The organism is Streptomyces sp. NBC_00094, assembly GCF_026343125.1.
GTDB lineage: Bacteria > Actinomycetota > Actinomycetes > Streptomycetales > Streptomycetaceae > Streptomyces.
The window spans coordinates 112,684-169,311 of record NZ_JAPEMB010000001.1; the positions used below are offsets into that span (position 1 = coordinate 112,684).

The following is a 56,628-nucleotide window of genomic DNA, read 5'->3' on the forward strand; positions in this document are numbered from 1 at the left end:
CATCCAGCGGCGGTGCCAGCCGCCGTGCTCCGGGGCGAGGGTCTGCTCGAGGGTGACTCCCTCGGGCAGCAGGCCCCACTCGTGCAGGTGGCGTGCGATGACCTCGTTCGCGGCGGCGTGGATGTCGCTGAACTTGTTGCCGGGCTTCACCGCTTCGAGGCCGGCCTGCTGTGCCGCGTGGACCGCGTCGTAGATCTTGCGCTGTACGTCGGTGAAGCGGCCGCTCACCGGAAGGGTGCGGGTGATGTCGGCGGTGAACAGGGAGTCGATCTCGATCCCGGCATCCACCAGGATCAGGTCTCCCTCGCGGACCTCGCCCGTGTTCTTCGTCCAGTGGATGGTGTTGGCATGGTCGCCGGACGCGCAGATCGACTCGTATCCGACGCCGTTGCCCTCATGACGGGCGTACAGGCCGAAGATGCCCTCGACCCATCGCTCACCGCGGCCCTTGCGTACGGCTTCGGGCAGGGTGGCGATGATCGCCTCGAACCCCTTGTGGGTGGCGTCGATCGCCTTACGCATCTCGCCGACCTCCCACTCGTCCTTGAGGAGCCGCATCGCGGACAGCTCGCGGGCCAGTTCGTCGTCGGCCTCCTCCTGCTGCTCACCGGTCAGGGACGTCCCCGCCTGGGTGCGGGCGGCGTCGACGACCTCGGCGAGCTGCGGGTCGGCCGACCGGACCACGCGCAGCCGGGCGGCGGCGTCGTCCTTGGCCAGGTCGGCGGCGAGCGAGTCGATGTGGCGGGCGGTGAGGCCGAGTTCCGACTCGACGTCCGCGATGGTCGGGCGGTAGCCGACCCAGAACTCCCCGTACCGGGAGTCGGTGTAGAACTCCTCGGTGTCCCGCGGGGCCGGCGGGCGGAAGTACAGGACGGCATGGTGTCCGCCCTCGGGCAGCGGATCCAGTACGAGGACGCTGTCGGGCTCGGTGTGCGCACCGAGCCCCGAGAGGTGGGCGAAGGCGGTGTGCGGCCGGAAGGTGTAGTCGGTGTCGTTGCTCCGTACCTTCAGGCCGCCGCCGGGGATGACGAGCCGCTCGCCGGGGAACCGCTGGGACAGGGTCGCCCGGCGGCGGGCCGCATGATCGGCAACCTCGGCACGGGGGGCGGGCGCACGGTCGTCGGTCGCCCATCCTGAGGCCATGAACTCGCGGAACTCGGTGCTGACGGGAGTGCCACGGTGGCCGGCCTTGGGCTGATTCTCGCTGGTCATGCCGTACATCCTGTCAGATCGACCGACTATGCGAACCCCTGTCGATCAAACTGATGATCGCTCAAGATTCTTGCGTCGGAGAGGCCGCGGAAGCGGTGGCCGCGCCCTCGGGGCGTGGAGCCTCCGCGGGGTCGGCCGCCTCGCGGCAGCGCACCATGAACGACCGCTCGAAGACGATCACGGGCTCTCCCGTCGACTTCGTGCCCGTCGTCTCCACCGTGATGATCCCCTGCCCAGGCCGGGACCGGGACAGCCGCTTGTCGAGGATCCGGCTCGTCGCGTAGAGCGTGTCGCCGACGAAGACGGGGTCCTTCAAACGGACCTTGTCCCAGCCCAGGTTGGCCACCGCCCGTGCCGACAGCGCCTGCACGGTCATCCCGCCGACCAGGCACAGCGTGATGCCGCTGTTCACCAGGACCCTGCCGTACTCGGCTCCCGCGCCGTAGTGCTGGTCGAAGTGGAGCGGGTGCTGGTTCATCGTCAGCAGGGTCAGCCAGGTGTTGTCGGCCTCGGAGAGGGTACGGCCGGGCCAGTGCCGGATCACCATGCCCGGCTCGAAGTCCTCGAAGTCCCCGCCGTGTTCCTCGACGTACTCGTTGTCCTTGACGTGACGCAGGGTCATGCGGTTCCACTCCGGTGATGTCGCTGAAAGGGGTCGGCGCGGGCGGCACGCCGGTACAAGAGGTAGAGCGCGGCCTGTGCTCCGTCAGATCGCCACCATCACGTTGTCGGAGCTGCTCGTCCCGCCTCGGACGCTGACGATCCCGGCGGAACCGTCGCCGAAGAACCGGCAGAACAGGCCGGCCGGGCGACCGCCGAACACCAGGGGGCCCAGCACCGGGGCGACATCGACGTCATGCGGCTCGTCGGAGCCGTCGGCGATGAGTGAGACCCGGCAGGTCTGCGGCTGCACGAACTCCTGCACCACGCTGGTGTCACCGCCCTCGACGGCCTCACCGATGGCGGACTCCCAGGCGGCCTGGTCGACCTCGCGGCCGATGACCACCTGCTTGCCGCTCTCCCCCAGGCCGGCCTTGAGCACCAGCAGGTGCCTGTTGCCCAGCACGAACGGGAGCAGGTCGACCTGCTCGCCCTCGCGGTCGGTCTTCCGCTCCGAGAGGATCCGGGTCCACGGCAGGTACCGCGCGACGAGCGTGCGCTCGGCCTCGGTCATCCAGGGCCGCCCCTCGGACAGCAGGCCCATGGTGAGCTTGCTGTGCATGAAGGTCGACGTCTGGGTGCCCACGAGCACGCAGTCGTTGTCCAGGGCGTCCTGGACCGGCGTGGTGTCGAGCCCCACTTCGAGCCAGTCCGGGATGGTGAAGTTCCGCAGTCCGATCTGATGACGCAGGTGCGGGGCGCAGTCCCACGCCTCGTGCAGATCCTCCGGCTCGAAGAAGCGAGCGGTCAGGCCGTGGCTGTTGTAGTAGTCGGTCTCCATCTCGAAGTACCGCGGCTCCACGCCGATCACCCGGGAACTGCCCACGACGGCCACCCGCGGTGCCAGCCCCAGCTCCGCGCCGAGCGAGCGGAACATCTCGGCTCGTACGGCGAACGGGCTCGGGGAGTGGTACGGGGTCCGGCCCTGCTCGTCGGCGTGGAGCCTGCGCCACACCGCCAGACGGCTCTGTGTCTCCACCACGCCGCCGAGCGCCCCGCTGACGTTGAACTCCAGGAACTGCGGCCCGTTCGGCCCGATGACCAGGTCCGGACGGACCACACTGTCGGCGTACCGCTCCTCGATGAAGGGGTCGCGCATCCACAGCCGGTCCTCGGTGGCCGGCATGTCGTAGGCCTTCAGCCTGTCGGCGGTGGTGCGTCCGGTCTCCAGGGCGGTACGGCGCAGCAGCTCGATCAGCGCGACGCTCACCCGGAAGATCTCGGCGTAGGCCGCGCGCGGGATCGCCATCGGTGCCGCGGGAAGGACCTTCTGGTACGGCCAGCCGGTGTCCCGGAGCTCGTGCCTCAGCATCTGCCGGATCGTGTCCGCCGACGCGGCGGGCCGCAGCCGGTGGTCTCCGAACCACGGGTGCCCGTTTCCGGAACCGAGGTCCTCATGCGTGTCCATCCGACACTCCCTCCTTCGTTGGCGGAACGGCGGACGGGGTGCCCGGTCCCTGCTGGGCCGCACGGCGCTGCTCGAACAGCGCCACCGCGGCGGCGGTGTCCTCGATGGCCATGCCGACCGTACGCAGGACCGAGGTCCGGCCGACGGCGGCGACCTCGCCGCTCACCAGCCTGCCCAGCTCGTACAGGTCGTCGGCCTTGATCAGGCCGCCGGCCAGGGCCGCCCTGATCTCACCCGCACCGTCCAGGGCTGCGGCCCGGTCCTCGACGATCGTCACGGCATCGGCCAGGAGGACCGGGTCGAGTTCGAGGGCGTCCGGGTGGGTGCCGCCGATGACGTTCACATGCGCCCCGGAGGCCACCCAGTCCGCCTCCACCACGGGTGTGCCGTCGTCGGTGGAGGTGGCCGTGCAGATGATCGGCGCGTCGGTGACGGCTTCCCTAGCGGTGTCGCAGACCGTCACGCGGAGGGGCCGGCCCGCGGTGTCCCGGATCCAGTCCGCGAACGTCTCGGCGCCGGCGCGGGTCCGCGAGTGGATCCGGACGCTGCGGATCGGGCGTACCGCCGACACCGCCCGGATCAGGGCACGCGCCTGCACCCCCGCGCCGATCACCGCCAGGTCGTCGGCGTCGTCGGGAGTGCACCAGCGGGTCGCCAGAGCGGCGACCGCGCCGGTGCGGACGGCGGTGAGCTCGGCGCCCTCGAGGAGGGCGGTGACCTGCCCCGTCTCCAGGTCGGTGAGTGCGACGATCCCGTGGATCAGCGGCAGCCCGCGTGTCGGGTTGTCGGGGGTGAGCGTGGTGACCTTGACGCTGCCCACCCCGCGCTGCTCCCAGACGGCGGGGCTGACGAGGAGGACGCGCTGGTCACCGTGTTCGATGACGGTACGGGCCGGGGACCGGGTCCGGCCGGCGGCCAGGTCCACGAACATCTCGCCGAGTACGTCGATCACGCGGGTCATCGGCCCGGGACCGGCCATGTCGGCGGCCTGGACCATCACCGGTGCGGCGGTCATGGCGTTCCGCCGTCTGCGGCTTCGCCGGAAGCGCTGTCGTCACCGGCAGTGCTGTCGTCGCCGGCATCGCTGCCGTCTCGACCGAATCGGCTCGTCCAGGCGTCCTCGCGCGCCACCGTGGCGCGGGCCAGCCGGGCGAACGGAGGCCCGACCATGTTGCCGTCCAGGACGGCGATCCCACCGTTGGCGGAAGACACGGCCGCTGCCACCCGGCGGGCCAGCCCCAGCTCGTCGGACCGGGGCCGCAGGATGCGGTTGATCACGTCGAGCTCGCCCGGGTGCACCGTCGCCTTGCCATGGAAGCCGAGCGCCCGCACCCGGGTGGTCTCCTCGGCGAGGACCGCCGGTTCGGCGAGCCGGAAGTTGGCCGTGTCGATGCACGCCGTGCCGAACCGCGCGCAGGCCATCGCCATCGCCTGCCGGGCGGCCTGCATGGCCTCCCAGGTGATGTCGACGCCGAGCGTGGCGGCCAGATCGGCCGAGCCCAGCACGAGACCGTCGGCGGAGCGCGCGATGGAGTCGATGTGGGTGATCGACTCGACCGTCTCCACCGTCACGTAGATCTCCGGGTACGCGCCCGCTGACGCCAGCATCCGGCGCAGCAGGTCGATCTCGTCCGCCGAGGTCACCATCGTCATCATGACGATGCCGGGCTTCACCGGGGCGTCGGCCAGCATCAGCACGTCGTGCACCGCGGCGAGGCTGCCGAGCTCGTTCATGCGCACGGCGACGTTCGCCGGCCGCGGCGACTTCTCCAGCGCGGCCCGGCAGACCGCGCGGGCGGCCGGCTTGTCGGCGGGCGGTACGGAGTCCTCGAGGTCGATCAGGTGGACGTCCGCGTCGTACGACCAGGCCTTCACCACCCGTTCCAGCGACAGGGCAGGCGTGTACAGGATGCTGCGCGGTATCGCCCTGACCGAGCCGGTCACTCGGGCACCGACCCGGGCTGCGCGGCCGCCGGAAGCGCGCCGGCCTTGATCAGCGCGGCGGCGAGCCGCCTGATCTGCTCCTCGGTCTGCCCCGCGCGCAGCATGACCCGCAGTCCGGCGGTGCCGCGGGCGACGATCGGGAAGAACACCGGCGAGGTGTAGAAGCCGGCCGCGAAGACCTGCTTGGCGGCTTCGACGACCGTCGCGTCGCTCATCGGCACGACGCGGATCGGGAACGTGCTCTCGGCCTGCTCGGTCGTGACGAGCGAGTCGAACAGCGCGATGTTGGAGCGCAGACGCCCCTGCAGCTGGGTGAGTTCCTCGGTGCGGTGGATCTCGGCCGAGGCGAGCGCCGCGCCGACCCCGGCGGCGTTCATCTTCTGCGAGTAGCCCAGCGGGCCCGCGAACCGCTCGATGAGCCGACGCGTCTCCTCGGTGTAGCCGTCGAGCAGGATCGCCGTACCGCCGGCCCCGAATCCCTTGCTCAGGGTCGCCACGGTGATGGTCCGCTCGTCCAGCACCGGGGAGTGCGAGCGGACGTAGCCGATGCCGCGCTCGCCGTACGCGGACAGCGAGTGCGAGTCGTCGTAGAAGACCAGGAGGTTGTACTTGTCCTGCAGCTCGGCCAGCTCCTTGACGGGCGCGTAGCCGCCGAGGCTGTCCGAGCCGTCCACCACGTAGCAGACGCGCTCGTAGGTGCGGCACATGTCCTCGAGGAAGTCGAGGTCGTGGTGACGGCTGGTCACGACCTCGGTCTCGTCGGCGCAGCTCGGCTTGGCGTTGGCCATCGAGACATGGGCGTTCTTGTCGAAGACCATCAGCGGGCGGGTGCCGTTGCCGAGGTGCCCCGACGCGATCAGCGGAAGCAGGCCGGTGCTGGCTGCCGCGGTGGAGACGGCGCTGATCACCATCGCGCCGAACAGCTCGCCCAGCGACTCCTCCAGCTCCAGCAGGACCGGCGTCTGGACGCGGGTGCGCGGGATGCAGTGGTCCAGCACGCCGAAGCGGCGCAGTGAGTCGACCGCACCGTCGATGACCTTGGGGTGGGTGTCCAGGTCCAGGTAGGAGCAGACCGTGAAGTTGACGAACTCGTGCCCGTCGGGCATGTGGAACACGCCGTCCTGGAGGTCGCCGACGATGCCGGCGACCCCGTTCTCGTAGGACATGTTCCAGAAGGCGTTGCCGATCCCGATCAGCCTGTCGTTGTTGCGGTACAGGTGGGTGGGAGTGATGCTCTTGCGCTCGGTCATCAGGAGTTCACCTCGGTGGGCTTGTAGCTGTAGACGCCCTTGAATCTCCGGTAGGCGTACGTGTACAGCGCGACGCCGAGCACGTGCGGCCTACGGAGGATCTTCTTGGACTTGAGCCAGAAGTTGACGTTGATGTTCATGTCGTCCAGCGACTCGGCCTGGTGCCACCAGCCGAGCGGCAGGTAGAGCATGTGGCCCGGTTCGAGGACGAAGTCACGGCGCTGGGCGAGCTTGGCCGCCAGCTTCGGGTAACGCTTCAGGTCGACGTCGTCGAGGTCGACCACCTTGGACTTGTCCCCGTACCCCTGCAGTACCGACCTCGGGTAGTAGTCGCGTACACCGGGGGGAGCGATGATGAACCGCTTGCGGCCTTCGAGCGCGATGTTGAAGTTCTCGAACTCGTCGAAGTGGCTCTTGGTGAACACGCCTTGGTGGCTGATCCACAGGTTGGCCGCGTACAGGCTGTTGCCGTAGCCGAAGAGCTCCTCGGCGTCGAAGCCGATGACCGCGTTCACGTCGGCCGGACTGCTTCGTATGTTCGACACCACCCGGTGCCAGGTGTCCGTGTTGGTGAGGTGGCGCTCGTCCGCGAAGAACTCGCGGAGCTTGATGTCGCGGGTCTCCCAGCGCCCCGGGTGGTTCTTGTCGCCCGGCTCGGTGAACAGGGTGACGGTCATCTCGGCCAGACGGGCCGCCACTTCGTCCCGGCCGAGTCCCTGGACGCTGCTCGGGAGCTTGATCACCACGGGGCGGTCGGCCTTGTACAGCCCCTGGGGGCCGATGGCCATGAACTCGTCGAACGACATACGGGTGACTTCCACACCCGCCGTCCCGTTCGACTCGGGCACAGCTTCCGGTACTGCCATGTCGTTTGTCCTCCTTTCCTTGAAGCCGGGTCACATGCCTTTGTCAGCTGTCAGCTGTCAGCCGTCGGCCTTACGGCCGCTCAGCTCGGCCACCACGTCCACGATCAGGTCCTCCTGACCGGCGATGGCCTGCCGGCGACCGAGCTCGAAGAAGACGTCGCGCGGGTCCACGTCGGCGGCCGCGGAGAGTTCGACGACCCGGTGCTTGAATCCGGAGAACACTCCCGCCAGGCCGCTGACGATGCTCATCGAGGCGGTCACCGGTGGCGCGGGCATGAGTTCGCGCTCGGCGAGCTCGGCGGCGTCAAGGAGTGCGTACAGGTCGATGCCCGTGGTGAACCCGCTCCGCTCCAGCACCGGAACCACCACCTCGAGCTGGGTGTTGCCCGCTCCGGCGCCGAAGCCGCGGGCGCAGCCGTCGATGATCAGGGCGCCGGCGTCGGCCGCGGCGACCGAGTTCGCGACGGCCATCCCGAGGTTGTTGTGCCCGTGGAAGATCACCGGGACGGTGTCGACCGCCTCGACGATCGCGCCGATCCGCGCGGTGACGTCCGCGGGGAGGAAGTGGCCCGCGGAGTCCATGATCCCCACGGCCTGCGCCCCGTATCCGACGGCTCGCGCGGCCTGCTCGGCCAGCTCGGCCGGGGAGGCCATGTGGCTCATCATCAGGACGCAGTGAGCCTCCGCACCTTCGTCCCGCAGGAAGCCCAGGTGGCGCTCGGCCAGTGACGCCTCGGTGGCGTGCACGCCGATGCGGAACACGTCGACCCCGTGGGCGATCCCCCGCCGGAGGTCCGACGAGGTGCCCCAGCCGGGCAGCATGAAGGTACCCATCCGGCTGTGGCGCAGTGCCTCCCGGACGGTCGACAGCATCTCGTCGTCACTCGCCGCGGCCTGCCCGACCTGCAGCGAGGAGGCTCCCAGACCGTTGCCGTGGCCGACTTCCACCACCGGAATCCGGGCCGCGTCCGCCGCTTCGGCGTATCGGCGCAGCGCGGTCAGCCCGAGCTGGTGCCGGACCGCGTGCTGGCCGTCCCGCAGCGTCGGGTCGTAGATCACCACGTTCTTCATGAGGTCACTCCCGTCCGGGACGCCCGGTCCGGCCGGGTCGCGTACTGCTCGGCGACCATGACGGCGGCGGAGTTGATGATGTCGAGGTTTCCGGCGTACGGCGGCAGGACGTCGCTGTGCGCCATGACCTGGAGGGTGATCGTCACCAGGTCGCCGACCGCCGTACAGGCGACGACGTCGTACCCGGGGGCGAACGACCGCACCTGCTCGGCCACCCGTTCGACCACCGCGCGCACCGCCACCGGGTCGGCGCCCGCCATGCGGGCGTGGATGGCCGTCCGGAAGGTCGCCGGCGGCACCGCCGGACTGATGTTGAGGATCGCCTTCACGTCGGTCACGCCGGAGAACATCGTCACCGCGTGACCGGTGGTCGCCACGTACTCGTCGAGATTCAGCCTGGTCGCGCGGCCCGCTACGTCACTGGCCACGGTCGAGACGACCTCGAAGTACGTCACCGGGAAGTGGGCCGCGAGGGCGTGCACGACCGGGACGGACGCCTGACCGCCGCAGCTGATCAGATTGACGTTGCGGCCGGTCGCCGGCGACACCCCGGTCACGGTGGGCGCCACCATCTGCCCGACCTTGCTGGGCGTCAGGTCGATCACCAGCGTCCCGAGCGGCTCCAGCAGTGGCCAGTGGTCCCGGTGGGCCGCGGCGCTGGTGGCGTCGAAGACGACGTCGAACGGTCGCGGGGCCGCCAGTAGGGCCTCGATGCCGCCGGCGGTGGTGGCGTACCCGAGGCTCTCGGCGTACCGGAGGCCCGCCGACTCGGGGTTACGTCCGGCGACCAGCCGGCATTCCAACGCCGGTGACCGGTCGATCTTGCTCACCAGATCCCGGCCGATCGCCCCGGTGCCGATGACGGCGACCGTCACCGGTTCGACGACCTCCGGACGGGCGCTCGTCAGACTCGCCGTGAGACTCAACGTATGCCTCCGTGGGACCCGAGGTGGCAGGTCCGCTGATGACGTGAGAGGCAACGGCGAGTGACGGTGGTATGTCTCGCCGCATCCGGTTCGCAGGTTCCCATGAACGTTGTCCTCATCCTTCGATGTGCGCGCGGCTGCTTCCTGGCAGCCCTGACTGCAGGCATGCGGGTGCCTCACCGGGATGTCCTCCGTTGCGTACCGTGCGCCGACGCGGTTCGGTCGCGCTGCCTCTGGTGCTGCCGTCGGCCGGCCTGCCTGCCGACGGGGCCGCCGTGAGGCGAAGCGTGAGGAAGTCGACGCGTGGTCGCGCGTCTGGAGGACGAAGAAGCCAAGACCACTCGGCCGCCGGGCGTCGCGCCGAATCAATCGGCCGCAAGCACGAACCGGGGGTCTTGACGCAGTGTGTGAAAGCCCCGTTGCCGGCATGCCCTCCCATGCATGCACGTTGCTGACCACCGATTCAGCGCCCAGCGGCGGCGAACATATCAGAAGACGGCGGGACACAACCCCCTCCGGCCGGATGGAATTTGATCTTCCTCCGAGGCGCCCGGCCGGTTCGGCCCGGGCACCCGCGCGACAGGTGCGCAATCCACCGACGGACCTGATCTTTTCCTCGACGCCGCCGCGGACGCCGACTATTGTCGGCAACCCCGTGCACCTGACCGTACGGGCCCCGGTGAACGACGACGGACTGATGACGCGTCGGCTACGGGGCAGCATCTCGAAGGGGGAAACCATGGACTGCCGGCTGCACTGCCACGCGGTGTCATGAGCGCGTCGACTACAGAAAAGGCCAGCTCACAACGGCTGCGCCTGGGCGGCGACTTCTCCCGACTGTGGTGGTCCGCCGCCGTCTCCTCGCTCGGTGACGGGGCCACGATCGCCGCCGGACCCCTGCTCGCCTCCCGGCTGACCGACGACCCTCGCCTGATCGGCGCGGCCTCGGTGGCCTTCACCGCACCGTTCATCCTGTTCGGCATCCCGGCAGGGCTGTTGGTCGACCGCCTCGACATCCGGAAGATGATGGTCCGCGTCGATATCGCGCGCGCCGTCCTGCTCGCGGTGCTGGCCGTCGGGATCCTCGGCGGCTGGGGCGGGCTGCCGCTGCTCTACGTGTGCATGTTCCTGCTCGGCGTCGGCGAGGTCCTCTGCCGCAACGCCGCCCAGGTACTCGTCCCGTTCATCACCCCGAAGGCCGGGCTCTCCACCGCCAACGCCCGCATCATGGCGGCGCAGGAGGCGGGTACCGGATTCGTCGGGCCGCTCCTCGGCGCGCTGATGTTCGGTGTGGCGATGGCGCTGCCCTTCGGCGTCGACGCGGCCACCTTCCTGTGCTCCGCCGTCCTGGTCAGCCGTATCCGCCGCACCCGGCCGATCGAGCGCGGACCGGACAGGGCCGGCGTGATGTCGGAGATGATGGCCGGCGCCAAGTGGCTGTTCTCGCATCATCTGCTGCGCAGCCTCGCCCTGGTGTCCTGTCTGATCAACCTCGCCGGCAACGCGATGCTCGCCGTGCTCGTGGTGTACAGCGGGAAGGTGCTCCACCTGGGCCCGTTCGGATACGGCGTCCTGCTCGCCTGCCAAGCCGTGGGAGCCGTCCTGGCCTCACGCTTCGCCCCCGCCCTGACCGAGCGTCTCGGCCGGGAAGGGGCGCTGGTCGCCACCGCCGTCCTGATCACCACGAGCGAGACGGTGCTGGCCGCCGTGCCCTCGGTGTACGCGGCGGGCGCGGCCCTCGCGATCTTCGCGTGCGGGACGGTGACGTGGAACGTCGTCGTGGTCGTCCTGCGGCAGACCCTGGTACCGCAGCACCTGCTCGGGCGGGCGAACAGCGTGTACCGGCTCGTCGCCTGGGGCGGACTGCCCATCGGTGCGGCGGCCGGCGGCATCGTCGCCGCCGAGGTCGGCACCCGCGCCGTGTTCGGCGCCGGCGCGGTCGCCATGGCGGTCGTCGCGGTCGCGCTCTTCGTGGGCGCCCGCCGCCAGTGGATCACCCGAGCCGAGCAGAGCACCGAGCAGAGCGCCGAGCAGGCTCCGCTCCCCACCGACACGAACTGAGCGAGCGGGCGGCCTACGCCCGGTGCCGCGGCGCCTCGGTGTCGCGGCACCTCGCGCCGGTGTCGGCACCGGCACCGGCACCGACGCCGTACCGGACACCGGTCTGCTCCTGAAAGGACATGCAATGACGACCACGAGCCTGCCCAAGCCTCCCCGGTCGCGGTTGGGCCACGCGTACGGGGAGCAGCTCGCGCAGCATGCGCCGACGGGCCACCACCCGACGGCCGCCGCCCGGGAGTCGGCCACACTCACGCTCGCGTACCAGGACCGGTTCCTGAACGGCCCCGCCTTCCTCAGCGAGACCGAGCGCAGCACCGTCGTCGAGGACCTCCACACGGTCTACGAGCTTCTGCGGTCGCTGCCGGAGCGGGTGTTCGGCGGAAGCATCACCGCACTCGCCACGGCGGTCGGTATGGATCCGCAGCAATCGGCGCTGATCACGCGGAGCGCCCGGACCGGGTCGCTCCTCCCCCTGGGGCGTGCCGATCTCTATCACGACGGTACGGGGTTCAAGCTTCTCGAGTTCAATCTCACCAGCGCGCTGGGCGGCTTCGAGAACGCCGACATCAACCGGGCGATGCTGGCGTACCCGCCGCTCGAGGAGTTCGTACAGCGGCACGGGCTCCGCTACCGGGACACCCTGGGCCGCATGGTGCGGACCATGCTCGCCGAGTGCGCCGCGAACATCCCCACCGACCGGGCGCCCGTCGTCGCCGTGGTGGACACGGCGGACAACTTCGCCGTCGTGGGACCCCGGCTGCGGGTGTTCGCCGCCAAGCTGGCGGACTACGGAGCCGAGGGAATCGCCTGCGCCCTCGGCGAACTCACGTACCGGAACGGCCGTCCGACGGTCGCGGGCCGGGACGTCGACGTCGTCTTCCGGTACTTCCTGCCCGAGGACCTCACCGACCCCGTCTCCGCCGCCCAGTTGGAGCCGCTGCTGGTCGCGGTCGAGCAGGGCAAGGTGGGCCTGTTCAGCCGGCTGGACGCCGAGCTGTACGGCAACAAGGGCACCCTGGCGATTCTCTCCGACGAGCAGCACCGCGACCTCTTCGACTCCGCCGAACTGGCGTGCATCGACCGGCTCCTGCCGTGGACGCGGTACGTGCGCCCGCGCGCCACGGACCCCGGCGGCGCCCGGGTCGACATGCTCGCCCACGCGCTGGCGCACCAGGACGAGCTGATCCTGAAGCCGACGCTGCTGCACGGTGGCCACGGGATCACCGCCGGATGGGAGGCGGAGCCGGCGGAGTGGGAGAAGAAGGTCGCCTCGGCCATGAACGGCCCGTTCGTGCTCCAGCACCGTGTACGTCCCGCCGCAGAACCGTTTCCCGACAGTGCCGGCGGCCTGCAGGAACTCTTCCTCAACTGGGGCCTCTACCTGGGGGCACGCGGTGTCGACGACGACGGCTACGGCGGAGGCTTCGTACGGGCCAGCACCGATCCGGCCGTGGGAGTGGTCAGCATGGGCAGCGGCGCCACGGTCGGTTGCGTCTTCCACGGTGGCGACTGCTGACTTCACGCATCGGGCACGGGCGGACAGCTGCAGGACCCACGCGCCCACCGGTTCTCTTGATCCGTGCCCTCCGAGGCGCGCGGCCCGCCCGCGCGCCCACCGCTCCGACTTTCGAAATCACTGTCCGGCTGCCGGAGCGCAGTGATAGACAACCGAAGTGGAAAACACTCCGGAGTTCGCCGAGATACTGCGGCTGATCGACGATCGGGCGACCGCCTTCCGGGCCGCGGTCGCCTCCGCACCCGGCCTCGACGTACAGGTGCCGACCTGTCCCGAGTGGACGCTGTTCGATCTGGCGCAGCATCTGGGCCAGGGGCGCCGCTTCTGGGCCGCCACCGTCGCGGCGGGGCCTGCCGACGCTCCCCCGGCCGAGGCCGCTGCCGAGCGGTCAGTGGCGGCGCCAGGGGAACGCGAGGCCCTGCCGCCCACGGCCTTCGACTTCCACGCCGAGGAGGGCCGCTCCTGGCGCCTCACGGCCGACGGCGACGGCGCACGGTGCACCCGTCTGCCCGCCGCTGTCGCTGCCTCTGTCGCTGTCACTGCCGACGAGGGCCTGGACGCGGCCGGCGTCTCCGTCCGGGGCACGGCCAGCGAGTTGGTCCTCTTCATCTACGACCGCATCCCGGCGGAGTCCCTGCGGATCGACGGCGACACAGGGCTGATCGACCTGCTCTGCGACTGGGAGCCGGAGGGGTAGGGCGTAGCCTACTGACCTCGCGTCCGCTTCTGCGGTCCGCCCACACTCCCACCCGGCTGGCAGACACGCGATCTGGGCAGAGGAGCAGCCTGGAAAGTATGATCAAGCGATGTCTGACATGACCGAGACCACGCCCGGCTGGCTCACCACGGACGAGCTTCACATGGCCCGGGCCCGGATGCCGATCCTGTACGTCGAGGCCGTGCCCGTGCGCGTGGACGACAGCGGCGAAGTCACCAGTATCGGTCTGCTGCTGCGGATCGGCGCGGACGGAACGATCAGCCGGACCTTGGTATCCGGCCGCGTGATGCAGCACGAGCGGGTCCGCGACGCGCTGCTGCGCCATCTGGAGAAGGACCTCGGCCCGGTGGCGCTCCCCCGCGTCCCGGCCTCTCTGCAGCCCTTCACCGTCGCCGAGTACTTCCCCACAGCGGGCGTCACCCCGTACCACGACCCGCGTCAGCACGCGGTGTCCCTGGCCTACGTCGTGCCGGTGACCGGCGACTGCCGCCCGCGACAGGACGCGCTGGACCTGGTCTGGTTCAGCCCGCAGGAAGCAGCCTCCCCGGCTGTGCAGAACGAGATGCCCGGCGGCCGCGGGGTGCTCCTGAAGCAGGCCCTCGCGCACGTGGGACACACGTACTGAAGTCTCGCGCAGCGCCGCCGCGGGACCGGGCGGCGGCGCCTCGTGGGTTTGGGGCCGAGCTCCGGATGAGCCCGGCCCTGGTGCCCGTCGGACCTGTCCGGGCTCAGCGCAGTCGGCGTGCGCGCAGTACCACGTCGTCGGTGTGGTGCGCGCCCGCGCCTCCGTCAGGGGCCACGCGGGGCCGCTGTTCGTCCACCTCCACCACCCAGTCGTCGTCGAGCAGAGCGGCGACCATCGAGGGCCAGACGTAGTCGGCCGGGTCGAAACCGCTCTCATCCGCCGGCCGGGTGTCCATCCCCGCGTGGTGGACGAGCAGCAGCACACCACCAGGCGCGACGACCGACAGCAGCGCTCGCTCGGCTGCCGCGTCGGGCGTGCGCAGCAGGGCCGGGTACTGCGCGGAGACCAGGTCGAAGGAGGCCGGCGGGAGCCCCGCCTCCGTCAGTGCGGCGTGGACCCAGCGAACCGTGGTGCCGGCGTCCCGCGCGTGCCCGGCCGCCCGCTCCAGCGCCACGCCCGAGACCTCCAGCGCCGTCACGTCCCAGCCGCCGCGCGCGAGCCAGACGGCGTCCGCGCCCTCGCCGCATCCGACGTCGAGCACCCGCCCGGGCGTGAGCCCGGCGACCTCGGCCACGAGCGCGCCATTGGGCCGGCCGCTCCACAGTTGCTGTCGGTCGGCGTACCGGCTGTCCCAGTCGGCCCGTACCCCGGGGTCACCGCGGTATCCGTCGGCAAGCGGATCGGTATCGGACGTGAGCGAGCCTGCTGTGCTGTCGTCTGTCATGAGACCACGGTCGCCGATCGCTTCCCGTTCACGCCACTTCTGTTGCCAGTCCGGCAAACGGGCGCACACGGGGGCCCGGTATTCGGTAGGGAGCGGGCTCCTCGGCACGTCCCGTTCGCTCCCCGTTCGGGGTGGGCTCTTCGAGCGGTCCTGGAGCCACGATCGATTGTCAGTGGTGGGTGAGACGGTAGGAGCATCGAGTCGGAACGAGGGGGAGCTGTCTTGTCCGGAACCCAGAACTACATCAACCACGTTGCTCTTGTCCTGGATGCCAGTTCGTCCATGTCGCACCTGAGCCGCAAGGTCGTCGAAGTCGCCGACCAGCAGATCGCGTACCTGGCCCGCCGATCGAGGGAACTCGATCAGGAGACCCGCGTGACGGTGTACGTCTTCGCGGACAAGGTGGAGTGCGTCATCTACGACAAGGACGTGCTGCGGATGCCGTCACTGAAGCAGCTGTACCGGGTCGGCGGGATGACGTCCCTTCTGGCGGCAGCGCTGAAGTCACAGCGGGAGCTGGCGCAGACGGCTCAACTGTACGGCGACCACAGCTTCCTGACGTTCGTCCTGACCGACGGGCAGGAGAACGCGAGCCATCGCTGCCCGGACAGCCCCACCAGGGACCCGCGTGAGCTGGTGAAGGCCGTGGCCGACATGATCGTGACGCAGGAGGACAACTGGACGCTGGCCGTCCTGGTGCCCGACCAGATGGGCAAGCGCGAGGCCATGCAGTGCGGTTTCCCGAAGGAGAACATCGCCATCTGGGACGCCACGAGCACGCAGGGGCTGGAGGAGGCCGGGCACGTCATCCGGCAGGCGACCGAGAAGTTCATGGTGGGCCGCACCCAGGGCATCCGGGGATCGCGGGCGGTGTTCTCCATGGGCGCGGAGGCGGTCAACAAGGACACCATCAAGGCGGCCGGCCTCACCCCGGTGAAGCCGTCGGAGTACCAGCTGGTCCCCGTCGCCCATGCCACGGCGATCCGGGACTGGGTCATCGAAACCGGACACGCCTACCGCACCGGTTGCGCCTTCTACCAGCTGAGCAAGCCGGAGAAGATCCAGGCGCAGAAGCAGATCGCGGTGCTGGAGAAGAAGACGGACCGGGTGTACACAGGGCCCGAAGCCCGCGCTCTGCTCGGCCTGCCGGACGTGGAGGCACGCGTCAAGCCGGACCACAACGACGGCTTCACGATCTTCGTGCAGAGCACCAGCGTGAACCGGAAGCTCGTCCCGCACACACGGCTCCTGGTGATGATCTGACGATCCGACACCGAGGCCGGCCGCCCGAGGCGGCTCGGCGGCCCGCCTCAGGGTCGACCCCGGGCAGCCAAAGCGGCTGGCCGGGGCCGACCCTGAGGACCGGTCAGGTCACTTTCGCCAGAACAGGTGGTGTGCCACCCCGCTCGGGCTGGGAACGACCTCCAGGTGGAACCGGTCGAGCAGCTCGTCGGGTGACTCCCAGAGGCGCACTCCGGACCCGAGCTTCACCGGCGAGACCGCCACGTGCAGGGTGTCGACGAGGTCGGCGTCGAGGAACTCCCGGATGGTGGTGGCCCCGCCGCCGAGCCGGACGTCCTTGCCCTGCGCCGCCTCCCGGGCCTGCTCGAGTACCGCGGCAGGTTCGCCGTCGACGAAGTGGAACGTGGTGTCGGACAGCGTGATCGAAGGACGCTTGTGGTGGGTCAGGACGAATACCGGGGTGCGGAACGGAGGCTCGTCACCCCACCAGCCCTGCCACTCATGGTCCTCCCAGGGGCCGCGCTGGGGGCCGAACTTGTTGCGGCCCATGATCTCGGCGCCGATGTTGCGGGCGTAGTCCCGCGTGAGGTAGTCGTCCAGGCCACGGCTGCCCCCGGGGTCGGTGCGCATGGGCCAGCTCGCCGTGGCGCCGGCCCAGGAGAACAGCCTCTCGGGATCGACATGCCCGAACGGCCTCTCGAGGGTCTGGTCCTCACCGGCACCGATCCCGTCGCTCGAGACATTGAAGTTCTGGACTCTCAGTAGCTGAGCCACGTGTTCCTCCTGTGGTGTCGACAACAGTGGTGAGACTTGCCGGGCCGGGAAAACTCATCGCTGCGCCCGTGATCGGTTTCGGAAACCGGGCACCGTCAGCCGGCTTGCCCGCCCTCGGCGTCCTGGGGATACCAGCGCAGCTCGACCGTATTGCCGTCCGGGTCCCTCACGTACACCGACTGGGCCGAACCACGCGCACCCCAACGCGGAACGGGACCCTCGATGACATCGAACGCCCCGGAACCGATGACCTCCTGCCAGTCCAGCGGATCCACGACCAGGCAGATGTGGTCGACGTTGGACTCACCTCGCGGGCGCGAGAAGAGATCGATGACCGTTGACTCGTCGATGCGCACGGACGGGAAGGGGACCTTCCCGTCCCGCCACTCCTCCACCCGCTCGGGCGCGAGCCCCAGAGGGCCGGTATAGAACTCGAGCGCCCGGTCGACATCAGTCACATTGAGCACCAAGTGATCGAAAGCCTTAACCCGCATGTAAGGAAACACCCTTCGAAGTATCAACTCATCACGTCCAGACGATCATGATCAACCTGGAGCCGCCCATCAAGGGGAATCGAACAAACTCCGATGCCCTCACGTTCCGAGGTGATCGTCCGCTGTACGTTGTCGAGCCGGTGGACGTCCTGGGCGGGGGTGGGGTTGCGTCAGTGGGCGCTCAGCGCGTCGGCGGTCGCCCTCGCGAAGGCCTCCGGATTGTCGAACATGATGTTGTGGCCGCAGTCGGGTATCGCCCGCACGGTCACGCCCGAAGCCGTCAGGCCCGCGACGTCCGCCGGCTCGCCGTCGGCCGCCGGATGGAGGCACGTACGGGGGATCCGCAGTCCCGCCAGGTGCTCGCGCAGGGCAGGCACCGTCGCCTGGGAGCGGTGGACCGTGGTGCGGTACAGGGCCTCGCGGCCCGCCAGGCGCATCGTCGACCACCAGACCGGGCCGACCCGCTCCTCCGTCCGATCCCAGCCCTCGGCCAGGAACTCCTCCTCGGTGTACGCCGCGATCCCACTGCTGCCGGGAGCAGGCACCGCCGGAGCAGGGTCCAGGACCGAGTCCACCAGCACCAGGTTCGCGACGAGCCGCGGATGCCGGGCGGCCAGCAGGATCGCCACCGCGCCCCCCAGGCTGTGCGCGATGACCTCCGCGCCCGTCACCTCTGCCGCCTCCAACGCGACCGCCACGGCGTCCGCGTGGGCCTCCAGCGTGTAGGTGAAGTCCGTCGGCCTGTCGCTGATGCCGAAGCCCAGCAGGTCGAGCAGCAGTGACCGGCGACCGGTGAGGAGAGGGTGTGCGGCGGCCGCGGCCCAGTACACCGGCGACGTGGATCCGAGTCCGTGCAGGTAGAGCCTCGGCGGCTCGGCGCCGGGGATCTCAATCCACCGGATCCGGTCACCGTTCGGGGTCACAGGGGCATGGCGCATGGCCGACTCCTCGCTCGTGTGTGGAGCACTCACGATACCTCGGTGTCGAGGTATCTCGGAGTTGTTATACCTCGCACCCTTGGTGATCTGACAGCATGTGTTCATGCTCAAGCTCGCGATCCTCGGGTTCCTCCACGACCAGCCCATGCACGGCTACGAACTGCGGCGGCACCTGGCCGCACTGACCGGCCACATCCGCCCGATCAGTGACGGCACCCTCTATCCGGCGATCAAGCGCCTCGAAACCGACGGTCTGCTCATCCGTGAGACGGAACCCGGATCCACCGCCGCTCCCCGGCACACCCTGCACCTCACCCCGGCCGGGCGGACAGCGCTGCTCGAACGGCTCCGCACGCCCGACCGGCTGGACATCAGCGACGAGAACCGCTGGTTCACCGTGCTCGCCTTCCTCCGCCACCTCGACAGCCCCGCCGAACAGGCCACCGTGCTCCGCCGCAGGCTCGCCTTCCTCGACGAGCCCGCCAGCTTCTTCTACGACGGCGCCCGGCCGCTCAGCGCCGAGGACATCACCGACCCGTTCCGCAGCGGCATCCTGCTGATCGCCCGAGCGACATCACAGGCCGAGCTCGCCTGGCTGGGCGACACGATCGCCACCCTCGACGGACACCCCCGCCCCTCGGCCTGACCGAGGCGGCTCGGTGCAGCGGCTCTCCGGCGTGGGCCCGGGCGCCGACCGCGGGAAAACGGTTCGCCACGTCGGTCGAGCAGATGGCAGGGTGCGGCGGATGGCGTCTCCCTACCAGATCCGTGCCGACTACGACGCTCGCACGATCGTCGTCTACCAGGCGTATCCGCCCGCCATCGCCGACGCGGCCATGCGGGCCGGGCGGTTCGTCGCGCCGTTCTCGTTCCAGCGAATGACATGGATCAAGCCGTCGTTCCTCTGGCTCATGCACCGCAGCAACTGGGCCCGCAAGCCCGGTCAGGAGCGTGTTCTCGCGGTGCGGATCACCCGGGAGGGGTGGGAGGAGGCCCTCTCCCGGGCGGTGCTGACGACCGCCGACCCGGACGCCGTCGCCCAGGCCGCCGTGCACGTCCAGTGGGATCCCGAGCGCTCCCTGCGGGGAGCGGCACTGAACCACCACAGCATCCAGGTCGGCATCGGCCGCCATCTGATCCGAACGTTCACCGACGACTGGATCGTCGGTCTCACCGACGTCACCGCTCAGGTCCGCAAGGCCGCCACGTTCCTGCAGACCGGGCACGCCGCCAAGGCCCAGCGCCTGCTTCCCGTGGAGCGCCCCTACGAGTTGCCCCAGACTCTGCGGCACCTCTCCTCTCCCGGCAGGTGACGGAGCGCCGGTGAGACGCTCCGGGCGCTCTCGGCGGGGCGGCTCGACTTGATAGGCAAGCGAATGATTGCCTATCCTGTGGTCGTGGCCGACGAACTCTTCAAAGCCTTGGCCGACCCCACCCGTCGCACCATCCTCGACGAGCTCACGGAGAAGTCCGGGCAGACACTGTTCGAGATCTGTGCGCGGCTGAGCATGAAGCACCGGCTCGGCATCTCACGGCAGGGCGTCTCCCAGCACCTCGCCGTGCTGGAGGCAGCCGGACTCGTCGAGACCAGGCGGGAAGGTCGCTACAAGTTCCACGACCTCAACACGGCCCCGCTGCGGCGGATCGCCGAGCGATGGCTCGTTTCCGACACATCCGGACCGGAGGAGAACACTCCATGAAGATCCATCTGACCAGCGTCTTCGTCGACGACCAGGCTCGGGCGGAGCGCTTCTACACCGAGGTCCTCGGGTTCGTGAAGAAGCACGACGTCCCGGTGGGCGAGAAGGACCGGTGGCTGACCGTCGTCTCCCCCGACGAGCCCGGCGGCACCGAACTCCTCCTGGAGCCCGCCGGCCACCCGGCCGTCAAGACCTACCGCGACGCGCTCGTCCAGGACGGCATCCCGCTCGCCCAGTTCGCCGTCGACGACGTGCGGGCGGAGTACGAGCGCCTGCGCGGCCTCGGCGTCCTGTTCACGCAGGAGCCCGTGGAGATGGGGCCCGTCACCACCGCCGTCTTCGACGACACCTGTGGCAATCTGATCCAGATCGCGACACAGCCTTAGTGGGCGGGCGGCCGGTCGGGCTTGTGACGGTCGGGCGGTCGGCTGCCCCGACGCCCGCCCTGCCGGCCGGCCGGCCCCCCTCGCTGCTCAGTCGTTCGTGATGCCCAGCGCCGCGCGGACCTCGCCGAACAGTCGGGCGTCCAAGCCCGCCACGGTCATCCGGTTCTTGACCACGGCGAAGGAGAAGCGATGCGCCGGGTCGGCGCAGGCCGTGTTGCCTCCCGACCCGCTGTGACCGAAGCCGCCCGGTGAACGCACCGGCTTCGCTCCGCTGTCCCCGACCACGAAACCGTGGCCCATCGTCCACGAGGTGCCCAGCATCCTGTCCGCGCCGCTCGCCCGGCCCGTGGTCGCCGCCCTGAGCGTCGCCGGGGAGATGAGTCGTACGCCGTCGAGCTCGCCGTCGCAGGCCAGCGCCGCGTACATCCGGGCCACCCCGCGTGCCGTCATGATGCCGTTGGCCGGCAGCGCCGTGCGCCGGAAGTCCGCCCGGTTGGCCAGCTCGGCCACCGGGAGGACGCCGCGGGGCGCGCAGTCGAAGAACGGCGCATCGGCCGGCATCCGCCTCAGCCGCGCCGCCCAGCCTCCGTCGTAGGAGGTGGCCATCCTCGGCGCGAGTTCCTCCGGGACATGGAAGAGGAGGTCGTCACCGATCCCCAGCGGCCCGGCCAGTTCCTCGCGCAGCAACTGGTCACAGGTCCGGCCCGTGGCGCGGTGCAGGATCTCGGCCAGGAGCACCCCGTACGTCCATGCGTGATAGCCGAGCGCGCTGCCGGGCTCCCAGCGCGGGCGCTGCCCCGCGAGCCAGTCGGCCATCGTCGGCAGGTCGAGCAGCCGCTCCGGGGTGACGTCGGCCGGCAGCTGCGGCAGGCCGGCCGTGTGAGCGAGCAGCTGCCCCAGCGTGACGCGCCCCTTGCCTTCCGCGTCGAACCGGGGCCAGTACCGCGCCACCGGCGCCTCGTACTCCAGCCTCCCCTGGTCCACCAGCACCGCGACCAAGGCCGCCGCCACGCCCTTCCCCGTCGACCAGGCCGGTATCAGGGTGTCCGGGCCCATCGGCCGCCCCTCGGCCACGTCCGCCGCCCCCGCCCAGGCGTCCACCACCACCTCCCCGTCCAGCCAGGCCGCCACCTGGATGCCGGTCTCCGCCCCCGTTCCGGTGACCTCGGCCAGGATCGCCTCGACGCGGCGCTGCGCCGGGTTGTCCGGTGTCGTGTCGGTGCTCATCGCAGTTCTCCCCTCCACCCCTTCGTTCGGACCTCACACTTCCAGACCGGCGCGTCGTGAAGGAGCCGCCACCGCGAGAAGGCGGTGACGGCTCCTGGGCTGGGGGGACTCGGTCAGGGGCAGCTGATGCGGGCGTCGCCCGGGTCGGTGGTGCAGGTGTCGGTGCCGTAGCCGCCGTTGGCCGTGTCGTTGGCGAGGACGGCGTCCGTGGTGGTGAGGCGGTCGTTGCCGTAGGCGCCCGTCAGGGTGTCGTTGCCCGGGCCGCCGTTGATCGTGTCGTCGCCGAAGGAGCCGTCGAGGTTGTCGTTGCCGTAACCGCCGTGGACGGTGTCGTGGCCGTAGCTCGCGCGGACGATGTCGTTGCCGCCGAGGCCGCAGATGACGTCGTTCCCGTAGCCGCCGTTCAGGGTGTCCGGGCCGCTCGTGCCGATGATCGTGCAGCCGCGGGCGTTGTTCACCGACGTGGTCGTGGTGACCGTGTTGTCGGAGGCGACCGGGTCCGACTGGGTGGCTCCGACGGCCGCCGTGTGCGTGAGGGTGCCGGTGGAGCGGGGCTCCGCCGTGAGCGCGAGCGTGGCGCTCGACCCGGGCGCGAGCGAGCCGAGGGCGCAGGTGGCCCTCGTCGCGGTCGTCGTGCAGGTGCCCTGCGAGGGGGTGGCGGAGGTGAGGGTCACGCCCGCGCCGGCGAGGGTGTCCGTCAGAGTGACGCCGGTCGCGGTGGCGGTGGAGGTCGAGCGGTTGGCGACGGTCACCGTGTACGAGACGCGGTCGCCGATGCTCACCGTGGCCGTGCTCGTCGTCGTCACCGACAGATCGGCGTACGGCGTCGGGGGCGGCGTCGCGTCACCTCCCTGGTAGCGGGCGAGCGCGAAGGCGAAGCCCGCCCCGTATCCGGCCGCGACGATCTTGCCGTCCGGCTGGACGAGTACCGCGCGGGCCTCGTCGAAGTCCCCGAACCCGGTGACCACGAAGCCGTCGCCGCCGAAGCCGGTGTCGACGGTGCCGTTGGCGTTGAAGCGGGCGAGGCCGAAGTCGTTGGCCTCGGAGCTGTTCGGGTCGTCGGCCCGGCCGGCGAGGACGATCTTGCCGCCCTGCTGCAGCGCCATCCCGTACGCGATGCCGCCGTCCCCGGGGAAGGCCACCGAGGTCCGGCCACCGGTGCCGAAGCCGGCGTCGGGGCTGCCGTCGGCGTTGTAGCGCAGGAGCGCGAAGCCGGCGCCGCCGGAGCCCGCGGCAAGGATCTTGCCGTCCGGCTGCACGGCGACCGCGTTGCCGAACTCGGTGCTGCCGAAGTCCGCGCTGACCATGCCGTCGCCGCCGCCGAAGCCGGGGTCGAGGCTGCCGTCGGGCAGGTAGCGGGCCACGCCGATGTCGAAGGCGGTGTTGCCCACGTACCCGACCGAGACGATCTTGCCGTCGGCCTGGAGGGCCATGCTCCGGGCGATGCCGCCGGCGTCCTGGGGCGAGCCGGGCGTGAAGCCGGCGACGACCGCGCCGTCGCCGCCCAGGCTCGGGTCCAGGTCCCCCTCGGTGTCGAGGCGGACCAACGCGAACCCGCCACCGGCGCCCTTGCCCGCGGCGACGATCCGGCCGTCGCTCTGCACGGCCACGTCCGCGCCGTCCGCGGACCCGCCGAACTCCTCGACCCGCACCAGGCCGCCGTCACCGAACTCCGCGTCCAGGGTGCCGTCGGGCAGGTATCGGGCGACGGAGAAGAAGCAGCAGCCGCCGCCCTCCTCCGCGAACACCTCGGTGGTGCCCGCCACGACGATCTTTCCGTCCGCCGGCTGGACCGCGACCGCGTTCGCCGAGTGAGCGCCGCCGCCGAAGGCGCTGGTCACCAGGCCGCTGGTACCGAAGGCCGGATCGAGGCCGCCGTCGGGCAGGTAACGGGCGAGCGCGAACCCGCCCTCGCTCAGACCCGCCACGACCAGCTTGCCGTCCGCCTGCCGCGCGATGTCGTGGCCCTCCGCGTACCCCGGGAAGGGCGTGACCACGCGGCCGTCGGGTCCGAAGCCCGGGTCCGGATCTCCGGGGGCCGCCAGCGCGGCACCGGACAGCGTGAGGACGAGCGCCGCCGCGAGGACGGCCGGCGCCCCGGCCCTCCCCCGCGGTCCTCGGCGCCAACGCGGCGGTCTCGGATGAGTGTGGGTCATGGGTGTACGGCCTCCGTCGTCAGGGGATGTGCGGACAGAGCGCACAGCTTCGTGACCGGAGACCGCCCGTGACCTGCGGGCACCGCCGTACTGCGCCCACTGGCCCCCTCGAACCACCCCCGCGGGGGAGCGCACACGGGCCGAGCACCCGCCGACCGGCGCCGTGCCCGTGCCCGTACCCGTACCCGTACCCGTGCCCGTGCCCGTGTGTGAGCTCCCGTCAGATCACGGGGTGTCGCACGTCGGGTCCGCGATCGCGCTCACGGTGTACGGAGGCCGGCCCGGCGGCTCGTCCAGCTGGCTGTTCACCACGTAGAGGCGGCAGCCGTACCGCGCCAGCGTCGTCGGCAGGTCGAAGGGGGCGCCCGTGAGGCGGTGGGTCACCGTTCCCGTCCGCAGTTCCTCGTCCAGCTCGGCGATGTACACGCCGTGCGGGGCACCGTAGTTGAGTACGGCGTAGAGGGTCCGGCCCCGCAACACCATGCCGTCGGGACCGAAGGACTCCTCGCCCAGGTCGACCCGGCTGACCTCCTTGTCGGCCGTGCCGACCCGCCAGACGGCCTCCGTCCCGTTGGAGGCGACCAGGACGGCGGTGCCCGACTCGTTCGCCACGATGCCGTTCAACAGCCAGTACCGCGCGGGGAACTGCGGGAACGCGGAGCGGATGTCGAGCCAGGGTTCGAGCGGGCCGAGGACGCCGTCGGCCCCGATCTCCGCCCGGAGGACGACGGGGTTGGCCCAGTCGGTCACGTACACCGCGTCCTTCGTCACGGCCAGGTCGTTCAGGTCGGGCGCGCCGAGCGGGCCGTCGGGGGCCGTACGGGTGGCCAGCAGCCGGCCGTGGCGGTCGTGGACGGTCAGCTTCGCGCCGCCCACCGACAGGACGCGACCGCGCCGGTCGGTGTGGACGCCCAGCGAGCTGGGACGGTCCTCGAGTCCCCGCGCCGGGAAGGGCTTCAGGTCCGGGGCACCGACGCGGCCGCGGTACAAGGCACCCGTACCGTCCGAGGAGACGTACATGGTGCCGTCCCGGCCGATCGCGATCCCCTCCGGCAGCACGCCGGCCGCCCGGGAGACGACGTAGGTGTCGGGCAGGTCCCGGGCGGCTGCGGGGCCGGGCGCGCCGGCGAGGACCGTGAGCAGGGCAGCGGTGGTGGTGGCGGTGACGGTGAGGTACGCGGAACGGGCGGCGGTACGCGTACGGGCGGGGACGCGGGCGGTGCTACGGGCAGGAATGCGGGGCATCGGTACGGCCTCCGGCGGGGAGTCGACGACGTGGACACCGTGAGCGTGCGGCGTCGTCCGCATCAACGCATCGCCTTTTACCCCTGGGTAAAAGGGTTCCCCGCACCGATAATCGGCTCACATGATCCGCCTTCACTTCACGGCCGCCGATCTCCGTCAGATCACTCTCGCGCCGGCGGCCAACGCGCTCTCCGAGACGGCCCTGAGTCTGCGGCTCAGCCTGCGCCCCGGAGAGCGTTGGGGCCGGCCGCGTCCTGCGGCCCGGCGATGGCATCACTCGCTCCACGGGGCCGCGCGAGCGAGGGCCGGTGTCCTGGCCGAACTCGTCACCGAGGACGGCTACATCCCGGACTTCCTGCTCCAGCCGTCACTCGACGACTTCGCGGAGGCCCTGGAGGCAGCCGCCTCGACACCGGCGGAGCAGCTCGCGCTCGATCTCGGCATACCCGAAGTCCGTGGCGGGAACGGCAGGCTGAGCCGCCCCGGCCCCTGGGCGCGCGAGCTCGCCCAGGGCTCCCCGAGCGCGACCCGCACCCTGGTCGCCGACACCCGCCGCTACTTCCACACCTCCGTCGAACCGCTCTGGCCCCGGATCAGCAGCGACACCCTCACCGACCGCGCGCTGCGCGCCGAGATGCTGCTGCGCGGAGGGGTCGACGCGCTGCTCACCACCCTGTCGACCACCTGGAGGTGGCAGGCCCCGACACTCCACCTGCCGTCGGCGTCGGCGTACGACATCCCGCTGTGCGGCCGCGGACTCCTCCTCGTTCCCTCCTGGTTCGCGACCGGCCCCCTGGTGATGTACCGGCCCCAGGCGGCGACCGTGCTCGTCTACCCCCTGCACGACAACGACAGCCCCGGCACAGGGGCCGCCGGCGGTACGGACGGAAGGGACGGCCGGCCGGAAGCGCTCGCCGCGCTCCTGGGCCGTACCCGCGCGCACCTCCTCGCTCTCCTCCGTACGCCTGCCACCACCACCGCCCTGGCCGAGCGCGCCGCCATCTCCCTGCCGGCGGCCAGCCGGCACACACACGTCCTGCGCGACGCCGGGCTCGTCGACACCACCCGTACCGGCGTCGCCGTCCTCCACACCCTCACGCCCCTCGGACACACCCTCCTCGCCGGAACCTGACGAGCGACGCACGACTGGTGCCGGGGTCGGCGGCAGGGTCAGTGGTGCGGGAGCCCCCGGGGAATCGCCAGTCGTGTCAGGACCGCCCCGCCCGGGCGGAGGGACTTCCAGGTGCCGTGCCAGGTCAGGACGGCCGTCGCGGAGGTCGGGAACTTAGTGCGCACCCGCGCCAGGGCGTCCCCGACCGCGCTGCCCGCGAGCAGGAGGATCAGGTCTTCGAGGCCCGGGTTGTGTCCGACCAGCAGGAGCGTTCCGGTCGCGTCGGGTACGCCGTGGAGGACGTCGAGGAGTTCCCGGTCGTCCGCCCCGTACAGGCGTGGGTCGTGGCGGGTCGGCGGAGGGCTGTCCAGCTCCGCGGCGGCCAGCTCCCACGTGTGGCGGGCGCGCCGGGCCGGGGAGCAGAGGACGAGGTCGGGCGGCGTGCCGGTCTCCGCCAGGAAGCGCCCGACGGCCGGGGCGTCGCGCAGCCCCCGGGGACCGAGGGGCCGGTCCCGGTCGGGCACGCCCTCCGGCCAGGCGCTCTTGGCGTGCCGCAGCACGAGCAGGCGGCGCGGGCTGCCGTCGGCGGACTCGGCGCGTTCCGGGGTCTCCATGGAGTGCGGCACGTCTTCGAGCCTAGGGGGTGTCCGGTGGGGTGTCTCTCGGGTGCCCGCGTCAGGGGTATGTCCGGATGTCGTCGTTGTAGTCGCGGGCCCGTTCCCGTACGAGCTCGGGCAGTACGCCCGTCGCCAGGTCCGCCAGGGTCGTGCTCTCCAGTACCTGGCGCAGGCTCGTCCGTACGGCGCGCCACACGTCCGGCATGGGGGCCGCCGCTCCCTGGTACTCCAGGCCCGTCAGTTTCAGGTCGCGCACACTGACCAGCGGGCCGTCCATCGCGCGGATGATGTCGGCGAGGGTGATCTCCGCGGGCGGGCGGGCGAGGGTGTATCCGCCGTCGGGGCCGCGCACGCTCCGCGCCAGTCGTGCCTGCCGCATCTCGCTGAGGACGACGAAGAGGAAGCGGACGGGGATGTCCTGACGTCCCGCGATGTCCTCGGCCTTGAGAGGTCGGTCCGGGGAGCAGGCCAACTCGGCCATGGCCCGGATGGCGTAGTCCGTTCGTGCTGAGATCCTCACGGACTCAATGTCTCACGAGTGACGGGAACCCGACCTGCGGCGGTGCGGCCCGGCTCGTCAACGGGTGCTTCGGCGCGGCCTTGTTGTCCGGAAGCGGCGTTGCCATTCCACTTTGTTCATCGAGATAGTGAACATTGATCGTGCCGTCCTCGCCCGCCCCCTCGTTCGGAGGTCTCCGTGGTGTCCGTGGTACCTGTCGTGTCCTCACCGTCCGCCACCGCGGCCGCTCCTCCGCGATCGACCGTGGCCGTCGTCGGCGCCGGCGCCGCCGGTGCGCTCGTCGCCGTACAGCTGTGCGAAGCGGCCGCACGGCGGCGCGTCCCGCTCGACCTGGTCCTCGTCGACCCCGCACCGGAGGCCGGTCGAGGTGTCGCGTACGCCACCGAGGTCCCCGAGCACCGGCTCAACGTGCCGGTCGGCGGCATGAGCTGCTACCCGGACGACCCCGGCCACTTCCGGCGCTGGCTCTGTCGCCACGGCGATCCCACCGTCACGCCGGCCGACTTCGCCTCCCGGTACCGCTACGGCTCCTACCTCGCCGACACCCTCGGCCGCGCCGTCATCACCGCGCACGGCACGGTCTCCGTACGGCGGCTGCGCACCAGGGCCACGGGGTGCGCCGACGCGGCCGGCGGGCGGGTGGAGCTCCGGCTCGCCGACGGCGGCACGGTGACGGCCGACAGCGTCGTTCTCGCCACCGGGCCGGCGGCAGGCCGGGCGGGCTGGGCCCCGGCCGAGCTGGTCGCCTCCGAGCGGTTCGTCGCCCGGCCCTGGGCCCCGGGCGCGCTCGACGGCGTCGGCGCGTCGGACGACGTCCTCCTCGTCGGCACCGGTCTCACCGCCGTCGACCTCGCACTGGTCCTCGACCGTCCCGGCCGCACGGTGCACGCCGTGTCCCGCAGCGGCCTGCTCCCCCAGCCGCACGCGGTCGCGCCCCTGCCCCCCGTATCCCCGCCGCCCGGCCTCGCCGACCTCCCCTTCCACCGTCTCCGCAGGGAGCTGACCCGCCACTTCGCCGCCACGCGACGCGTCCACGGCGACTGGCGGCCCGCGCTCGACGGGCTGCGGCCCGAGATCGTACGGCTCTGGCAGGGCCTCACCGACGACGAGCGGGCGGAGTTCCTCGGCCGCGACGCCACCCCGTGGAACGTGCTCCGGCACCGCATGGCCCCGTCCACCGCCGAGACCGTCGCCCGGGCCCGCGCGGCCCGCAGACTCCGCGTCCACTCCGGCCGGATCACCTCCACGAGTCCGGCGGAGGACGGCGGCCTCGTCGTCTCCCTCGGCGACGGCCGCGAGGTGCGCGTGGCCTGGGTCGTGGACTGTACGGGGCCCGGGCTGCGGGCCGACGCCGGCGGGGACCCGCTGTGGAGCGGGCTGCTGGCCGACGGGCTCGCCGTCCCCGGTCCGCTGGGCATCGGCGTGTCCACCGACCACGGCCGACTGCTCGACGCGGCAGGCCACTCCGGGCGGCCGCTGTTCACGCTGGGCGCGCCCCGGCGGGGCGAGCTGTGGGAGACGACCGCGATCCCCGAGATCCGCACCCAGGCCAAGGAGATCGCCGAGGCCGTGCTCGCGCCGTTCACGCTCGCTCCCCGGGCCGTACGCCGGCGGCCCACCGACCAGTTCGGGCTGCCGCTGTCCACCCATGGCGCCGCCGCGGCCTCCTTCCGGTGCGGCGTCTCCCGGGTGATCACGGTGCGGGCGAAGGCGGCCGAGGCGTTCGCGCGCGCCACCGAGCTGGACCCCGGGTTCGCGCTCGGGCACGCCGCGCTCGCCCTGCTCGGGCACGAGTGCGGGGCCGACGTCGACGTCGCCCGGGAGCTCGCGGACGCCCAGCGCTGCGTGCGCGAACGCGGGGACGAGCGGGAGCAGTCGTTCGTCGACGTCGTCACGCGCCGCGTCACGGGACACGGAGCGGGACACACAGCGGGACACGGGACAGGAGATGGCGACGCGGCACTCGTCGGGCATCTCGACCGCTTCCCCGGCGACGCGCTCGCACTCGGCATCGCGGTCCCCACCATCGCCTTCTCCGGCATCGCGGATCTCGACGGCACACTGGCCCTGGACCTCGTGGAGCGGACCGCGCCCGTCTACGAAGGGCACTGGTTCCACACCTCGCTCCTCTCCTTCGTCCGCCAGGAGCAGGGACGGATGGAGGAGGCCGGCGAGCTCGCCCGGGCGGCGCTCACCGCGGAACCCGCCTCCGGGCACGCCGTGCACGCCCTCGCCCACGTCCACTACGAGTCGGGGCAGCACGGCGCCGGCCGGGACTGGCTCGACGGCTGGATCGGCGGCCACGGGCGCGGCGCCGTGCACCGGGCGCACTTCTCCTGGCACGTGGCGCTGCACGAGCTGGCCCTCGACGACTCGGCGGCCGTGCGCCGCCGGTGGTTCGCCCAGCTCGCCCCCGGGCAGGTGAACGGGGTACGGGCCCTCGTCGACTCCGGGTCGCTGCTGTGGCGGGCCCGGATGTCGCGGAACTGGACCGGCCGCGTCCCCGTCGACGGCGTCCTCGACGCTGTCGCCCGCGAGCTGGTCGAGCGTCCCGCGACCGCGTTCACGGCCTTGCACAGCGCCATCGCCCTCACCGCCGCGGGCGACCTCCCGGCGCTCCGCCGCCTGCGCACCCACGCGGCCGGCGCCGACCCGGTGCAGCGGGAGGTCGTCGTACCGCTGTGCAGCGCGCTGGAAGCCGTACTGGAGGAGGAGTGGGCCACGGCGGTACGCGAACTGCGCGGCCTTCTGCCCTCGCTGCGCCGGGTGGGAGGCAGCGCGGCACAGCGCGAGGTCGTCGAGGAGACCCTGCTGTACGCGCTGGTGGAGGCGGGTCACAGTGACACCGCCCGCCACCTCCTCGAACAGCGCCTCGACCGCCGGGCGTCCCCGCTCGACCGGCGGAGGCTCGCCGGGCTGCCCGCCTGAGGACGGCATGGGTGCGCCGGTACCGGTGCCTTGGGGCGGGGCCGGTGCCGGTGCGTTGGGCAGGGCCGGTGCCGGCGCCTCCGGCGGCGCGGGGCCCGGCCGTCAGGGTGCCGTCCCGCCCGCGTCACGTGGGCGCGGGTGCCTAGGGCCTGTCTGACAATTGGCGTCGGATAGGCCGGGTCGTTCGGTGCGTGCGATCGGCGTGCGGCCGGGGCGTCCTCGTAGCGGTGGGGGTACCTCCCGTGCCCGAAGGGCTACGGGGGACTACGGGGGCGTCACGGCCGTGCGGCGAGCGTGCGTACCGGGCGGGCCGGACCCGACGGGAATTGTCAGACAGGCCCTAGAGGGCCGCGAGGTAGCCGGAGAGGGCCGCCGCCGTGCCGGCGAGCGGGAAGCGTGCGCCGAGCTGGCCGTCCGGGCGGACGACGAAGCCTGTCGGGCCGTCGGTGCGGTAGAGCCGGGCGAACTCCCCTGCCGCGTCGCGGTATCCGGCGACGGGCAGCGCGTCGGGGGGCGTCGGCGGCGCTTCGCGGGCGAGGACGGCGAGGACGTCCAGGGCGGGGAGGAGTCGCGGGGAGGGTGCGGTGTTCGGGTGCCCGGGCTCGTCCGGGGTGCCGTCGGTTCCCCGCACCGTCCCCGGAGCCGCCGTGGCCGCCGTCGCCGCCGCGGCGGCCGCGAGGTCGGCGGGTTCTGCCGCGTACAGGAGCACCACGTGTCCCGGGCGGCCGCGCAGGATGTCGAGGAGGCGCAGCGAGTAGGCGGCGACGGCGGTGGTGAGACCGGCGCAGTCCGGGGCCCGGTCTCCGGGCTGGGGCGCGTCGGCCGGTCCGTACTCCCGGCCGGCGAGCGGGCCTCCCCGGTAGCCGACGAGGAGTTGGGCCTCGCGGAGCAGCAGCGTCCGCGGATCGTCCGACTCGGTGTCGATGCCGTGGGCCGCGTGGCGAACGGTCCGGCCGACGACCTCCTCCCCCACCGGACGGCGCTCGGCGTCGTAGGTGCCGAGGAGGTCGGGGCGCGCTTCGCCCCGGACGACGAGGGCGAGTTTCCAGGCCAGGTTGCAGGCGTCCTGGATACCGGTGTTCATGCCCTGGGCGCCGGTGGGCGGGTGGATGTGGGCGGCGTCGCCCGCGACGAAGACCCGTCCGTAGCCGTAACGGTCGACGATCCGGTGGCTGATACGGAAGACGGAGGACCAGCGCATCCGGGACAGGACGGCGGGCCTGGGCGCGAGGCGGTCCACGACGGTCTGGATGTCGGACAGTCGCGGGGCCCGGCCGCCGCTCGCCAGGCCGTGGGCCACGCCGTCGTCCTGCCCGCCGCCGGTCCTGCCGGCGGGCGGGGCGGCGGGCGGGGCGGCGTGCTGCGTGGCGAGTTCCGGCGGGACCCGCATCGACATGCGGTAGCGGCCTGCCCCGGGCAGCGGGATGCAGACCAGCACGTCGTCGGCGGATCCGTCGTCGGCGAGATGGCTGGACCGTACGCCGTATCCGTACGGGAGGTCCCAGTCGGCCACGACGTCGGCCAGCATGTACTCCTCCGGGAAGGCCCCGCCCTCGAAGGTGAGGCCGAGCTGCTTGCGTACGACGCTGTGGGCGCCGTCGCAGCCGACGAGATACCGGGCCCGGACCTCCTCCTCGGTGCCGTCGGCGGTACGCAGGACGGCGGTGACGCCGTGCTGGTCCTGGCTGAACGACACCAGTTCCGTGCCGCGCTCGACGGCCACGCCCAGGCCGGCGACGTACTCCTCGAGCAGGCGCTCGGTCGCGTACTGCGGTAGCGCGGCGAACCCGTAGGGCACCTCGGGCGGGAGCACGAGGTCGATCCGGTTCCGTTCCCGGCCGTTGACGTAGACCAGCTGGCCGCGCAGTTCGGCGGCGGCTTCCAGGACGGCGCGGGCCAGGCCCATCCGGTCCCAGATCTCCAGGGTGCGCGGCTGGATCCCGACTGCCTTCGCGTACGGGAGGCGGGCCTGGAGCCGGTCGACCAGCCGGCAGCGCACGTGGTGACGGAGCAGTTCGGCGGCGGCGCTCAGTCCGACCGGACCGGCGCCCACGACCAGTACGTCGACCATCCGGGTACGCGCCACGCTGCCTCCCAGCGCCTGGCCCCCAATCGGTCCCGTCTCCCATAGTCACCCGTCGGCGCGTGCGCTGCGAGCCGGGCACGGTGTGACGCGCGCCGGTCAGTCCCTCCGCTCCGGGGCCGGGGCCGTCCGCGCGAAGTGGCGGGCGGTGGGCACCAGTGCCGCCGCCGCCGGTACGAGGAAGCAGGCGGCGGCGCAGACGCCGAGTACGGCCGTGACGCCGAAGGCCTCGATGGCCGGGGCGATCAGGGCGAGGCCGACCGGCGCCAGGCCGTAGGAGACGAGGAAGTCCAGCGACGAGACGCGGGCCAGCTTGTCCGGGGCGGCCTCGCGCTGGGTGGCGGTGAACCAGGGCACGTTGAACAGCTCGATGCCGATCCCGGCGACGGCGTACGCGGCGACGACGACGACCGGGTGCACGGGCAGCATCAGGCTCAGCGGGGCGAAGCCGTACACACCGAGCCCGGCGAAGGCGGCCCAGCCCTGGGAGCGCGGTCGCCAGCGGGCGATGACCAGGGCTCCGGCGAGCGCGCCGACGGTGTACGCGGTCATGGCCGCGGCGAGGACCCACTCCGTGCCGTACCGGTCCCGGCTGATCAGGGGCAGGGCGACGCTGGTGGCGGAGTATCCGAGGGCGATGACCGCGACGAGGGCGGACAGTCCGGCGAGGAACCAGGGGTGGCGCCGTGCCTCGCGTATGCCCTCGAGGAACTCGGCGCGGAAGCCCGCGCGCGGCGACGCCGGCGGGTCGGACGGGTCCGGCTCCGTGGCGGTCGAGCCCGTGGCGGATCCCGTGGTCGAGCCCGTGGTCGAGCCCTCTGCCGACTTCTTGACGGACCCGTTGCCGGATCCCTTGCCCGGGACGAGTGCGGCGACAAGCCAGAGCAGGCCGATGCCGAGCAGCAGCGTCCCGATGTCCAGGAACGCGGCGAGCAGCGCGGTCAGCGCGGGGCCGGCGAGGGTGGAACCGCGTACGGCCATGGTCATGGCGGCGTTGGCCTGTTGGCGGCGCTCGGGGTCGACGGTCTCGGCGGTGAGCGCCTGGAACGCCGGGCGGCAGGCGCCCTGTCCGGCGCCCGCGAGGGCGGCCGCCGCCGTCATCAGCACGAGCGAGTGGCCGAGTCCGAAGGCGAGGAGGGGTGCGGCGACCGCGGCCGCGAGTCCGGACCAGAGGACGACGGCGCGGCGGGAGTGCCGGTCGGCCAGTACGCCTCCGACGGCGACGGCGACGAGGAAGCCGGCGGTGCGTGCGGCGAGGACCAGGCCGAGGCCGGCGGCGTCGAGGTCGCGGTGCAGTACGGCGAGTCCGAGGACGAACGGCAGGGCCCAGGTGGCGAGCCCCGAGGCGGTGGTGCCCGCCCACAGGCGTAGGAACGCGGGGTCACGGAGGACCGAACGAGGGGGCGGGGTCTCGGACTTGGCCGCCAGGGGCGTGGGTGTGGTGACCACGGTGTGGTGACTCCTTGGAGGGCGTGCTCGGGGGCGGAGAGCAGCCCCCGAGGTCGTTAATGGAAATGATTGCCATTACAGTACCCTTCGAACGCGGCACTCCTGCCCGGTGCACGACAACACCCACGCCCTCCCTCCCAGACCGGAGAACCCATGCGCCACCCCGCCCGCCTCGGCATCGCCCTGACCCTCGCCCTCGCCACCGCCGGCTGCTCCGCAGCGACCGACAACGGCTCCGGGTCCGACACCAAGCCCTCCGCACAGACACCCGCCGAGGCGTCCGCCCAAGCGGCAACCGTCACCAGCTGCGGCCACCGGATCTCCCTCGCCACGCCCCCGAAGCGGACCGTCGCCCTCGACCAGACCTCGACCGAGACCCTGCTCGAACTCGGACTCCAGGACCGGATGGCGGGAACCGCCAACCTCAAGACGAAGATCCCCGCCGCCTACGCGGCCGCCTACGCCACGGTCCCGGTCATCGCACCCAAGATCGCCACCGGCGAGCAACTGCGCGCGGCCACCCCCGACTTCGTCGTCGCCGGCTCCGCGGACCTGTTCACCAAGGACCGGGCCGGCACCCGTGAGGAGCTGGCCTCCCTCAAGGTCCCCACCTTCGTCAGCGCCGTGGACTGCCCCGAGCGGAACCCGGCCGGCACGACCCCCTTCGAGCTGCTCTTCTCCGACTACGAGAACCTCGGCAAGGCCTTCGGCGCGGAGGAACGGGCGGCCAAGCTCGCCGCCGAACAGCGCGCCGCCGTCGCGAAGGCCGGGACGAACGCCGCGAAGGCCGCCAAGGGGGCCGAACGGCCCACGGTCGTCTACCTCTACTCCGTCTTCAACGGCATGCCGTACGTGGCGGGCGGCACCGGCCTGCCCAGTGAGATGAGCCGGATCGTCGGCGCGAAGAACGCCTTCGACGACGTCGACGAGGACTGGCCGGAGGTCTCCTGGGAGGAAGTCGCCGAGCGCGACCCGGACTTCATCGTCATCGGCGACCTGTCCGAGCGTGGCCGCCCCGGCGACAGCGCCGCCGAGAAGCGCGCCACGATGACCCGGCACCCGGTGATCTCCCGGCTGGCCGCGGTCCGCGACAACAGGATCCTCGAAGTGCCGGGCATCGAACTGGACCCCTCGGTGCGCTCCGTCCACGCCCTGGGGCTGCTGGCGGACGGCATGAAGGACCTCGGGTATGTCCGCTGATCCGGTGCCCCTGAAGAGGCCCGGGGACCTCCTGCTGCCCTCGGCCCGGGGGTGGGTGGCGACGGAGGGACCCGCGGCCCGATCCGGCACGAAACACGGAGAGTCCGCGGCCGCCCAGGCCGGTCCCGGTCAGCGTGGGCGGTCCGCCACCGCCCAGGCCGGTCTCCTCCTCCTCGCCGTGGGCGTCGTCGTCGCCTCGTCGGCGGCTGCCGTTCGCATCGGCACCGCCGACGTGGGCTGGGCCGACCTCGCCCGGATCCTCGGCGCCCGACTCGGCCTGGACGTCGAACCGTTGCCCCCGCTCGTGGACTCGCTCGTCTGGGACCTGCGGCTGCCGCGGGTACTGATGGCCGCCCTCGTCGGCGCCTCGCTCGCCGTGTGCGGAGCCGTGCTCCAGGCGGTCACCCGGAACGCGCTGGCCGACCCGTACCTGCTCGGCGTCTCCTCGGGCGCGTCGGCGGGAGCCGTCACCGTGGTCGTCCTCGGCGTCGGCGCGAGCGCGCTCGGCGTCACGGGCGGCGCGCTCGCCGGGGCGCTGCTCTCGTTCGCGATGCTCCTGTTGCTGCTGAGGCGCACGGGGCTCGACTCGGTCCGCATCGTCCTCACCGGTGTGGTCGTCGGCCAGCTCTTCACCGCGCTGACCTCGCTCGTCCTGATGGCCTCGGCGGACGCGGACACCACGCGGGCCGTCACCCACTGGCTGCTGGGCTCCATGGCCCCGGCCCGCTGGGACACCGTCATGGTCTGCGCGGTCGTCACCCCGCTGGGACTGGCGGCGGCCTGGCTCTGCTCCCACGCCCTCGACGGGCTCGCGTTCGGCACCGACACCGCCGCGTCCCTCGGGATCGGCGTACGGCATACGCGGATGCTGTTGCTCGTGGTCACGGCCGTGATGACCGCGGTGGCGGTGGCCACCGTCGGCGCCATCGGGTTCGTCGGCCTGATCGTCCCCCACGGGGTGCGGTTCCTCGTCGGGCCGCTGCACCGGGTGCTGCTGCCCTACACGGCACTCGCGGGCGCGGTGTTCCTGGTCTGGACGGACGCGCTGGCACGCATCGCCTTCGCGCCCCGCGAGGTGCCCGTCGGCGTCATCACCGCGCTCCTTGGCGTACCGCTGTTCCTCCTCGTGCTGCGCAGAAGGGGTGAGCTGTGAGGATCACCGCCGAAGGGCTGAGCTGGTCGGTCGCCGGCGCTCCCGTCGTACGCGAGGTCAGCGCGGAGGTCGCGCCGGGCGAGACGGTGGGGCTGCTCGGCCCCAACGGCTCGGGCAAGTCCTCGCTGCTGCGCTGCCTGGCGGGGCTGCGCACACCCGACACGGGTGCCGTCCGGTACGACGGGGAGTCCGTACGCGACTGGGGCGCGCGCCGGATCGCCCGTCACGTCGCCTTCGTCGAGCAGGACTCGGGCGCGGACAGTGACCTGCGGGTCGCCGACGTCGTGGGCCTGGGTCGGATCCCGTTCCGGGATCGCTGGCGCGGACCCGACGCCACGGACCGGGCGGTGGTCGCCGCCGCGCTCGAACGCCTCGGACTCACCGCGCTCGCCGACCGCTCCTGGAAGGCGCTGTCGGGCGGCGAGCGGCAGCGCGCCCAGATCGCCCGGGCGCTCGCCCAGCAGCCGTACGCGCTGCTGCTCGACGAACCCACCAACCACCTCGACGTCAGGCACCAGCTCGAACTGATGGAGCTGCTGTCCGGCACCGGCCGGACGGTCCTGGTCGCACTGCACGACCTGACGCTCGCGGCCCGGTACTGCGACCGGCTGCTGCTCCTGCACCACGGCCGCCTGGTCGCCTCCGGCCCGCCCGCCGACGTCCTGACGGCCGAGCGGCTCGCCGAGGTCTTCGAGGTGGACGCCCAACTCACCACCGACGCCCTGGGACAGCCCTCGGTCGCCTACCGCGGCTCGCTCGGCGCCCGGCATCTCGGCCTCGGCCGTGCCCCGGGCCCGGGGTTGGATCCGGGATCGGGATCGGATCCGGGATCGAACCCCGGCTCGGACCCGGACTCCTTCCCGGGTCCGGACCCGGGACCGGACCCGGCCGAGGCACCCGCACCCCAGCCCGCCCTCTGAAAGGAAACCCATGACCCGCACGACCCCCACCTCCTCCCCCGCCGCGCCCGCTGTGCCCGCCGTGCCCGCCGCGCCCGCCGCGCCCGCCGCGCCCGCCGCGCCCGCCGTATCCGTCCAAGGGCTCGTCGACGCCGTCCTGGCCGGTGAGCACGGCCCGCTGCCCTCCGAACTCGTCGCGACCAGCGTGTTCTGGATCCACCACGGCACCCGCCTGGCCGGTGGCGACACCACCTACCTCAACCAGTACGTCCTCGTCCGGCTCGGCGGCTCCTTCGGCGGCTGCGCCTTCGAGGCCGGCGAGATCGATCCGGCGATCTGCCGCGACGCCTCCGGCACCCCGCTCGACGTCCTCCTGCGGGAGGCCCCGCGCCCCTTGCGGATCGCCGCCCTCGACGCGTACCTCTCCGAGATACGCCCGCACCGCGTGGCCGGCGAGGCGGGCGACGCCGAGCGGGTCGTCCTCCCCACCGGTACGCCGGAGGTCCGGGCGCAGGCGCGCGACGCGGCGATCGCCGGTCTGCTGGACATCGAGGAGGGCGCGAAGGTCGGCCTCATCGGTGTCGTCAACCCGCTGGTCGCGGCGATCCGCGAGGCCGGCGGCCACCCGCTGCCCTGCGACTTCAATCTGAAGACCACGCAGTGGGGCGACGCGGTCACCACCGACATGCACGAGGTGCTGGACCGTGCCGAGGTCGTCGTCGCCACCGGGATGACCCTGAGCAACGGCTCGTTCGACACCGTCCTGGAGCGCTGTCGCTCCCGAGGCATCCCGCTGATCGTGTACGCGCAGACCGGCAGCGCCGTCGCCCGCGCCTTCCTCGGCTCGGGTGTGACCGCCCTGTCCGCGGAGCCGTTCCCCTTCTCCCAGTTCAGCGCCGAGGAGTCCGCCCTGTACCGCTACCGCACGACGGGCGGCGCGTGATCCCCGCCGCTCGCCGGGGTGAATCCGGTGCCGGTGCCCTCCCCACCGGCACCGGGTCCGCCCCCTGTCACCACGGCGAGATCCTCCAGGGCGTGTTCCTCGACGGCGACGGGCGCCGGTGCGCCGGACTGGTCACCCTCCCCATGGCCGGCCCCGGCAGCCGCGCGGAGTTCGTCCGCGGGCCTGGCACGGCGCCCCTGGCGGTCACGGTCGTGCCGGCCGACCGCACGAAGGCCGCGCAGGCCGCCGTGCTCGCCGTCGCCGAGTGCGCGGAGCGGGTCGGCGAGCCGCCCTGCGGCGGGGAGTTGAGGCTCACCGGGGCCGTTCCGGTGGGCCTGGGGATGGGCAGTTCCACCAGCGACGTCACCGCCACCGTGCGGGCGGTCGCGGACTCGTACGGGCTGCGCCTGGACTCCGCCACGGTCGCCCGGCTGACCGTGCGCGCCGAACTCGCCTGCGATCCGCTGATGCTGAGCGGTCGCCCGGTGCTGTTCGCCCAGCGGGAGGGCCGGGTCCTGGAGGCCCTCGGCCGGGCCCTCCCGCCGCTGGTCGTGGTGGGTTGCGCCCTCGGCGGGGGCGCCCCCGTGGACACCCTCGCGCTGCCGGTGCGCGAGCTCGACGACGAGGACGTACGGGCGTACGAGGGGTTGCGCGCCCTGCTGCGCAGGGCCGTGGCCACCGGCGACGCGGCGCTGCTCGGCGAGGTGGCCACGGCCAGCGCGCGGCGCGGGCAACAAGTGCTCGGACACCCGGAGTTCGAGGCGCTGACCGGCATCGCCGGGCGGGTCGGGGCGGTGGGCGTGCAGATCGCGCACAGCGGCGCGGTGGCGGGCGTGCTGTTCGACGCCGCCGCGCCGGGGCAGCGGCAGCGCGTGCGTGACTGTCTGCGCGCCCTGGCCGCCCGCGGCATCCCCGCCACCCGGACCTTCACGACCTTCACCACCACCAAGGAGATCCTGAATGGACCAGCACATCGCGGAGTCGATCGGCCGGCCGGACCTGATACGCCTCGACGACCGGCTCGTCTGCCTGCGCTTTGAGACGATGAAGGTGGTCTCCGCCCTCGCGGCGGTGCGTCACCTGCTGGACAGCGGAGTCGTACGGCGCGGGGACACCCTGCTGGACAGCTCCAGCGGCATCTACGCGTACGCCCTCGCCCTGGCCTGCCACCGGCACGGCATGCGCTGCCACATCGTCGGCTCGACGACGGTGGACCACACGCTGCGTACCCAACTCGCCGTCCTCGGAGCGACGTTGGAGCAGATGGAGCCCTGCAGCGACCTCAAGCTCGACCAGAAGCGGCGCGTCGAGCGGATCCACGAGATCCTCGCCGAGCACCCCGAGTACCACTGGATGCGCCAGTACCACGACGACATCCACTACCTCGGCTACCGCCCGGTCGTCGAGAGGATCCGGGCGGCGGCCGGTTCGGGCGCGCTCACCGTCGTCGGCGGGGTCGGGTCGGGCGCGTCGACGGGCGCTCTCGCCCGCTACCTGCGCGAGGACGGCTCCGACGTCGAACTCGTCGGCGTCCAGCCGTACGGCAGCGTCACCTTCGGCTCCGAGCACGTCGCGGACCCCGAGATCATCATCGCCGGGATCGGCAGCTCCATCCCCTTCGGGAACGTCGCCCACGACCTGTACGACACCCTGCACTGGATCTCCTTCGACACGGCGCTGGCCGGCAGCGTCGACCTGCTGCGGCGGCACGCGGTCTTCGCGGGCCTGTCGACCGGCGCCGGCTACCTCGCCGCCCGCCACGAGCGCGAGCGCTCCCCCCAGCGGACGGTCCTCTTCATCGCCGCGGACACCGGTCACCGGTACGTCGACACCGTCTACGCACGGCACCGCGAGGCCGCGCCGATCGCGACCCTCGCCCCGCGCGACGTGACCGACCGGAGCGAGCTGGCCCTGCCGTGGTCCCGGATGGACTGGAACCGAGCCCGCGCGTGAGGGCGCGGGCGCCGAGCGCGCCCCGCGCCGGGAGCGGGCCGCGCCGGGAGCGGGCCGCGCCGGGAGCGGGCCGCGCCGGGAGCGGCCCGCTCCCGTGCCGGGCTGCGGCCCCTCAGCGCAACAGGGTCGGGGCGGCGGCCGTCAGGACCGTCTCGATCCTGTCCCAGGCCGCCGCGTCGCGCGCGAGCGGGGGCAGGAGTGCGCCCGCGCCCGTGCCCCAGGCGACGGCCAGGGCCACGGGGTCGTCGCCCGTGACGGCGCCCGCGGCGAGGGCCGCCGCGCCGAGGGCGACGAGCTCTTCGGCGGCGGGGACCACCAGGGGCCTCCCCGACAGCCTGCGTACGGTGTCGGTCCAGGCCCGCCCGCGCGCGCCGCCCCCGATCAGGCGCAGCGGACGGTCGCGTACGGATGGGTCTGCCGGGTCGAGGCCGCAGGCGGTGAGGAGTCCGTCGAGCGCGCGCAGCACGGTGAAGGCAGCGCCCTCGTAGGCCGCGCCGAGGATCGCCCGGCGGTCCGTGTCGTGCCGGAGTCCGGTGACGAGGCCTGCGGCGTGCGGAAGGTCGGGGGTGCGTTCGCCGTCGAGGTACGGGAGGACGACGACCTCGCCGCCCGGCGCCGTGTCCTCCCGTTCGAGGCCGAGGAGCGTGGCGAACCGGTCGACGGCGAGCGTGCAGTTGAGGGTGCAGCCGAGCGGGAGACGGGTGCCGTCGGCGGCGGCGAAGCCGGCGAGCCCGGGGTCGGCCGGCCGGGCGCGGGTGGCGGCGAAGACCGTACCGGAGGTGCCCAGGCTGACGACCGGATGGTCGAGCAGGCCCGCGCCGCCGAGCCCGAGGCCGACGGCGGCGGCCATGTTGTCGCCGGTGCCGGCGGCGACGACGACCGTACGGGGCAGGCCGAGGGCCTCGGAGGCGGCCGGGGTGAGGGTGCCGACGCGGGTGGCACCGGTGGGGGCGACGGTGGGCAGGAGGGCGGGGTCGAGGCCGAGGAGGTCGAGGATGTCGGGGTCGTAGGCGCCGGCTGGGGCAGCGTCGGCGGAGTCGTAGGCGCCGGCTGGGGCAGCGTCGGCGGAGTCGTAGGGGCCGGCGGGGCCGGCGGAGTCGTAGGCGCCCGCGGGGCCGGCGGAGTCGTAGGCGCCCGCGGGGCCGGCGGGGACTCCGGCGGCGGCGCTCTGCGGTGCACCCGCTCCGGCCGCGACTCCCTGGGGTCCGCCCGCTCCGGCAGCGGCCCCTCGGGCCACGCCCGCTCGGGTCGGGGCTCCCCCGGTGCCGTACCAGCACGTGCCCGAGGCGTCCCCGGGGTCGGTCACGGCGAGGCCGGTGAGGCGCTCGGTGAGGTAGTCGTGCGGGAGGCGTACCCCGGCGGCGGCCTCGGCGTGCGCCGGCTCGTGCTCGCGCAGCCACTGCCACTTCGCGGCCGTCATGGAGGCCACGGGTACCGAACCGGTGCGCTCCAGCCAGGACGTCTCGCCGCCGAGACCGGCGGCGAGCGCGGCGGCCTGGGGCGCGGACCGGGTGTCGTTCCAGAGCAGCGCGGGGCGCAGGGGCCGGCCGTCGGCGCCGAGGGTGACCAGGCCGTGCTGCTGTCCGGCGACCGCGATGCCGGTGACGGACGCGGCCGGGACGCCGGCGCTCCGTACCGCCGCGCGGACGGCCGTGCCGAGGGCGGTCCACCACTCCTCGGGGTCGCTCTCACGCGCTCCCCCGGCGCCGGTGACGGCGTGCGGGGCGCGGCCCACGGCGAGGAGCTCGCCGGTCTCCGCGTCGACGACGGCGGCCTTGGTGGACTGCGTGGAGCTGTCCACGCCGATCACGACGGAGCGACTGCCGTGCACGCCGTCACCTCATTTCCCGATCTGTCGATCTTTCGATCTGCCGCTGATTGATTCAGGGGTGGGTCTGGCGCCGACGCGCCCCCATCCCGTATTAGTTATCTCAGATAACAAATCCCGAGAGCAAGAGAAGGACACAGCATGCCGGAGCACTTCTCCCCCACCCCCGACGACCGGTTCACCTTCGGCCTGTGGACCGTCGGCTGGCAGGGCCGCGACCCCTTCGGTGACGCGACCCGCCCCGCCCTCGACCCGGTCGAGGCCGTCGAGCGGCTCGCCGGGCTCGGCGCGTACGGCGTCACCTTCCACGACGACGACCTGATCCCCTTCGGCGCCTCGGAGAGCGAGCGCGACACGGCCGTCAAGCGCTTCCGCGCGGCCCTGGAGCGGACCGGCCTGGCGGTCCCCATGGCGACGACCAACCTCTTCACCCACCCCGTCTTCAAGGACGGCGCCTTCACCGCCAACGACCGGGACGTGCGCCGCTTCGCGCTGCGCAAGACCCTCCGCAACATCGACCTGGCCGTCGAGCTCGGCGCGACCGTGTACGTGGCCTGGGGCGGCCGGGAGGGTGCCGAGTCCGGCGCCGCCAAGGACGTACGGGTGGCGCTCGACCGGATGAAGGAGGCCTTCGACCTCCTCGGCGAGTACGTCACCGAGCAGGGCTACGACCTGCGCTTCGCAATCGAGCCGAAGCCGAACGAGCCCCGCGGCGACATCCTGCTCCCCACCGTCGGGCACGCCCTCGCCTTCATCGAGCGCCTGGAGCGCCCCGAACTCGTGGGCGTGAATCCGGAGACGGGCCACGAGCAGATGGCCGGCCTCAACTTCCCGCACGGCATCGCGCAGGCGCTGTGGGCGGGCAAGCTCTTCCACATCGACCTCAACGGCCAGTCGGGCATCAAGTACGACCAGGACTTCCGCTTCGGGGCGGGCGATCTGCGGCAGGCGTTCTGGCTGGTGGACCTGTTGGAAACGGCCGGATACGCGGGACCGCGCCACTTCGACTTCAAGCCGGTGCGCACGGACGGCTTCGACGGGGTGTGGGAGTCGGCGAAGAACTGCATGCGCAACTACCTGGTCCTCAAGGAGCGCGCGGCGGCCTTCCGCGCCGACCCCGACGTCCGGCAGGCACTGGCGGCCTCCCGGCTGCCCGAGCTCGCCGTTCCCACGGCGGCCGACGGCCTCGCGGCGCTGCTCGCCGACCCCACGGCGTACGAGACCTTCGACGCGGACGCGGCGGCCGACCGCTCGATGGCCTTCGAGCACCTTGACCAACTGGCCCTGGAGCACCTGCTCGGCGTGCGCTGAGCCCTGCCCGGAGGGCCGTGGATATTCCGTTCGAAAGGGCGCGGCGAAGTGGTCAGGATGGTGACGGAGTACAACGAACGGGCCGTCCGCTTCTACGAGCACTACGGCTTCGTTTCCACCGGCAAGCGGCAGCTACGGCAGGGCAGGCTGCCGAACGTGCGCATGATCCGCTCCGCGCGCACGCCCTACTTCCACTCGTAGATCTTGGCTGTGGCCTTCGCCGAAGAGCGTGCCGTCGGCGCGTACGACCGACTCGTACGTGCCCATGTCCTTGACGTCCGTGGTGCTTGCTGCCCGGGCGGGCACGGTCGACAGGCGAAGGCCCTACGCGGTCCCCGGGTAGGGTGCCCGACGAACAAGTACCCCCTGCGGACCGTGTCCGTGGCCGGTGACAGGATCGAGGGATGCTGATCAAGGGATACGACGTCGGCCCGTTGGTGCCGGGTGAGTCACTGCCGGCCCGCCCGGGCTTCTGGTCCAACTACCTTCTGGCGATGTGCAGCGACGGAGGGTGCGCCGAGCGGCCGGTTCCGGAGTGGTTCGGCGACGACGGAGCCGATGCCGATGCCCTGTCCGAGGTCCTCTTCGATCCTGAACACTGGCCGGTGTTCAGGGTGCCGGCAGAAGACGGTCCCGGAGCCGTGGTGATCTACCGCAACCTGGAGGGCGACTACGGCACCGACTACCTCCTCGCCCATCCAGGCAGCGGCGACGTCCAGCAGATCGCCGGCTGGGACGGAGACTTCTCGGGCACCGGCCTGACATGGCGCGAGCTGATCCGCATCGCCGACAGCCCGTTTGCCGCGGTCGAAGGCGTTCAAGAGACAACCGCCCGCCTCCTGCTGCTGCTTCCCCTCCTCGCCGACCCGGACGTGCCGGAAACAGCATCGGCGCGGCTCACCGCCGCCCTGGTCGCAGTCGGCGCGCCGCAAGACACCGCCTCCACCACCGCACAGCACCTGCTGACCCACCTCACGAGGAGATCCCGACACGATCCCACGTGGGCGTCTCCGCTGAGCGGTGGCTGAGAGGTGGGCCGAGTTGTCAGCGGACCGCACCGGGGTCGACCATGCCCGAGGCGACTCGGAGATCATTCACGGGACAGCCCTCAGGGCTTGGCGAGTTCGCACGACGCCAGGTCCTGGCCGACCGCCATCGCAGGCGACAGCAGTTCGAGGGACTCCGTGACCACCCGCTTCCCCCTCCTCACCTTCACGGTCACCGAGCCCACCGTGATGTCGGGGAACTCGATGGCGTGGATCGTGCGGCGTCCGTCCGCCAGCACGCCGACGTCCCGCACCGGGACCGGTACACCGTTACAGGTGACCGACTCCACGGTCTCGTGCTCCGCGCCGAACACGACGTTCCATCCCGTCGCCACCATGGCGACCAACCGCATGATCCGTGGCTTCTCCCCCACCGGGGGTGTGTCCGGACGGGAAGTGCACGCGACGGTCGTCGCCCCCGCCGTCGACGCGGCACCGTGACAGAACCGGTCGTCCGCCGTCTCCCAGACGAAGAGCGCCCCCGCATCCCCTTCCGCGGCGACCAACAGGCCAGGTGGAGCGGGGGAATTGGTGCCGGTGGCGGCGGCGAGCATCTGGTTCGTCGCCTGGGCGACGGCATTCTCCGCGCTCGACGACTCCACCGCCGAGGGCTCCGGACGCGGCGGCGTCCCGGTCACGCTCCCGCGCTCGGCCGTCGGCAGCGGCTCCCGCACCGGCTCCTCCGGACCTGCGCAGGATGCCATCGCCAGGACGACGCATCCCACCACCACTCGGATCATCAGTCTTCGCACTGCTCCCCACCCCCCTGTGGTGTGTCGTGGACCCACGACACACCACACGACGCATGCCCCAGAACTCCGGTTCCTCCCTCACCGACACGCGCCCCCGTCGCCCGCATCCCCACGTCCCATCAGGCTCTCCCGGGGCCCTCCCGACCGACCCCCGGCCGGCACCTCGCGCTCCATGGCGCCGCGAGGACCCGATCCCTCGCGCGCTCGCTAGAATCGCGACCTCGAAGCACACACGGGGGCGGAGTGCATGGGTACGTCGAGATCGATCAGCCGTCGCCATTGGCTATGGCTCAGCGGGTTGGTCGTCCTGGGCGGCGGTGCTGCCGGGGCGTGCGGGTCTCCCACCGCGGCCCCCGTCCCGGACCGCGAGCGGATCCGTACGGACGTCGATCCGCTTCGACACCCGTTCCGCGCGATCGGCACGCTGTCCGATCCACACTGGCTGGGGTACAACCCGAACGACTCGGGTCGCGAATTCCTTCCGGACCAGGACCCGCAGATCCGCGTTGTCGGGGTTGCCCGCCTGCCGGCGGGGGTCGTCGCGTCGATCGTCGGCGCACCGGGGTACGGCTTCGAGCGTTCCGCTCCGTCCGAGACTCCTGCCGCGTTGACGGAATTCGTGTCCGCGAACGCCGAATGGACGAGCAGCGCCCGATACGACGCGCACATCACCAAATCGCTCTACAGGGGCAGATTCCATCTCTCCTCACTGACGGATCAGGTGTACTTCGACACCGTCAACCCCGAGAGCGTGGACGGTCCACACCCGCAATAGAGGAAGGCGCACCGGGGCACGCCCACGTCCTCGCGCGGCGGTCGCGCCCGGGCTTCGCGGAGGCCGGTGATTCTGCCGATGCACGCGTGCCGTGCCGCCCGGAGAGTGGCCGTGCCAGTTCGATGCGCGTCCGCCGCCCGGTTCCCACGGCGAGCGGCCGCCCCACGACACGAGAGGACGACTCCGTCGTGACACGACCCTTCGCCGCGGCCCTCGCCGCCGCCTGCCTCACCCTTCTCTTCGCCCCCGGCGCCCAGGCCATCGACTCCTCCGCGAGCAATCCGTACGAGCGCGGACCCGCGCCGACCGCGGCGAGCGTCGAGGCGCCCGCCGGCTCGTACGCCGTCTCCCAGACCAGCGTCTCCCGCTTCCTCGTCAGCGGCTTCGGCGGCGGCACGATCTACTATCCGACGTCGACGAGCGACGGCACGTTCGGCGCGGTCGTCATCTCGCCCGGGTTCACCGGGACCCAGTCGTCCATCTCCTGGCTGGGGCCGCGCCTCGCCTCGGAGGGCTTCGTGGTGTTCACCATCGACACCCTCACCCTGTTCGACCAGCCCGACAGCCGCGGCCGGCAGCTCCTCGCCGCGCTCGACCACCTGACCCAGCGCAGCTCCGTACGAGACCGTGTCGACCCCAACCGCCTCGGTGTGATGGGCCACTCCATGGGCGGCGGCGGAACCCTCGCGGCCGCCAAGAGCCGCCCCTCCCTCAAGGCCGCCATTCCGCTGGCCGGCTGGCACACGGACACGAGCTGGCCGGAGATCACCACCCCCACCCTCGTCATCGGTGCGGACGGTGACAACGTCGCCTCCGTCGCCTCCTACTCCGAGCCGTTCTACGAGGGGCTGACCGGCGCGCGTGACAGGGCGTACCTGGAGCTCAACGACACCCACCACCTCACCCCGAGCAGCCCGCACACGACGCTCGCGAAGTACAGCCTCTCGTGGCTGAAGCGCTTCATCGACGACGACACCCGCTACGAGCAGTTCCTCTGCCCGCTGCCGCAGCCGGGCCCGGCGATCGACGAGTACCGGGGAAGCTGCCCGCTCGGTTCCTGACGCTTTGCACCCGTGTACCTGTGCACCATCACAACGGGAGGCTCCCGGGTCTGGGCTCCAGCGCAGACCCGGGAGCCTTCCGTCGTCCCCTACGGGTGGGTAACGTGACCGCCGTGAGCGGAGCGATGCAAGCCGTTGCCTTGGGTTCGAGGCTGCACGACCGCGCGGCCCAACTCGCCGCCGTGGCCCGCCTGTCCGCCCGTATTCGTGCCCGGACCGGGACCGGTGTCGGTGTCGGTGTCGGTGTCGGTGTCGGTGTCGATGGTGGTGTCCTGTTCGTCACCGGGGGGCCCGGCGAGGGGCGCAGCGCGCTGCTGGCCCGGGCCGCCACCGACTTCCCCGGTACGGCGTACCGGATCGCCGCGCCCGGCAGCCGGGTGCCGTGGAGCGGGGCCCGGGCCCTGTTCGGCGCGCTCGCCCCCACCCCTGCCGCCGCACGCCGGGCACTGCGGCTCGCGCGCGGCGCGGACGGGTTCGGCCCCCTCCTGGCTCACCTCCTCCCGGACGTCTCCCCTTCCGACAGTGGTCTCGGCCCCCGCCGTTCCGTGTTGATCTGTCTCGACGACCTGCACCTGTGGGACGCCCATTCGCGGGCCGCGCTCGCCGCCTCCTGGCAGGAGCTCGGCCGTCGTACCGGCCTGGGCTGGATCGTGTCGGCCGCCCCCCACCACCGGTTCCCCGACGTACCGGAGGCCGAGACCGTACGCCTCGGCCGGCTGTCCCCGGAGGGCGCCCGGGCCCTCCTGCGCGACCTCTGCGCGGTGGCACCGGCTCCAGGGGTCGCGAGACGGTTACTCGACGAGGCCGCCGGGCACCCCGGTGTCCTGATCGCGACGGTACGGCGTCTCACCCCCGCCCATCTCGCCGGGACGGTGCCCCTCCCGAGCCCGGTGACCGACGGGAGCGTGCTCGCCGAGGTGTACGGGGGTCTGCTCGGCTCCCTTCCCGCGGACTCCCGCCGCCTGCTCTCCGTGGTGGCCCTGACGGGCCGTACCGGGACCGGTGACGCGCACCCGGTCGCGTACGAGGTCGGCGTCGAGGCCGTCCTCGCGGAGGCGCGGGCGACGCGCACCTCGCTCGAACCGCTGGACGGGCTGATCGCGGACGGGCTGCTGTGCCGCAGCGGCGATGCCCTCCGCTTCGAGGATCCGTTCCTCGGGCGAGCCGTGCTCGCGCGGACGGCGGCGTGCCCTGCCGCCGCCGTGTCCTCCGAGACGGAGGCCCTCTCCCCGCCCGTCCCGGTCCTCTCCCCGGGCCGGGACCGTCACGTCGGCCCACCCGGCCCACCCGCGTCCGTACGCGCGCTCACGGCTGTCGCCCGGGGCCGCGCCCAACTCGCACGCGGGCTCGCGGTCCTCGCGGACGGGCCGGTCATGGACGCGCACGAGGCGCTGCTGCAGGCGGCGGAGCTGTTGCGGGACCGGGCGCCCGCCGAGGCCTCCGACGCCCGGTTCCTCGCGATGGAGGCCGCCTGGGCAGCGGGCGACGTCTCAGCCTGCCTGGCCGCCCTCCACGGCGGCAAGGGCGCTCGCGGTACGGAGCAGGACTTCGCCGACGGGCTGAGCGCCGCCCTGACCGTACGCCGCGACGAGGCCCGTGCCGCGCTCACCCGGGTGGTGGTCCGGGACGGCGCCTCTGACGACATCCGGCTGCTGCTGCGGGCGGGCTCGGCCGCGCTCCTGCTCGGCAACATCCACGCGGCGGCCCGGGTCCACGCCCGCGCGATCGCCCGGGCCCGGGCCGAGCACCGCACGGACCTGCTGCCCAGAGCGCTGGAGCACCTCGCCTACGCCGAGCTCCGGGCCGGCCGCTACAGCCGGGCCGCGCGCTCCGCCCGGGAGGGGCTGCGCACCGCGGAACTGACGGGGCAGCGCAACGTGGCCGCCCACCAGCACGCCGTCCTGGCGCTCACGGCCTCGGTGGTGGGCGACGGGCAGGCGGTCGCGGAGCACGCCGGGCGCGCGCTCGCGACGGCGCGCCCCCACGGGCTCGTCCAGACCGCGACCCTCGCCGAGTGGGCGCTGGCCCGGGCCGAACTGGGCCGGGGCCTGGCCCCCCAGGCCACCGCACGGCTCCTTCCCCTCGTCCGGCCCGGCCCCCGGGGCGGGCACTTCGCGCTGCGGATGCCCGCCATCCCCTGCTTCGTGGAGGCGGCCATCGCGTCGGGCCGGAGCGCGGAGGCCCGAGCCGCGGCGGAGGAGTACGCGGTCTGGGCGGCCCAGGGCGTGGACGGGTCGGCACCGGCCCAGCTGGCGCGCTGCCGGGCGCTGCTCGCGACGGGTGAGGAACCGGCCTACTGGTTCGGTGAGGCCGTCCGCCGCCACGACAGCTGCGGCAACGAGTTCGAGCGCGCCCGCACCCTCCTCGCCTACGGCACGTGGTTGAGGCGCCGCCGACGTCCGGGCGACGCGCGCGGTCCGCTGCGCGACGCCCTCGTCACCTTCGAGCGGGCGGCGGCGGAGGGCTGGGCCGAGCAGGCCCGGTCCGAGCTGCGCGCCACCGGAGGCGCCTCCGCCGGGGTCCCGGATCCCGCGACCGCGCGGAAGCTGACGCCTCAGCAGCAGCGCATCGCCCGGCTCGTCGCCGAGGGCGCCACCAATCAGGAGGTCGCCGACCGCCTCGCGTTGAGCCCCCGTACCGTCGACCACCACCTCCGGAGCGTCTTCGCCCGGCTGGGCATCCGCTCGCGCGTCGAACTCCCCGGTGTGGTGGGCCAGTGGGACGCCGGGAGCACGACGACTCCGGCAGCCCTGCCCACGCTCCCGTCGCCGCCCCGTACGCGCTGAGTGCGCCGGTCTTCGGATCCCTACTGCCCGAGGAGGACGGGAGCCCGTCCTCCTCGGGCAGGGGTCGACGACGTCACGGAATCACGAGCGCGGCGGGTCCGCGTTTCACTGCACCGTTCCCCACCACGCCCCCGCACGCGCGGCGTCCGCCGCCGGGTGGTCGGCCGCGCCGTCGCGGAGCGCGAGCCGGGAGACGATGCGGTAGCGGTCGCCCCGGTAGAGGGAGCGGACGTACTCGACCGGCCTGCCGCCCGTGTCGGAGGTGATCCGGTCGAAGAGCAGCGCGGGCGACAGGACCGGCACGTCGAGGAGGGCTGCCTCCTCCTCGCTCAGCACGGTCGGTTCGATGGACTGGACCGCGTGGGCCGTCCGGATGCCCCGCCGCTCGCGCAGATGGGCGTAGAAGCCGCCCTCCATGTCGGCGACGGTGAGTCCCGGCACCAGGTCGGCCGGTACGTGCAGGTGCTCCAGCGCGATCGGGTCGCCGTCGACGTACCGAAGACGCGTCACGTGCACCAGCTCCGCCGCCGGGGACAGCGTGAGTTTCCGGCCGATCCGCGCGCCGGCCCGTACGGTACGGAGGTCGAGCACCGTACTCGTCCAGCTGCCCCCGCTCCGGGGCGCGCCTGCCGCGTGGTTCTCGGCGACCAGCTCCTGGGTGATCTTGTCGGGCGCGACGAACATGCCGCGGCCGTGCTCCCGCACCAGCAGGCCCGTGGCGACGAGTTCGTCGACGGCGGCGCGCAGGGTCGGGCGGGAGACGCCGAGGGCGGCGCAGAGGGTGCGTTCGGACGGGATGGCGTCACCGGGGCGGCGGCCGTCGATCACGCCGAGCAGATGCTCCCGTACGCGCTCCCGCTTCAGCTCGGGCCGGCCCTCTCCCTTGGGCTCCATCGCGACCCCTCCCTCGTACACCGTCGACTGCGGGTCAGTATGCATCTCCCTCGGTCGAGGAGGTCACGAGGCCGTCGCGGGTGAAGTCGAGGCGGGAGACGATGCGGTAGCGGTCGCCGCGGTAGACCGAGTGGACGTACTCGACGGGACGGCCGGCGGTGTCGAGGGTGAGGCGTTCGATCAGCAGGGCGGGCGAGAGGACGGGGACGTCGAGGAGCGCGGCCTCGTCCTCGCTCACGACGGTGGGTTCGATGGACTGCGTGGCCTCCCGCACATGGACCCGGTGGTGCTCGCGCAGGTGGTCGTAGAGGTCGCCCGCCTCGAGTTCCGCCGGGGTGAGCGCGGCGCCCACCAGGTCCGCCGGGATGTGCAGGTGCTCGATGGCCATGGGCGCGCCGTCGACCAGGCGGAGGCGGGCGACGTAGAGCAGTTCGGCGGCGGGCGAGAGGCGGAGCCTGCGGCCGATGCGGGCGCCGGCCCGGACCGTGGCGGTTTCCAGGACGGTGCTCGACCAGCTGCCGGACGCCCGGGGGACGGCGAAGGCCGCGTCGTCCGGGGCGAGTCGCTGGGTGATCTTGGCGGGCGCGACGAACATGCCGCGGCCGTGCTCCCGCACCAGCAGGCCCGTGGCGACGAGTTCGTCGACGGCGGCGCGCAGGGTCGGGCGGGAGACGCCGAGGGCGGCGCAGAGGGTGCGTTCGGAGGGGATCGGATCGCCCGGGCCGCCGCTTTCGATGAGGCCCAGCAGGTGTTCCCGTACCCGCTCCCTCTTCAGCACCCCGCTGGAGGAGCTGTCCTTCATGCCACTCTCCCTGACTGGTCAACTGGTAAGTCGCATCCTAGCCCGACGACTTGACCTGTCACTGAGTGAACGGCGCACATTTTCCCGGGGATTGACGGCGGGAACGGTCCATGCCACCTTCTGGTCACACACCAGACCACTTGACCAATTGGTCAACTACGCATCGAGGTGCCCGTGAAGACTCGTCCCCTCGTCGGCCCCGTCGCCCTCGCGGCGGCCGTCGCACTCGCCGCCACGGCCTGCGGCGGACCGGGCGACCCCAAGGCCTCCGGGTCGTCCGGTCCCGAGAAGGTCACCGTCTGGATCATGAAGGACAGCGTCACCGACGCCTTCCTCGACCGCTTCCGCACCGGATTCGAGGCGGAGCACGAGGACATCGACCTCGACATCCAGATCCAGGAGTGGGACGGCATCGGCGAGAAGATCACGGCCGCCCTCGCCAGCAAGGACGCTCCTGACGTCATCGAGGTCGGCAACACCCAGGTGGCGCAGTACGCGGCGAGCGGCGGTGTGCGCGACCTCGGGGACAAGACGGCCGAACTGAACGGCGCCGACTGGCTTCCGGGGCTCGCCGAGCCCGGAAAGGTCGACGGCAGGCAGTACGGCATCCCCTGGTACGCGGCCAACCGCGTCGTCATCTACCACAAGGAGCTCTTCTCCCGGGCGGGCGTCACCTCCCCGCCGAAGACACAGGCCGAGTGGCTCGCGGTCACCGCGAAGCTCAACCGGGGCTCGACCCAGGGCATCTACCTCCCCGGTCAGAACTGGTACACCCTCGCCGGCTTCGTCTGGGAGGAGGGAGGCGACCTCGCCGTCCAGGACGGCACGGCGTGGAAGGGGGCGCTCGACACCCCGCAGGCCCTCGCCGGCATGGGCTTCTACGGCCGGCTCCAGGCCCTCGGCAAGGGACCCAAGGACTCCGACGAGGCCAAGCCCCCGCAGGCCGAGGTCTTCGCCCGGGGCGACGTGGCCCAGATCATCGCCGTACCCGGCGGCGCGAAGATCGTCGAGGAGATCAACCCCTCGCTCAAGGGCAAGCTCGGCTTCTTCCCCGTCCCCGGCAAGACGGCGGCCGAGCCCGGCGCGGTCTTCACCGGCGGCTCCGACCTCATCGTCCCGGAGGCAGCGACCCACCCCGAGGCCGCCTACGAGGTCGTGAAGGCGCTGGCCGGCGAGAAGTGGCAGACGGACATGGCGAGAACGATGAGCTACGTCCCCAACCGCACGTCCCTCGCCCACGTCATCCAGGACGACCCGGGCACGGCGGCGATGGCCGCCGGCGCGGCGCGGGGCCGGGCGACGCCGAACTCGCCGCAGTGGGCGGCCGTCGAGGCCACGAACCCGATCAAGCAGTACATGACCGCCGTGCTCACCGGCACCGACCCGGCGGAAGCGGCCGCGACGGCGTCCCGAAGCATCACCAAGACCCTCGGCTCGTGAACCCACTGCCTCGACACCCGCGCGGACGACGGCGGCCGCTCGGCCCGGCCCTCTGGCCCTATCTCCTCGTCGCCCCCACCGTCCTCGGCGGCGCACTCCTCCTCGGGTACCCCCTCGTCCGCAATCTCCTGATCTCCTTCCAGGAGTACGGCCTGGCCGAACTCATCCGCGGCGGCGCCGGTTTCGTGGGGTTCAGCAACTACCGGACCGTCCTCACCGACCCCGAGTTCTGGGAGGTGGTCCGGCGCACCTTCTGGTGGACCCTCGTCAACGTCGTACTGATCATGGTGATCAGCACGCTGGTCGCCCTGATGATGCAGCGGCTCGGCCGAAAGATGCGGATCCTGGTGACGAGCGGGCTCGTCCTCGCGTGGGCCAGCCCGGTCATCGCCACGACCACCGTCTTCCAGTGGCTCTTCGCCTCCCGCCTGGGCGTGGTGAACTGGCTGCTCGTCCGGCTCGGGTTCACCTCCTTCGAGGGGTACTCCTGGCTGGCCGACGGGCCCGCCGCCTTCACCGTCCTGGTCCTGATCGTGGTGTGGCAGTCGGTCCCCTTCGCCGCCATCACCCTCCACTCGGCACTGCTGACCGTCCCCGCCGAGCTGTACGAGTCGGCCCGGCTGGACGGGGCCGGCGGCTGGCGGATCTTCCGCTCGCTCACCCTGCCCCTCCTGCGACCGCTCTTCGGCCTGGTCCTCTGCCTCGAAGTCATCTGGGTCTTCCGCTGCTTCGCCCAGATCTGGGCCGTCACCAAGGGCGGGCCCGGCGAGGCGACGACCACCCTGCCCGTCTACGCCTACCGGGTGGCGCAGTCCCTGCACCGCTACGACCTCGGCGCGGCCGTCTCCACCCTGACCGTCCTCCTCCTCATGGCCGCGCTGATCGCCTACTTCCGCCAACTGCTCCGACAGGAGGCCGACCGGTGACACCGCGCGCCCTGCGCCGACTCCCGCTGAACACCGCGGCGCTGCTCGTCTTCGTCCTGGCCGTCTTCCCGGTCTACTGGATGGTCCTGACCGCCTTCCGGCCGACCCGCGACATCCAGTCCGAGACCCCGCGGTTCCTTCCCGTGTCCGTCACCCTGGAGCACTTCGCGAACGCCGTCGCGGCGGACGGCTTCTGGACCTTCTGGCGCAACAGCCTGCTCGTGACCGCCGGGTGCGTCCTGCTCGCGCTCGTGGTGGCGCTCGCCGCCGCCTTCGCCGTGGCCCGTCTGCGATGGCGCGGCCGGCGCGGCTTCGTCCTCATGGTCTTCGTCGCCCAGGTGGCGCCCTGGGAGGCGCTGTTGATCCCGATGTACGTCATCGCCCGGGACGCCGACCTGCTCGACCGGCTGGCGACGCTCAGCCTCGTCTACTTCATGATCACCCTGCCCTTCACCATCGTCACCCTCCGGTCCTTCCTTGCCGCCGTGCCGGCCGAGCTCGAAGAGGCCGCGCAGGTCGACGGCTGCACCCGCGCCGCGGCCTTCCGCCGGGTGACCCTCCCCCTGCTCGCCCCCGGGCTGCTCGCGACCTCGCTCTTCGGGTTCATCACCGCCTGGAACGAGTTCGCCTTCGCCAACATGCTCGTCATCAAGGACCAGGACGACCGCACCCTGCCCGTCTGGCTCTCGTCCTTCTCCAACGTCTTCGGCACCGACTGGGGCGCCACCATGGCCGCCTCCACCCTCTTCGCCCTGCCCGTCCTCGTCCTCTTCCTGGTCCTGCAGGGCCGGGTCGCCGCCGGAATGACCGGCGGAGCCGTGAAGGGATAACGCGCCCCGATGCCCCTGCCCCAGCTCGTCCCCGAACCCACCCAGCTCTCACCGCTTCCCGGCAGGTTCACCTTCGACGCCACGACCGCGCTCCGGGTCTCGCCCGGCGCGGACGGCGCGGCCGGACTCCTGCGCACCCTGCTCGGACCGGCCACCGGGCTGCCGCTGCCCGCCAGTCCCGACGGTTCCGTCGTCCTGGCCCTCGACCGGGCCCTCACGGGCCTCGGAGAGGAGGGATACGGCCTCACCATCGGCCCCGAAGGGGTGCTGCTGCGGGCCGCCCGCCCCCAGGGCCTCCTCGCCGGAGTCCAGACGCTCCGCCAGCTCCTGCCCGTCGAGGCACTCGGCGACGCGCCGGCGCCCGGCGTCGCGTGGTCCGTCCCCTGCGTGCAGATCACCGACACCCCGCGCTTCCCCTGGCGCGGCTCCATGCTGGACGTGGCCCGCCGGTTCCGTCCGGTCTCCTTCCTCCGGCGGTACGTCGACCTCCTCGCCCTCCACAAACTCAACGTCCTCCACCTCCACCTCACCGACGACCAGGGCTGGCGGATGCCGGTCGCCGCGCTCCCCCGGCTCACCGAGGTCGGCGGGGTGCCGCACGGCGGCGCCTACACCCGTGCCGAGCTCACCGGCCTGGTCGCGTACGCGGCGGAGCGCGGCGTCACCGTCGTCCCCGAGATCGAGATGCCCGGCCATGTCCGTGCCGCGCTCGCCGCCTATCCCGAGCTCGGCAACCACCCCGGCCGCACCTATGACGTCTGGGACCGGTGGGGCGTCTGCGACACGATCCTCGGAGTCCACGACGAGGCCCTCGCCTTCTGCCGCACCGTCCTGGACGAGGTGATGGACGTCTTCCCCTCCCCGTACGTCCACATCGGCGGCGAGGAGTGCCCCACCAGCGAGTGGCACACCTCCCCGGCCGCGCGCCGACGGGCCGCCGAGGAGGGGCTGCCCGGTCCCGAGGCCCTGCACGGCTGGTTCATGGAGCGGATCGGACGCCACCTGCTCGACGCCGGCCGCCGGCCGCTCAGCTGGACGGAGAACGGCGCCGACCTCCCGTCGTACTTCACCGTGATGCCGTGGCGCGACGCCGACCACGGCCGTGTCGCCGTCCGGCGCGGGCACCGCGTGATCATGGCGCCCCACCGCACGACGTACCTGGACTACCCCCAGTCCACGAGCCCCGCCGAACCGCCGGGCCAGGCGGGCGAGGTCGTCGACCTGCGCACCGTCCACGGGAACGATCCGGCGCCGGCGGAGTGGAGCCCCGAGGAGTCCGCCCGGGTCCTCGGCTCCCAGGCGCAGCTGTGGACCGAGTACGTCCCCACGGCGGAGCACGCCGAGTACCTCACGTTCCCGCGGCTCTGCGCCCTGGCCGAGGTCGTCTGGACCGGCCGCCGTGACTGGCCCGGCTTCCAGGAACGCCTCCGCCACCACAGGACCCGGCTCGACACCCTCGGGGTGCCGCGCCGCCTTCCGCCCACGTCGGTCCCCACCTGAGGAGAGGAACCCATGAACAACCCCCTGAACCACCGCACGAAGACCCCCGGCCCGCGGCTCCGCGCCGCCCTCGCCGTCGCCGCCGTGACCGGGCTCGGCGCCACCGCCCTCACCGCTCTTCCGGCGGCCGCGGCGGGCGAGGCCGTCACCGTCCAGTACCGGCAGAGCGCCGGCGGCAGCGACCAGGTGGAGCCCTGGCTGAAGGTGGTCAACACCGGTACGTCGAGCGTCCCGTTGAGCCAGGTCAAGGTGCGCTACTACTTCAAGGCCGACGCGGGGGCGTCGTACACGTACGCCTGCTCCTGGGCCGTGAAGGGCTGCGCGAACCTCACGGGTACCTTCGGCGCCCTGGCCAACCCCACCGCGACGGCGGACCGCTACCTGGAGGTCGGTTTCACGGCCGGGGCCGGCTCGCTCGCCCCCGGCGCGGACACCGGCGACATGCAGCTGCGCTTCCACCGCTCCAACTGGCAGCCGCTGAACCAGAACGACGACTACTCCTTCGGACCGGGCCAGACCTCGTACACGAACTGGTCGAAGGTCACCGCGACCGTCGGCGGCATGCCGGTCTGGGGCACCGCACCCACGGGCAACGAACCCACCCCGACCCCGACCGGC

At 72.4% G+C, this 56,628-nt stretch carries 52 protein-coding genes (2 of these 52 cut by a window edge); 28 read left to right on the forward strand and 24 right to left on the reverse strand.

Annotated elements, in window-relative coordinates; translation table 11 throughout:
* From OG580_RS00580 to OG580_RS00620, 9 genes are all read right to left on the reverse strand, one after another.
* A protein-coding gene (locus OG580_RS00580) for an aminopeptidase P family protein (RefSeq protein WP_267041636.1) crosses the window boundary here: on the reverse strand, positions 1-1,212 show its 5' portion. Its footprint begins 300 nt before the window's first position; 1,212 of the gene's 1,512 nt are visible here — the first part of the coding sequence; it begins with the start codon at positions 1,210-1,212; the stop codon falls past the left edge of the window.
* 61 nt (positions 1,213-1,273) lie between these two features.
* Positions 1,274-1,834: a MaoC family dehydratase gene (locus OG580_RS00585; protein WP_267041637.1), complete on the reverse strand. Its 561-nt coding sequence runs from the start codon at positions 1,832-1,834 to the stop codon at positions 1,274-1,276.
* Positions 1,835-1,918: 84 nt separating this feature from the next.
* A complete protein-coding gene (locus tag OG580_RS00590; RefSeq protein WP_267041638.1) occupies positions 1,919-3,280 on the reverse strand; it encodes a hypothetical protein in 1,362 nt (453 codons plus the stop codon).
* Entirely contained in the window at positions 3,267-4,295 is a 1,029-nt protein-coding gene (locus OG580_RS00595) for an ornithine cyclodeaminase family protein (RefSeq protein ID WP_267041639.1), read from the reverse strand. Before OG580_RS00595 ends, OG580_RS00590 begins: the two co-directional genes overlap by 14 nt.
* Positions 4,292-5,224, reverse strand: coding sequence for a CoA ester lyase (locus tag OG580_RS00600; RefSeq protein WP_267041640.1), 933 nt, complete (start codon positions 5,222-5,224; stop codon positions 4,292-4,294). The genes OG580_RS00595 and OG580_RS00600 overlap by 4 nt, the downstream gene beginning before the upstream one ends.
* Positions 5,221-6,474, reverse strand: coding sequence for an aminotransferase class I/II-fold pyridoxal phosphate-dependent enzyme (locus OG580_RS00605; RefSeq protein WP_267041641.1), 1,254 nt, complete (start codon positions 6,472-6,474; stop codon positions 5,221-5,223). Before OG580_RS00605 ends, OG580_RS00600 begins: the two co-directional genes overlap by 4 nt.
* Positions 6,474-7,340, reverse strand: a complete 867-nt coding sequence (locus tag OG580_RS00610; RefSeq protein WP_267041642.1) for a cupin-like domain-containing protein — start codon at positions 7,338-7,340, stop codon at positions 6,474-6,476. Before OG580_RS00610 ends, OG580_RS00605 begins: the two co-directional genes overlap by 1 nt.
* Before the next feature lie 57 nt (positions 7,341-7,397).
* Complete coding sequence (dmpG, locus tag OG580_RS00615; protein ID WP_267041643.1) at positions 7,398-8,411, reverse strand: 4-hydroxy-2-oxovalerate aldolase; 1,014 nt, start codon at positions 8,409-8,411, stop codon at positions 7,398-7,400.
* The gene (locus OG580_RS00620) at positions 8,408-9,337 is read right to left on the reverse strand and encodes an acetaldehyde dehydrogenase (acetylating) (RefSeq protein ID WP_267041644.1); all 930 of its coding nucleotides are present in this window, start codon (positions 9,335-9,337) and stop codon (positions 8,408-8,410) included. Before OG580_RS00620 ends, dmpG begins: the two co-directional genes overlap by 4 nt.
* 771 nt (positions 9,338-10,108) lie before the next feature.
* On the opposite strand from OG580_RS00620, the gene OG580_RS00625 reads away from it, so the two are divergent.
* The 4 genes from OG580_RS00625 (at position 10,109) to OG580_RS00640 (ending at position 14,257) form a co-directional block, all read left to right on the forward strand.
* The gene (locus tag OG580_RS00625; RefSeq protein WP_267041645.1) at positions 10,109-11,398 is read left to right on the forward strand and encodes an MFS transporter; all 1,290 of its coding nucleotides are present in this window, start codon (positions 10,109-10,111) and stop codon (positions 11,396-11,398) included.
* 124 nt (positions 11,399-11,522) lie between these two features.
* Positions 11,523-12,914 (forward strand): hypothetical protein, encoded by a 1,392-nt coding sequence (locus tag OG580_RS00630; RefSeq protein ID WP_267041646.1) that lies wholly within the window; start codon positions 11,523-11,525, stop codon positions 12,912-12,914.
* 157 nt (positions 12,915-13,071) lie between these two features.
* Positions 13,072-13,611: a maleylpyruvate isomerase N-terminal domain-containing protein gene (locus OG580_RS00635; protein WP_267041647.1), complete on the forward strand. Its 540-nt coding sequence runs from the start codon at positions 13,072-13,074 to the stop codon at positions 13,609-13,611.
* Between the two features lie 109 nt (positions 13,612-13,720).
* Positions 13,721-14,257, forward strand: coding sequence for an NUDIX hydrolase family protein (locus OG580_RS00640; RefSeq protein ID WP_267041648.1), 537 nt, complete (start codon positions 13,721-13,723; stop codon positions 14,255-14,257).
* 103 nt (positions 14,258-14,360) lie between these two features.
* Here the strand turns inward: OG580_RS00640 and OG580_RS00645 are convergent, their stop codons facing one another.
* The gene (locus OG580_RS00645; protein WP_267041649.1) at positions 14,361-15,041 is read right to left on the reverse strand and encodes a bifunctional 2-polyprenyl-6-hydroxyphenol methylase/3-demethylubiquinol 3-O-methyltransferase UbiG; all 681 of its coding nucleotides are present in this window, start codon (positions 15,039-15,041) and stop codon (positions 14,361-14,363) included.
* 222 nt (positions 15,042-15,263) lie between these two features.
* Here OG580_RS00645 and OG580_RS00650 point away from each other — a divergent pair, with 222 nt between their 5' ends.
* Positions 15,264-16,304 (forward strand): vWA domain-containing protein, encoded by a 1,041-nt coding sequence (locus tag OG580_RS00650; RefSeq protein WP_267041650.1) that lies wholly within the window; start codon positions 15,264-15,266, stop codon positions 16,302-16,304.
* Between the two features lie 108 nt (positions 16,305-16,412).
* On the opposite strand, the gene OG580_RS00655 is transcribed toward OG580_RS00650, so the two are convergent.
* From OG580_RS00655 to OG580_RS00665, 3 genes are all read right to left on the reverse strand, one after another.
* A complete protein-coding gene (locus OG580_RS00655) occupies positions 16,413-17,057 on the reverse strand; it encodes a dihydrofolate reductase family protein (RefSeq protein ID WP_267041651.1) in 645 nt (214 codons plus the stop codon).
* Between the two features lie 95 nt (positions 17,058-17,152).
* Positions 17,153-17,551, reverse strand: a complete 399-nt coding sequence (locus OG580_RS00660) for a VOC family protein (protein WP_267041652.1) — start codon at positions 17,549-17,551, stop codon at positions 17,153-17,155.
* 170 nt (positions 17,552-17,721) lie between these two features.
* Positions 17,722-18,489: an alpha/beta fold hydrolase gene (locus tag OG580_RS00665; protein ID WP_267041653.1), complete on the reverse strand. Its 768-nt coding sequence runs from the start codon at positions 18,487-18,489 to the stop codon at positions 17,722-17,724.
* A 103-nt stretch (positions 18,490-18,592) separates the two neighbouring features.
* Here OG580_RS00665 and OG580_RS00670 point away from each other — a divergent pair, with 103 nt between their 5' ends.
* The 4 genes from OG580_RS00670 to OG580_RS00685 all read left to right on the forward strand — a co-directional run bounded on the left by OG580_RS00670 (position 18,593) and on the right by OG580_RS00685 (position 20,575).
* Positions 18,593-19,135, forward strand: coding sequence for a PadR family transcriptional regulator (locus tag OG580_RS00670; protein WP_267041654.1), 543 nt, complete (start codon positions 18,593-18,595; stop codon positions 19,133-19,135).
* A gap of 100 nt (positions 19,136-19,235) precedes the next feature.
* The gene (locus OG580_RS00675) at positions 19,236-19,802 is read left to right on the forward strand and encodes a DUF4291 domain-containing protein (protein WP_267041655.1); all 567 of its coding nucleotides are present in this window, start codon (positions 19,236-19,238) and stop codon (positions 19,800-19,802) included.
* An 84-nt stretch (positions 19,803-19,886) separates the two neighbouring features.
* Positions 19,887-20,189: a helix-turn-helix transcriptional regulator gene (locus tag OG580_RS00680; RefSeq protein WP_267041656.1), complete on the forward strand. Its 303-nt coding sequence runs from the start codon at positions 19,887-19,889 to the stop codon at positions 20,187-20,189.
* Positions 20,186-20,575: a VOC family protein gene (locus OG580_RS00685; protein WP_267041657.1), complete on the forward strand. Its 390-nt coding sequence runs from the start codon at positions 20,186-20,188 to the stop codon at positions 20,573-20,575. Before OG580_RS00680 ends, OG580_RS00685 begins: the two co-directional genes overlap by 4 nt.
* 87 nt (positions 20,576-20,662) lie before the next feature.
* On the opposite strand, the gene OG580_RS00690 is transcribed toward OG580_RS00685, so the two are convergent.
* From OG580_RS00690 to OG580_RS00700, 3 genes are all read right to left on the reverse strand, one after another.
* A complete protein-coding gene (locus OG580_RS00690) occupies positions 20,663-21,802 on the reverse strand; it encodes a serine hydrolase (RefSeq protein WP_267041658.1) in 1,140 nt (379 codons plus the stop codon).
* Positions 21,803-21,915: 113 nt separating this feature from the next.
* On the reverse strand, positions 21,916-23,958 hold the full coding sequence (locus OG580_RS00695) for a calcium-binding protein (RefSeq protein ID WP_267041659.1): 2,043 nt from the start codon (positions 23,956-23,958) through the stop codon (positions 21,916-21,918).
* Positions 23,959-24,183: 225 nt separating this feature from the next.
* Positions 24,184-25,266, reverse strand: a complete 1,083-nt coding sequence (locus tag OG580_RS00700; RefSeq protein ID WP_267041660.1) for a hypothetical protein — start codon at positions 25,264-25,266, stop codon at positions 24,184-24,186.
* Between the two features lie 58 nt (positions 25,267-25,324).
* Between OG580_RS00700 and OG580_RS00705 the strand changes: the two genes are divergently transcribed.
* Entirely contained in the window at positions 25,325-26,335 is a 1,011-nt protein-coding gene (locus OG580_RS00705; protein ID WP_267041661.1) for a helix-turn-helix transcriptional regulator, read from the forward strand.
* 38 nt (positions 26,336-26,373) lie between these two features.
* Here OG580_RS00705 and OG580_RS00710 read toward each other — a convergent pair whose 3' ends face one another.
* Complete coding sequence (locus OG580_RS00710; RefSeq protein ID WP_267047844.1) at positions 26,374-26,928, reverse strand: histidine phosphatase family protein; 555 nt, start codon at positions 26,926-26,928, stop codon at positions 26,374-26,376.
* Positions 26,929-26,989: 61 nt separating this feature from the next.
* Positions 26,990-27,451 (reverse strand): Rrf2 family transcriptional regulator, encoded by a 462-nt coding sequence (locus tag OG580_RS00715; protein WP_267041662.1) that lies wholly within the window; start codon positions 27,449-27,451, stop codon positions 26,990-26,992.
* Between the two features lie 198 nt (positions 27,452-27,649).
* Here OG580_RS00715 and OG580_RS00720 point away from each other — a divergent pair, with 198 nt between their 5' ends.
* Entirely contained in the window at positions 27,650-30,379 is a 2,730-nt protein-coding gene (locus tag OG580_RS00720; RefSeq protein ID WP_267041663.1) for an FAD/NAD(P)-binding protein, read from the forward strand.
* A gap of 340 nt (positions 30,380-30,719) precedes the next feature.
* Here the strand turns inward: OG580_RS00720 and OG580_RS00725 are convergent, their stop codons facing one another.
* Positions 30,720-32,450 carry an FAD-dependent monooxygenase gene (locus tag OG580_RS00725; RefSeq protein ID WP_267047845.1) on the reverse strand — a complete coding sequence of 577 codons (1,731 nt, stop codon included), beginning with the start codon at positions 32,448-32,450 and terminating at the stop codon, positions 30,720-30,722.
* 111 nt (positions 32,451-32,561) lie between these two features.
* Positions 32,562-33,911 (reverse strand): MFS transporter, encoded by a 1,350-nt coding sequence (locus tag OG580_RS00730; RefSeq protein WP_267041664.1) that lies wholly within the window; start codon positions 33,909-33,911, stop codon positions 32,562-32,564.
* A gap of 153 nt (positions 33,912-34,064) precedes the next feature.
* Between OG580_RS00730 and OG580_RS00735 the strand changes: the two genes are divergently transcribed.
* From OG580_RS00735 to OG580_RS00760, 6 genes are read left to right on the forward strand one after another with little or no spacing between them, the layout of a single operon-like run.
* On the forward strand, positions 34,065-35,111 hold the full coding sequence (locus OG580_RS00735) for an ABC transporter substrate-binding protein (RefSeq protein WP_267041665.1): 1,047 nt from the start codon (positions 34,065-34,067) through the stop codon (positions 35,109-35,111).
* The gene (locus OG580_RS00740; protein WP_267041666.1) at positions 35,101-36,264 is read left to right on the forward strand and encodes an iron ABC transporter permease; all 1,164 of its coding nucleotides are present in this window, start codon (positions 35,101-35,103) and stop codon (positions 36,262-36,264) included. The genes OG580_RS00735 and OG580_RS00740 overlap by 11 nt, the downstream gene beginning before the upstream one ends.
* Positions 36,261-37,184, forward strand: coding sequence for an ABC transporter ATP-binding protein (locus tag OG580_RS00745; protein WP_267041667.1), 924 nt, complete (start codon positions 36,261-36,263; stop codon positions 37,182-37,184). The genes OG580_RS00740 and OG580_RS00745 overlap by 4 nt, the downstream gene beginning before the upstream one ends.
* A gap of 10 nt (positions 37,185-37,194) precedes the next feature.
* Positions 37,195-38,106 carry a DUF364 domain-containing protein gene (locus OG580_RS00750; protein WP_267041668.1) on the forward strand — a complete coding sequence of 304 codons (912 nt, stop codon included), beginning with the start codon at positions 37,195-37,197 and terminating at the stop codon, positions 38,104-38,106.
* Positions 38,103-39,146, forward strand: a complete 1,044-nt coding sequence (locus tag OG580_RS00755; RefSeq protein ID WP_267041669.1) for a GHMP kinase — start codon at positions 38,103-38,105, stop codon at positions 39,144-39,146. Before OG580_RS00750 ends, OG580_RS00755 begins: the two co-directional genes overlap by 4 nt.
* Positions 39,067-40,059, forward strand: a complete 993-nt coding sequence (locus OG580_RS00760) for a pyridoxal-phosphate dependent enzyme (RefSeq protein WP_267041670.1) — start codon at positions 39,067-39,069, stop codon at positions 40,057-40,059. Before OG580_RS00755 ends, OG580_RS00760 begins: the two co-directional genes overlap by 80 nt.
* A gap of 112 nt (positions 40,060-40,171) precedes the next feature.
* Here the strand turns inward: OG580_RS00760 and OG580_RS00765 are convergent, their stop codons facing one another.
* Positions 40,172-41,890 (reverse strand): FGGY family carbohydrate kinase, encoded by a 1,719-nt coding sequence (locus tag OG580_RS00765; protein WP_267041671.1) that lies wholly within the window; start codon positions 41,888-41,890, stop codon positions 40,172-40,174.
* Between the two features lie 138 nt (positions 41,891-42,028).
* On the opposite strand from OG580_RS00765, the gene xylA reads away from it, so the two are divergent.
* The 3 genes from xylA to OG580_RS00780 all read left to right on the forward strand — a co-directional run bounded on the left by xylA (position 42,029) and on the right by OG580_RS00780 (position 44,226).
* Positions 42,029-43,198: a xylose isomerase gene (xylA, locus tag OG580_RS00770; RefSeq protein WP_267041672.1), complete on the forward strand. Its 1,170-nt coding sequence runs from the start codon at positions 42,029-42,031 to the stop codon at positions 43,196-43,198.
* Positions 43,199-43,255: 57 nt separating this feature from the next.
* Complete coding sequence (locus OG580_RS00775; RefSeq protein WP_267041673.1) at positions 43,256-43,399, forward strand: hypothetical protein; 144 nt, start codon at positions 43,256-43,258, stop codon at positions 43,397-43,399.
* A 203-nt stretch (positions 43,400-43,602) separates the two neighbouring features.
* The gene (locus tag OG580_RS00780; RefSeq protein WP_267041674.1) at positions 43,603-44,226 is read left to right on the forward strand and encodes a hypothetical protein; all 624 of its coding nucleotides are present in this window, start codon (positions 43,603-43,605) and stop codon (positions 44,224-44,226) included.
* A gap of 80 nt (positions 44,227-44,306) precedes the next feature.
* Here OG580_RS00780 and OG580_RS00785 read toward each other — a convergent pair whose 3' ends face one another.
* Positions 44,307-44,948: a hypothetical protein gene (locus OG580_RS00785; protein WP_267041675.1), complete on the reverse strand. Its 642-nt coding sequence runs from the start codon at positions 44,946-44,948 to the stop codon at positions 44,307-44,309.
* Positions 44,949-45,243: 295 nt separating this feature from the next.
* Here OG580_RS00785 and OG580_RS00790 point away from each other — a divergent pair, with 295 nt between their 5' ends.
* The 3 genes from OG580_RS00790 to OG580_RS00800 all read left to right on the forward strand — a co-directional run bounded on the left by OG580_RS00790 (position 45,244) and on the right by OG580_RS00800 (position 49,618).
* Positions 45,244-45,771, forward strand: coding sequence for a hypothetical protein (locus OG580_RS00790; RefSeq protein WP_267041676.1), 528 nt, complete (start codon positions 45,244-45,246; stop codon positions 45,769-45,771).
* A gap of 188 nt (positions 45,772-45,959) precedes the next feature.
* On the forward strand, positions 45,960-46,832 hold the full coding sequence (locus OG580_RS00795) for a dienelactone hydrolase family protein (protein ID WP_267041677.1): 873 nt from the start codon (positions 45,960-45,962) through the stop codon (positions 46,830-46,832).
* Between the two features lie 113 nt (positions 46,833-46,945).
* Positions 46,946-49,618 carry a helix-turn-helix transcriptional regulator gene (locus OG580_RS00800; RefSeq protein WP_267041678.1) on the forward strand — a complete coding sequence of 891 codons (2,673 nt, stop codon included), beginning with the start codon at positions 46,946-46,948 and terminating at the stop codon, positions 49,616-49,618.
* A 105-nt stretch (positions 49,619-49,723) separates the two neighbouring features.
* Here OG580_RS00800 and OG580_RS00805 read toward each other — a convergent pair whose 3' ends face one another.
* Entirely contained in the window at positions 49,724-50,512 is a 789-nt protein-coding gene (locus OG580_RS00805) for a GntR family transcriptional regulator (RefSeq protein WP_267041679.1), read from the reverse strand.
* Between the two features lie 34 nt (positions 50,513-50,546).
* Positions 50,547-51,314: a GntR family transcriptional regulator gene (locus tag OG580_RS00810; RefSeq protein ID WP_267041680.1), complete on the reverse strand. Its 768-nt coding sequence runs from the start codon at positions 51,312-51,314 to the stop codon at positions 50,547-50,549.
* 174 nt (positions 51,315-51,488) lie between these two features.
* On the opposite strand from OG580_RS00810, the gene OG580_RS00815 reads away from it, so the two are divergent.
* The 5 genes in view from OG580_RS00815 to OG580_RS00835 are tightly spaced (at most 12 nt apart) and all read left to right on the forward strand, a layout consistent with a single transcriptional unit that may run on beyond the window.
* Positions 51,489-52,754: an extracellular solute-binding protein gene (locus OG580_RS00815; RefSeq protein WP_267041681.1), complete on the forward strand. Its 1,266-nt coding sequence runs from the start codon at positions 51,489-51,491 to the stop codon at positions 52,752-52,754.
* Positions 52,751-53,680, forward strand: coding sequence for a carbohydrate ABC transporter permease (locus OG580_RS00820; RefSeq protein ID WP_267041682.1), 930 nt, complete (start codon positions 52,751-52,753; stop codon positions 53,678-53,680). Before OG580_RS00815 ends, OG580_RS00820 begins: the two co-directional genes overlap by 4 nt.
* On the forward strand, positions 53,677-54,510 hold the full coding sequence (locus OG580_RS00825) for a carbohydrate ABC transporter permease (protein ID WP_267041683.1): 834 nt from the start codon (positions 53,677-53,679) through the stop codon (positions 54,508-54,510). The genes OG580_RS00820 and OG580_RS00825 overlap by 4 nt, the downstream gene beginning before the upstream one ends.
* A gap of 9 nt (positions 54,511-54,519) precedes the next feature.
* Entirely contained in the window at positions 54,520-56,010 is a 1,491-nt protein-coding gene (locus OG580_RS00830; protein WP_267041684.1) for a beta-N-acetylhexosaminidase, read from the forward strand.
* A 12-nt stretch (positions 56,011-56,022) separates the two neighbouring features.
* Positions 56,023-56,628: the 5' end (the start) of a cellulose binding domain-containing protein gene (locus OG580_RS00835; RefSeq protein ID WP_267041685.1), read on the forward strand. 852 nt of this gene lie beyond the right edge of the window; only the first 606 of its 1,458 coding nucleotides appear in the window; the start codon lies at positions 56,023-56,025; its stop codon lies beyond the right edge, outside the window.

Excerpts from the sequence above, each read along its gene's own strand:
- OG580_RS00585 (WP_267041637.1), bottom strand. The coding sequence starts at position 1,834 with ATGACCCTGCGTCACGTCAAGGACAACGAGTACGTCGAGGAACACGGC.
- OG580_RS00590 (WP_267041638.1), bottom strand. The coding sequence starts at position 3,280 with ATGGACACGCATGAGGACCTCGGTTCCGGAAACGGGCACCCGTGGTTC.
- OG580_RS00595 (WP_267041639.1), bottom strand. The coding sequence starts at position 4,295 with ATGACCGCCGCACCGGTGATGGTCCAGGCCGCCGACATGGCCGGTCCC.
- OG580_RS00605 (WP_267041641.1), bottom strand. The coding sequence starts at position 6,474 with ATGACCGAGCGCAAGAGCATCACTCCCACCCACCTGTACCGCAACAAC.
- OG580_RS00610 (WP_267041642.1), bottom strand. The coding sequence starts at position 7,340 with ATGGCAGTACCGGAAGCTGTGCCCGAGTCGAACGGGACGGCGGGTGTG.
- dmpG (WP_267041643.1), bottom strand. The coding sequence starts at position 8,411 with ATGAAGAACGTGGTGATCTACGACCCGACGCTGCGGGACGGCCAGCAC.
- OG580_RS00625 (WP_267041645.1), top strand. The coding sequence starts at position 10,109 with ATGAGCGCGTCGACTACAGAAAAGGCCAGCTCACAACGGCTGCGCCTG.
- OG580_RS00630 (WP_267041646.1), top strand. The coding sequence starts at position 11,523 with ATGACGACCACGAGCCTGCCCAAGCCTCCCCGGTCGCGGTTGGGCCAC.
- OG580_RS00640 (WP_267041648.1), top strand. The coding sequence starts at position 13,721 with ATGTCTGACATGACCGAGACCACGCCCGGCTGGCTCACCACGGACGAG.
- OG580_RS00645 (WP_267041649.1), bottom strand. The coding sequence starts at position 15,041 with ATGACAGACGACAGCACAGCAGGCTCGCTCACGTCCGATACCGATCCG.
- OG580_RS00660 (WP_267041652.1), bottom strand. The coding sequence starts at position 17,551 with ATGCGGGTTAAGGCTTTCGATCACTTGGTGCTCAATGTGACTGATGTC.
- OG580_RS00665 (WP_267041653.1), bottom strand. The coding sequence starts at position 18,489 with ATGCGCCATGCCCCTGTGACCCCGAACGGTGACCGGATCCGGTGGATT.
- OG580_RS00670 (WP_267041654.1), top strand. The coding sequence starts at position 18,593 with ATGCTCAAGCTCGCGATCCTCGGGTTCCTCCACGACCAGCCCATGCAC.
- OG580_RS00675 (WP_267041655.1), top strand. The coding sequence starts at position 19,236 with ATGGCGTCTCCCTACCAGATCCGTGCCGACTACGACGCTCGCACGATC.
- OG580_RS00685 (WP_267041657.1), top strand. The coding sequence starts at position 20,186 with ATGAAGATCCATCTGACCAGCGTCTTCGTCGACGACCAGGCTCGGGCG.
- OG580_RS00690 (WP_267041658.1), bottom strand. The coding sequence starts at position 21,802 with ATGAGCACCGACACGACACCGGACAACCCGGCGCAGCGCCGCGTCGAG.
- OG580_RS00695 (WP_267041659.1), bottom strand. The coding sequence starts at position 23,958 with ATGACCCACACTCATCCGAGACCGCCGCGTTGGCGCCGAGGACCGCGG.
- OG580_RS00700 (WP_267041660.1), bottom strand. The coding sequence starts at position 25,266 with ATGCGGACGACGCCGCACGCTCACGGTGTCCACGTCGTCGACTCCCCG.
- OG580_RS00705 (WP_267041661.1), top strand. The coding sequence starts at position 25,325 with ATGATCCGCCTTCACTTCACGGCCGCCGATCTCCGTCAGATCACTCTC.
- OG580_RS00710 (WP_267047844.1), bottom strand. The coding sequence starts at position 26,928 with ATGGAGACCCCGGAACGCGCCGAGTCCGCCGACGGCAGCCCGCGCCGC.
- OG580_RS00725 (WP_267047845.1), bottom strand. The coding sequence starts at position 32,450 with ATGGTCGACGTACTGGTCGTGGGCGCCGGTCCGGTCGGACTGAGCGCC.
- OG580_RS00735 (WP_267041665.1), top strand. The coding sequence starts at position 34,065 with ATGCGCCACCCCGCCCGCCTCGGCATCGCCCTGACCCTCGCCCTCGCC.
- OG580_RS00740 (WP_267041666.1), top strand. The coding sequence starts at position 35,101 with ATGTCCGCTGATCCGGTGCCCCTGAAGAGGCCCGGGGACCTCCTGCTG.
- OG580_RS00750 (WP_267041668.1), top strand. The coding sequence starts at position 37,195 with ATGACCCGCACGACCCCCACCTCCTCCCCCGCCGCGCCCGCTGTGCCC.
- OG580_RS00760 (WP_267041670.1), top strand. The coding sequence starts at position 39,067 with ATGGACCAGCACATCGCGGAGTCGATCGGCCGGCCGGACCTGATACGC.
- xylA (WP_267041672.1), top strand. The coding sequence starts at position 42,029 with ATGCCGGAGCACTTCTCCCCCACCCCCGACGACCGGTTCACCTTCGGC.
- OG580_RS00775 (WP_267041673.1), top strand. The coding sequence starts at position 43,256 with ATGGTGACGGAGTACAACGAACGGGCCGTCCGCTTCTACGAGCACTAC.
- OG580_RS00780 (WP_267041674.1), top strand. The coding sequence starts at position 43,603 with ATGCTGATCAAGGGATACGACGTCGGCCCGTTGGTGCCGGGTGAGTCA.
- OG580_RS00785 (WP_267041675.1), bottom strand. The coding sequence starts at position 44,948 with ATGGCATCCTGCGCAGGTCCGGAGGAGCCGGTGCGGGAGCCGCTGCCG.
- OG580_RS00790 (WP_267041676.1), top strand. The coding sequence starts at position 45,244 with ATGGGTACGTCGAGATCGATCAGCCGTCGCCATTGGCTATGGCTCAGC.
- OG580_RS00805 (WP_267041679.1), bottom strand. The coding sequence starts at position 50,512 with ATGGAGCCCAAGGGAGAGGGCCGGCCCGAGCTGAAGCGGGAGCGCGTA.
- OG580_RS00810 (WP_267041680.1), bottom strand. The coding sequence starts at position 51,314 with ATGAAGGACAGCTCCTCCAGCGGGGTGCTGAAGAGGGAGCGGGTACGG.
- OG580_RS00830 (WP_267041684.1), top strand. The coding sequence starts at position 54,520 with ATGCCCCTGCCCCAGCTCGTCCCCGAACCCACCCAGCTCTCACCGCTT.